The organism is Roseomonas sp. AR75, assembly GCF_005222815.1.
Lineage (GTDB): Bacteria > Pseudomonadota > Alphaproteobacteria > Acetobacterales > Acetobacteraceae > Falsiroseomonas.
The window spans coordinates 110633-164862 of record NZ_STGB01000005.1 but is presented as its reverse complement, the minus strand read 5'-3'; the positions used below and the strand labels follow the sequence as shown (position 1 = coordinate 164862).

General features: G+C 71.3%; 57 protein-coding genes and 1 tRNA gene (2 of these 58 running past the window's edge). 36 read left to right on the top strand and 22 right to left on the bottom strand.

The window, feature by feature from the left end; all coding sequences use genetic code 11:
• Positions 1–321, bottom strand: the start of a protein-coding gene (locus E4T13_RS20450) for an alpha/beta hydrolase (protein ID WP_137180200.1). It extends 348 nt beyond the left edge of the window; the window shows 321 of its 669 coding nt (coding positions 1–321); it begins with the start codon at positions 319–321; its stop codon lies beyond the left edge, outside the window.
• Positions 322–363: 42 nt separating this feature from the next.
• On the opposite strand from E4T13_RS20450, the gene gluQRS reads away from it, so the two are divergent.
• A complete protein-coding gene (gene gluQRS / locus E4T13_RS20445) occupies positions 364–1209 on the top strand; it encodes a tRNA glutamyl-Q(34) synthetase GluQRS (protein WP_170985217.1) in 846 nt (281 codons plus the stop codon).
• A 166-nt stretch (positions 1210–1375) separates the two neighbouring features.
• Here the strand turns inward: gluQRS and E4T13_RS20440 are convergent, their stop codons facing one another.
• Positions 1376–1993 carry a histidine phosphotransferase family protein gene (locus E4T13_RS20440; protein WP_137180198.1) on the bottom strand — a complete coding sequence of 206 codons (618 nt, stop codon included), beginning with the start codon at positions 1991–1993 and terminating at the stop codon, positions 1376–1378.
• A 118-nt stretch (positions 1994–2111) separates the two neighbouring features.
• Between E4T13_RS20440 and E4T13_RS20435 the strand changes: the two genes are divergently transcribed.
• The 9 genes from E4T13_RS20435 (at position 2112) to E4T13_RS20395 (ending at position 9132) form a co-directional block, all read left to right on the top strand.
• On the top strand, positions 2112–2267 hold the full coding sequence (locus tag E4T13_RS20435; protein WP_137180973.1) for a DUF3553 domain-containing protein: 156 nt from the start codon (positions 2112–2114) through the stop codon (positions 2265–2267).
• Positions 2264–3019 carry a sulfite exporter TauE/SafE family protein gene (locus E4T13_RS20430; RefSeq protein ID WP_137180197.1) on the top strand — a complete coding sequence of 252 codons (756 nt, stop codon included), beginning with the start codon at positions 2264–2266 and terminating at the stop codon, positions 3017–3019. Before E4T13_RS20435 ends, E4T13_RS20430 begins: the two co-directional genes overlap by 4 nt.
• A gap of 60 nt (positions 3020–3079) precedes the next feature.
• Entirely contained in the window at positions 3080–4072 is a 993-nt protein-coding gene (gene moaA, locus E4T13_RS20425) for a GTP 3',8-cyclase MoaA (RefSeq protein ID WP_137180196.1), read from the top strand.
• The gene (locus tag E4T13_RS20420; RefSeq protein ID WP_137180195.1) at positions 4072–4464 is read left to right on the top strand and encodes a hypothetical protein; all 393 of its coding nucleotides are present in this window, start codon (positions 4072–4074) and stop codon (positions 4462–4464) included. Before moaA ends, E4T13_RS20420 begins: the two co-directional genes overlap by 1 nt.
• An 87-nt stretch (positions 4465–4551) precedes the next feature.
• Positions 4552–4929, top strand: a complete 378-nt coding sequence (locus tag E4T13_RS20415; RefSeq protein ID WP_137180194.1) for a hypothetical protein — start codon at positions 4552–4554, stop codon at positions 4927–4929.
• An 83-nt stretch (positions 4930–5012) separates the two neighbouring features.
• On the top strand, positions 5013–5855 hold the full coding sequence (locus E4T13_RS20410; RefSeq protein WP_206030261.1) for a carbon-nitrogen hydrolase family protein: 843 nt from the start codon (positions 5013–5015) through the stop codon (positions 5853–5855).
• A 40-nt stretch (positions 5856–5895) separates the two neighbouring features.
• The gene (locus E4T13_RS20405; RefSeq protein ID WP_206030301.1) at positions 5896–6657 is read left to right on the top strand and encodes an NAD kinase; all 762 of its coding nucleotides are present in this window, start codon (positions 5896–5898) and stop codon (positions 6655–6657) included.
• Positions 6658–6679: 22 nt separating this feature from the next.
• Entirely contained in the window at positions 6680–7879 is a 1200-nt protein-coding gene (locus tag E4T13_RS20400) for an MFS transporter (protein WP_137180192.1), read from the top strand.
• Positions 7880–8142: 263 nt separating this feature from the next.
• Positions 8143–9132 carry a PEP-CTERM sorting domain-containing protein gene (locus tag E4T13_RS20395; protein WP_170985111.1) on the top strand — a complete coding sequence of 330 codons (990 nt, stop codon included), beginning with the start codon at positions 8143–8145 and terminating at the stop codon, positions 9130–9132.
• A gap of 18 nt (positions 9133–9150) precedes the next feature.
• Here E4T13_RS20395 and E4T13_RS20390 read toward each other — a convergent pair whose 3' ends face one another.
• Positions 9151–9816: a hypothetical protein gene (locus tag E4T13_RS20390; protein ID WP_137180190.1), complete on the bottom strand. Its 666-nt coding sequence runs from the start codon at positions 9814–9816 to the stop codon at positions 9151–9153.
• Positions 9817–10010: 194 nt separating this feature from the next.
• On the opposite strand from E4T13_RS20390, the gene hisG reads away from it, so the two are divergent.
• The 11 genes from hisG (at position 10011) to E4T13_RS20335 (ending at position 18451) form a co-directional block, all read left to right on the top strand.
• Entirely contained in the window at positions 10011–10727 is a 717-nt protein-coding gene (gene hisG, locus E4T13_RS20385) for an ATP phosphoribosyltransferase (protein WP_137180189.1), read from the top strand.
• 25 nt (positions 10728–10752) lie between these two features.
• Positions 10753–12048, top strand: coding sequence for a histidinol dehydrogenase (hisD, locus tag E4T13_RS20380; protein WP_137180188.1), 1296 nt, complete (start codon positions 10753–10755; stop codon positions 12046–12048).
• A gap of 124 nt (positions 12049–12172) precedes the next feature.
• Entirely contained in the window at positions 12173–12391 is a 219-nt protein-coding gene (infA, locus tag E4T13_RS20375) for a translation initiation factor IF-1 (protein ID WP_026033499.1), read from the top strand.
• A 137-nt stretch (positions 12392–12528) separates the two neighbouring features.
• Positions 12529–13128, top strand: coding sequence for a nucleoside triphosphate pyrophosphatase (locus E4T13_RS20370; RefSeq protein ID WP_206030260.1), 600 nt, complete (start codon positions 12529–12531; stop codon positions 13126–13128).
• Entirely contained in the window at positions 13113–14219 is a 1107-nt protein-coding gene (locus E4T13_RS20365; RefSeq protein ID WP_137180186.1) for a ribonuclease E/G, read from the top strand. The genes E4T13_RS20370 and E4T13_RS20365 overlap by 16 nt, the downstream gene beginning before the upstream one ends.
• Entirely contained in the window at positions 14216–14395 is a 180-nt protein-coding gene (gene yacG / locus E4T13_RS20360) for a DNA gyrase inhibitor YacG (protein WP_137180185.1), read from the top strand. Before E4T13_RS20365 ends, yacG begins: the two co-directional genes overlap by 4 nt.
• Before the next feature lie 130 nt (positions 14396–14525).
• Positions 14526–14601 (top strand) — tRNA-Phe (locus E4T13_RS20355).
• A gap of 91 nt (positions 14602–14692) precedes the next feature.
• Complete coding sequence (locus E4T13_RS20350; RefSeq protein ID WP_137180184.1) at positions 14693–15607, top strand: branched-chain amino acid ABC transporter permease; 915 nt, start codon at positions 14693–14695, stop codon at positions 15605–15607.
• The gene (livM, locus tag E4T13_RS20345; RefSeq protein ID WP_137180183.1) at positions 15604–16887 is read left to right on the top strand and encodes a high-affinity branched-chain amino acid ABC transporter permease LivM; all 1284 of its coding nucleotides are present in this window, start codon (positions 15604–15606) and stop codon (positions 16885–16887) included. The genes E4T13_RS20350 and livM overlap by 4 nt, the downstream gene beginning before the upstream one ends.
• Complete coding sequence (locus tag E4T13_RS20340) at positions 16884–17735, top strand: ABC transporter ATP-binding protein (RefSeq protein WP_137180182.1); 852 nt, start codon at positions 16884–16886, stop codon at positions 17733–17735. Before livM ends, E4T13_RS20340 begins: the two co-directional genes overlap by 4 nt.
• 8 nt (positions 17736–17743) lie before the next feature.
• On the top strand, positions 17744–18451 hold the full coding sequence (locus tag E4T13_RS20335) for an ABC transporter ATP-binding protein (RefSeq protein ID WP_206030287.1): 708 nt from the start codon (positions 17744–17746) through the stop codon (positions 18449–18451).
• 30 nt (positions 18452–18481) lie between these two features.
• Here E4T13_RS20335 and E4T13_RS20330 read toward each other — a convergent pair whose 3' ends face one another.
• Positions 18482–19240: a class I SAM-dependent methyltransferase gene (locus tag E4T13_RS20330; protein WP_170985110.1), complete on the bottom strand. Its 759-nt coding sequence runs from the start codon at positions 19238–19240 to the stop codon at positions 18482–18484.
• A 148-nt stretch (positions 19241–19388) separates the two neighbouring features.
• On the opposite strand from E4T13_RS20330, the gene E4T13_RS20325 reads away from it, so the two are divergent.
• The 6 genes from E4T13_RS20325 (at position 19389) to E4T13_RS20300 (ending at position 25457) form a co-directional block, all read left to right on the top strand.
• A complete protein-coding gene (locus E4T13_RS20325; RefSeq protein ID WP_137180179.1) occupies positions 19389–21947 on the top strand; it encodes a chemotaxis protein CheW in 2559 nt (852 codons plus the stop codon).
• A gap of 12 nt (positions 21948–21959) precedes the next feature.
• Positions 21960–22424, top strand: a complete 465-nt coding sequence (locus E4T13_RS20320) for a chemotaxis protein CheW (RefSeq protein WP_137180178.1) — start codon at positions 21960–21962, stop codon at positions 22422–22424.
• A complete protein-coding gene (locus E4T13_RS20315) occupies positions 22421–22822 on the top strand; it encodes a response regulator (RefSeq protein ID WP_137180177.1) in 402 nt (133 codons plus the stop codon). Before E4T13_RS20320 ends, E4T13_RS20315 begins: the two co-directional genes overlap by 4 nt.
• A gap of 77 nt (positions 22823–22899) precedes the next feature.
• Complete coding sequence (locus E4T13_RS20310) at positions 22900–23940, top strand: chemotaxis response regulator protein-glutamate methylesterase (protein ID WP_137180176.1); 1041 nt, start codon at positions 22900–22902, stop codon at positions 23938–23940.
• Positions 23937–24761, top strand: coding sequence for a CheR family methyltransferase (locus E4T13_RS20305; RefSeq protein WP_137180175.1), 825 nt, complete (start codon positions 23937–23939; stop codon positions 24759–24761). The genes E4T13_RS20310 and E4T13_RS20305 overlap by 4 nt, the downstream gene beginning before the upstream one ends.
• A gap of 69 nt (positions 24762–24830) precedes the next feature.
• On the top strand, positions 24831–25457 hold the full coding sequence (locus E4T13_RS20300; RefSeq protein WP_137180174.1) for an MSMEG_1061 family FMN-dependent PPOX-type flavoprotein: 627 nt from the start codon (positions 24831–24833) through the stop codon (positions 25455–25457).
• Between the two features lie 45 nt (positions 25458–25502).
• On the opposite strand, the gene ctrA is transcribed toward E4T13_RS20300, so the two are convergent.
• A complete protein-coding gene (gene ctrA / locus E4T13_RS20295; protein ID WP_137180173.1) occupies positions 25503–26231 on the bottom strand; it encodes a response regulator transcription factor CtrA in 729 nt (242 codons plus the stop codon).
• Between the two features lie 171 nt (positions 26232–26402).
• On the opposite strand from ctrA, the gene E4T13_RS20290 reads away from it, so the two are divergent.
• The 4 genes from E4T13_RS20290 to E4T13_RS20275 all read left to right on the top strand — a co-directional run bounded on the left by E4T13_RS20290 (position 26403) and on the right by E4T13_RS20275 (position 29140).
• A complete protein-coding gene (locus E4T13_RS20290) occupies positions 26403–27701 on the top strand; it encodes a FliI/YscN family ATPase (protein ID WP_137180172.1) in 1299 nt (432 codons plus the stop codon).
• Positions 27691–28080 (top strand): flagellar FliJ family protein, encoded by a 390-nt coding sequence (locus tag E4T13_RS20285; protein WP_137180171.1) that lies wholly within the window; start codon positions 27691–27693, stop codon positions 28078–28080. Before E4T13_RS20290 ends, E4T13_RS20285 begins: the two co-directional genes overlap by 11 nt.
• A gap of 53 nt (positions 28081–28133) precedes the next feature.
• Complete coding sequence (locus E4T13_RS20280) at positions 28134–28460, top strand: hypothetical protein (RefSeq protein WP_137180170.1); 327 nt, start codon at positions 28134–28136, stop codon at positions 28458–28460.
• Between the two features lie 191 nt (positions 28461–28651).
• Positions 28652–29140: a cupin domain-containing protein gene (locus E4T13_RS20275; RefSeq protein WP_137180169.1), complete on the top strand. Its 489-nt coding sequence runs from the start codon at positions 28652–28654 to the stop codon at positions 29138–29140.
• A 42-nt stretch (positions 29141–29182) separates the two neighbouring features.
• Here the strand turns inward: E4T13_RS20275 and hppD are convergent, their stop codons facing one another.
• Positions 29183–30292 (bottom strand): 4-hydroxyphenylpyruvate dioxygenase, encoded by a 1110-nt coding sequence (gene hppD, locus E4T13_RS20270; protein ID WP_137180168.1) that lies wholly within the window; start codon positions 30290–30292, stop codon positions 29183–29185.
• Positions 30293–30303: 11 nt separating this feature from the next.
• On the bottom strand, positions 30304–31140 hold the full coding sequence (phhA, locus tag E4T13_RS20265) for a phenylalanine 4-monooxygenase (protein WP_137180167.1): 837 nt from the start codon (positions 31138–31140) through the stop codon (positions 30304–30306).
• 112 nt (positions 31141–31252) lie between these two features.
• Here phhA and E4T13_RS20260 point away from each other — a divergent pair, with 112 nt between their 5' ends.
• Positions 31253–31732: an Lrp/AsnC family transcriptional regulator gene (locus E4T13_RS20260; RefSeq protein ID WP_137180166.1), complete on the top strand. Its 480-nt coding sequence runs from the start codon at positions 31253–31255 to the stop codon at positions 31730–31732.
• A 5-nt stretch (positions 31733–31737) separates the two neighbouring features.
• On the opposite strand, the gene E4T13_RS20255 is transcribed toward E4T13_RS20260, so the two are convergent.
• Complete coding sequence (locus E4T13_RS20255; RefSeq protein WP_137180165.1) at positions 31738–32859, bottom strand: M20 family metallopeptidase; 1122 nt, start codon at positions 32857–32859, stop codon at positions 31738–31740.
• Positions 32860–32940: 81 nt separating this feature from the next.
• Here E4T13_RS20255 and E4T13_RS20250 point away from each other — a divergent pair, with 81 nt between their 5' ends.
• Together E4T13_RS20250 and E4T13_RS20245 are read left to right on the top strand one after the other, a co-directional pair.
• Positions 32941–33915 (top strand): NADPH:quinone reductase, encoded by a 975-nt coding sequence (locus tag E4T13_RS20250; RefSeq protein ID WP_137180164.1) that lies wholly within the window; start codon positions 32941–32943, stop codon positions 33913–33915.
• A gap of 20 nt (positions 33916–33935) precedes the next feature.
• Entirely contained in the window at positions 33936–36005 is a 2070-nt protein-coding gene (locus E4T13_RS20245; protein ID WP_137180163.1) for a hydantoinase/oxoprolinase family protein, read from the top strand.
• Positions 36006–36159: 154 nt separating this feature from the next.
• Here E4T13_RS20245 and E4T13_RS20240 read toward each other — a convergent pair whose 3' ends face one another.
• Positions 36160–37980 (bottom strand): hydantoinase B/oxoprolinase family protein, encoded by a 1821-nt coding sequence (locus E4T13_RS20240; protein WP_137180162.1) that lies wholly within the window; start codon positions 37978–37980, stop codon positions 36160–36162.
• An 85-nt stretch (positions 37981–38065) separates the two neighbouring features.
• Here E4T13_RS20240 and E4T13_RS20235 point away from each other — a divergent pair, with 85 nt between their 5' ends.
• Positions 38066–39826 carry a hydantoinase B/oxoprolinase family protein gene (locus E4T13_RS20235; protein ID WP_137180161.1) on the top strand — a complete coding sequence of 587 codons (1761 nt, stop codon included), beginning with the start codon at positions 38066–38068 and terminating at the stop codon, positions 39824–39826.
• Entirely contained in the window at positions 39813–41849 is a 2037-nt protein-coding gene (locus tag E4T13_RS20230; protein ID WP_137180160.1) for a hydantoinase/oxoprolinase family protein, read from the top strand. Before E4T13_RS20235 ends, E4T13_RS20230 begins: the two co-directional genes overlap by 14 nt.
• A gap of 59 nt (positions 41850–41908) precedes the next feature.
• On the opposite strand, the gene E4T13_RS20225 is transcribed toward E4T13_RS20230, so the two are convergent.
• The 13 genes from E4T13_RS20225 to E4T13_RS20170 all read right to left on the bottom strand — a co-directional run.
• Positions 41909–42682 (bottom strand): transporter substrate-binding domain-containing protein, encoded by a 774-nt coding sequence (locus tag E4T13_RS20225; RefSeq protein ID WP_170985109.1) that lies wholly within the window; start codon positions 42680–42682, stop codon positions 41909–41911.
• 14 nt (positions 42683–42696) lie between these two features.
• Positions 42697–43479 (bottom strand): amino acid ABC transporter ATP-binding protein, encoded by a 783-nt coding sequence (locus tag E4T13_RS20220; protein WP_137180158.1) that lies wholly within the window; start codon positions 43477–43479, stop codon positions 42697–42699.
• Positions 43476–44729, bottom strand: a complete 1254-nt coding sequence (locus E4T13_RS20215; RefSeq protein WP_137180157.1) for an amidohydrolase family protein — start codon at positions 44727–44729, stop codon at positions 43476–43478. The genes E4T13_RS20220 and E4T13_RS20215 overlap by 4 nt, the downstream gene beginning before the upstream one ends.
• On the bottom strand, positions 44726–45379 hold the full coding sequence (locus tag E4T13_RS20210; protein WP_137180156.1) for an amino acid ABC transporter permease: 654 nt from the start codon (positions 45377–45379) through the stop codon (positions 44726–44728). Before E4T13_RS20210 ends, E4T13_RS20215 begins: the two co-directional genes overlap by 4 nt.
• A 1-nt stretch (position 45380) precedes the next feature.
• Positions 45381–46169, bottom strand: a complete 789-nt coding sequence (locus tag E4T13_RS20205) for a polysaccharide deacetylase family protein (RefSeq protein ID WP_240791223.1) — start codon at positions 46167–46169, stop codon at positions 45381–45383.
• Positions 46170–46246: 77 nt separating this feature from the next.
• Complete coding sequence (locus E4T13_RS20200) at positions 46247–46738, bottom strand: ureidoglycolate lyase (protein WP_137180155.1); 492 nt, start codon at positions 46736–46738, stop codon at positions 46247–46249.
• Positions 46735–48183, bottom strand: coding sequence for an FAD/NAD(P)-binding protein (locus E4T13_RS20195; protein WP_170985108.1), 1449 nt, complete (start codon positions 48181–48183; stop codon positions 46735–46737). Before E4T13_RS20195 ends, E4T13_RS20200 begins: the two co-directional genes overlap by 4 nt.
• A gap of 295 nt (positions 48184–48478) precedes the next feature.
• The gene (locus E4T13_RS20190; protein WP_170985107.1) at positions 48479–49945 is read right to left on the bottom strand and encodes an amidohydrolase family protein; all 1467 of its coding nucleotides are present in this window, start codon (positions 49943–49945) and stop codon (positions 48479–48481) included.
• Positions 49945–50970 (bottom strand): hypothetical protein, encoded by a 1026-nt coding sequence (locus E4T13_RS29975; RefSeq protein ID WP_170985106.1) that lies wholly within the window; start codon positions 50968–50970, stop codon positions 49945–49947. Before E4T13_RS29975 ends, E4T13_RS20190 begins: the two co-directional genes overlap by 1 nt.
• A gap of 2 nt (positions 50971–50972) precedes the next feature.
• Positions 50973–51950, bottom strand: coding sequence for an ABC transporter substrate-binding protein (locus E4T13_RS20185; protein WP_137180152.1), 978 nt, complete (start codon positions 51948–51950; stop codon positions 50973–50975).
• On the bottom strand, positions 51947–52849 hold the full coding sequence (locus E4T13_RS20180; protein WP_137180151.1) for a polysaccharide deacetylase family protein: 903 nt from the start codon (positions 52847–52849) through the stop codon (positions 51947–51949). Before E4T13_RS20180 ends, E4T13_RS20185 begins: the two co-directional genes overlap by 4 nt.
• Positions 52846–54015 carry an amidase gene (locus tag E4T13_RS20175; RefSeq protein ID WP_137180150.1) on the bottom strand — a complete coding sequence of 390 codons (1170 nt, stop codon included), beginning with the start codon at positions 54013–54015 and terminating at the stop codon, positions 52846–52848. Before E4T13_RS20175 ends, E4T13_RS20180 begins: the two co-directional genes overlap by 4 nt.
• Positions 54012–54230, bottom strand: partial view of a 4-hydroxyphenylacetate 3-hydroxylase family protein gene (locus E4T13_RS20170; protein ID WP_137180149.1) — the final stretch only. 1257 nt of this gene lie beyond the right edge of the window; the window shows 219 of its 1476 coding nt (coding positions 1258–1476); its start codon lies off the right edge, out of view; its stop codon occupies positions 54012–54014. Before E4T13_RS20170 ends, E4T13_RS20175 begins: the two co-directional genes overlap by 4 nt.

Below are 54230 nucleotides of genomic sequence, written 5' to 3'. Positions count from 1 at the left end.
GCCGGCGGCCAGGCCATGCCGCGCGGTCTCGGCATTGAGGAAGGCGGAGAGGTGGTCCGCCGCGACCCGCACCCCCGCCAGCATCCGCGCGGGCGTGCGGTCCTGAACGCTGAACCATTGCCGGCCGAAGGGCGCCATGTCGCAGGGCTCCGGCGCATGCGGCGCGACGAACAGCGCATTCGGCACCGCCTTGCCCCAGCCGGGGGCGAGGTCGATGAGGTCGAAGCCGTCGGCGCCGAGGCCGTGCAGCAGCAGCACCAGCTTGCGCGGCGCGCCGCCTTCGGCCGGGCCCCAGCGCGGGCCGTCGAGCGTTTCGGGCATGGCCTTGTTCCCCAGGGTCGCCGGCGCATAGTGATGGCCATAATGCTGCGCTGCGTCACGCGTTTCGCGCCGAGCCCGACGGGATATCTGCATCTCGGCCATGCCCATTCGGCGCTGGATGGCTGGCGGCGCGCGCGGGCGGGGGGTGGGCGCTTCCTGCTGCGTCTGGAGGATATCGATCCCGGCCGCTGCCGCCGGGAGTATGCGGTCGGGATCGAGGAGGATCTGCGCTGGCTCGGGCTGGACTGGGATGGCCCGGTGCGGGTGCAGTCGGAGCATCTGGCGGAATACCGCGCGGCGCTCGATTCGCTGGCGGCGCGCGGGCTGCTCTATCCCTGCTTCTGCACGCGCCAAGAGATCGCGCGCGACATCGCAGCGAGCCTCTCGGCGCCGCATGGTCCGGACGGGCCACTCTATCCCGGCACCTGCCGCGGGCTGTCGGAGCCTGAGCGCGCGCGCCGCATCGCGACGGGCGAGGCGCATGCGCTGCGGCTGGACATCGCGCGCGCGGTGGCCTGCGTGCCGGCCGGGCTCTCCTTCCACGAAGAAGGGGAGGGCCGCGTCGCCTGCCAACCGCAGCGGTTCGGCGACGTGGTGCTGGCGCGCAAGGATGCGCCGGCGAGCTACCATCTCTGCGTCACGCATGACGATGCGCTCCAGGGCGTCACCCTGGTGACGCGCGGCGCGGACCTGAAGCCGGCGACCGACCTGCACCGGCTGCTGCAGGTGCTGATGGACTGGCCGGAGCCGGCCTATGCGCATCACCCTCTGCTGCTGGATGCGTCCGGGCGGCGTCTGGCCAAGCGCGACAGGGCGGCGACGCTGCGCGATCTGCGGGCATCGGGCGTCTCCCCGGCGGAGGCGCGGGCGATGGCGGGGTTCGGGTAGGGCGACCTTCGGGTGCGGTCAGTCGTGCCCCCACCCCAACCCTCCCCCGCTTCGCAGGGGAGGGAGCAGGCAGCGCTGACAATCCCTCCCCTGCGAAGCGGGGGAGGGTGGCTGAGCACAGCGAAGCCGGGTGGGGGCGCGAACGACTGCGCAAGACCGGGTCGCTTCACCCCCGTGGCGTCAGCACCAGCAGCCCCGGCGCGGCGCCGGAGAGCGCCAGATCCACCCGCACCTGCCCCGCCGCTGCCAGCGCCACCAGCAGCGGCAGGGCGATACCGCGCGGCGTCAGCACCGGCTTCTCGCCCGCCAGCAGCGAGGGCAGCCCCGCCGGCCAGGCGGCGCCCGGCCCCTCCGGGCGTACGCCGATCCCTTCTGCCGGATGACCCGCGACATGCAGCGTGCCGCCGCGCGGCATCGCCTCCACGCCGACCAGCATTGCCATCAGCAGCGTCTGCGCCATGCCAGGCGGGATCGGCGCGTCGGGGGCGAGCCCCGCCAGGTTCATCACGGCCTTGCGCCCGAGCGTCAGCCCTTCCGCAAGCTGCGCCAGCGCCGGGACATCGAGGTCGGCGGCGGTCCCGCCCACCGCGGCGCGCCAGAAGCGCAGCCGGCGGTCGATGATGCGCACCGCGTCGCGCGCGACTTCCCCGGCTTCGTCGGCCGCGCCATCCAGCAATTCCAGCGCGCCCGCCAGCGCGCCGGTCGGCCCGCCGAGATCGTGGCAGAGCCGCGTGCACACCGCCTGCGCCAGCGCCACCTGGGCCGACGCACCCGTTTCACCCATCCTGGATCCCCCAGCCTTGCCGCCCCTCCTGGGCCGCGCCGACACTAAGCCACAGGCTTCCCACCGAAGGGTTAATGATGTTGAAGCATCGGTCGTGACCAGCGACTTTTTTCCGGGGATGCGCGTGCGCCTGCCCGCGCGGCCCGATTGGGGCACCGGCCAGGTGCAATCCGTCGCCGGCGACCGGGTCACCGTCAATTTCGAACATGCCGGCAAGGTGACGCTCCGCCTCTCCGCCGCCGCGCTGGAGCCGGTGGAGGACGACCGGGCATGAATGCCTTCCTGGGCGAGCTTGCCGGGGTGCTGGGCGACTGGCGCTTCTTCGTGGCGCTTGGCATCACCGCCATCGCCGGCGTGATGCGCGGCTATTCCGGCTTCGGCACGGCCGTGCTGCTGGCGCCGGCCTATTCGGTGTTGTGGGGGCCGCGGATCGGCGTGCCGGTGATGCTGCTGATGGAATTGTTCGTCTCCATGCAGCTTCTGCCCAAGGCCTTCGGGCATGCGGACCGGCGCGTGATCCTGCCGATCGGCGCCGCGGCGGTGCTGATGACGCCGGTCGGCGCCTTCATCCTGCTGACCGCCGACCAGGACCTGCTGCGCCGCTGCATCGGCGGCTTCGTGCTGGTCTTCGGCCTGCTGCTGAGTTCCGACTGGCGCTACCATGGCTCCCGCCCGCTTTCGCTCAACCTGGCCGTCGGCACTGTGGCCGGTCTGCTCAAGGGCGCGACGGGCATGAGCGGGCCGCCCGTGATCCTCTACCTGCTGGCGGGACCCGAGGAGGCGAAGCGCCACCGCGCCAACCTGATCCTGTTCTTCGCGACCATCGCCGTGATCTCGGTGATCCCGCCGGCACTCGGCGGGCTGATGGGCTGGACGGTCTTCGCCAAGGTGGTGCTGCTGCTGCCGGTGCTGCTGCTCTGCGTGCCGATCGGGGCGCGGCTGTTCAACGTGATCCCGGACCGCTGGTACCGGCGCCTGGCGCTGGGCTTCCTGGTGGCGACGGGGCTCATAACGGTTCTTGCATAGGGGCTTGCAACAGGGCCGGCCGGCGGACCAGATACCGCCCTGAAAGGTCCGCCAGCACCCATGATCGACCCCTTCGGCCGCAAGATCAGCTACCTCCGCGTTTCGGTCACCGACCGATGCGACCTCCGCTGCGTCTATTGCATGGCGGAGGACATGACCTTCCTTCCCAAGAAGGAAGTGCTGACGCTCGAGGAGCTGGACCGGCTCTGCGGCGCCTTCATATCGCTCGGCACCGAGAAGATCCGCCTGACCGGCGGCGAGCCGCTGGTGCGCAAGAACGTCATCAGCCTGTTCCGCAGCCTCGGCCAGCGGCTGAATGGCGGCGGGCTCAGGGAACTGACGGTCACCACCAACGGCACCCAACTGGTGAGGATGGCCGACGAGCTCTACGCGGCGGGCGTGCGGCGCATCAACGTCTCGCTCGACAGCCTCGACCCCGCGACCTTCACCGCCCTGACCCGCTGGGGGAAGATCGAGCCGACGCTGGACGGCATCTTCGCCGCCAAGGCCGCCGGGCTGCAGGTGAAGATCAACGCCGTCGCGATGAAGGGCGTCAACGAGCACGAATTCGACCGCATGCTGGTCTGGTGCGGCGAGCACGGCTTCGACCTCTGCCTGATCGAGACCATGCCGCTCGGCGAGATCGGCAGCGACCGCACCGACCAATATCTGCCGCTCTCCACCGTGCGGGACCGGCTGCGCGCGCATTGGACCTTGCAGGACACCGACTACAAGACCGGCGGCCCGGCGCGGTACTACACGGTCAAGGAGACCGGGCGGCGCATCGGCTTCATCACGCCGATGACCCACAATTTCTGCGAGAGCTGCAACCGCGTCAGGCTCACCTGCACCGGCACGCTCTACATGTGCCTGGGCCAGGACGACGCGGCCGATCTGCGCGCGGTGCTGCGCGATCCCTCGGTGGACGAGGCCGGGCTGCAGGAGGCGATCCAGGCCGCCATCGCGCGCAAGCCCAAGGGCCATGATTTCGTGATAGACCGGGACCGCAAGGCGCCGGCGGTCGCGCGCCACATGAGCGTGACAGGCGGCTGATGCTCCAGGACCTCGCCAGCGCGGTGACCCTTCCGGGCCTGCCCCCTTGGACCGGACTGGTGGCGCTGGTCGTGCTGCTGCTGGTGGGGCTGGCCTATCTGCTGATGCCCTTCAGCGTCTTCGGCGTAAAGGGCAGGCTGGACGCGATCGAGGCGCAGCTCGACGAGATCCAGACCGAGATCCGCACCCTGGCGCTGCGCCTGCCGGAGCCGGGGCGCGGCCGCCGCCCGCCGGTGGACGACGAATGGGTGGAGCCGCCGCCTATGGCGCGGCGCGCGGAGACCGCGTCTCCACCACGCCATGCGCCGCCTGTCCCGCCACCCGCCACCTGGCCCGATCGCGGCGGCAGCCGTGCCGAGCCACGGGTGGAATGGCCTCGCCAGCCGCGCTGAACAAAAAAGACCTTTCTCTACCCCTTGTTTGCATCTTGGCGTGTAACTTAGCCTCCTCGTTGTAACGGAACCGGGAGGACGCCTCTGATGCGTCGTCGTCTGCTGACTGCTGCTCTGCTGACCACTGCCTCTTTCGGCCTCGCTGCGTGCCAGCAGCAGCCGGCGCAACAGGTGGTGGTCGTCCCCAGCCAGGCTTGCGACACATCCTTCCGCGTCTCGAACCAGTCCTCCGTGACCGTGGCGCAACTCTTCTTCAGCCATTCCAGCCGGAATGGCTGGGGCACCGACCAACTCGGCCAGTCGGTGCTGGCGCCGGGCCGCTACGTGAACTACCGCGCCGCGAACACCGGCAACTACGATTTCCGTGTGGTCTGGGCGAATGGCCGTGCGGCGGAGATCCGCGGCGTGAATGTCTGCCGCGCGAGCCGCATCACCGTGACCAACAGCGGCCTGATCGCGAGCTGAGTCGCGCCGGGCGCACGCCGGCTGCGGCGGCGCCCGGACCCGCCCGGCTTGCGCGCGGCGCGCGGGCGGCGCTTGATCGGGCGATGCGCGTCGCCGTCATCCAGATGAACCAGGGCTCCGACAAGGCCGCGAACATCGCGCAGGCCCGTCGGCTGATCGAGGGCGCCATCGCGGCCGACCGGCCGGACATGGTCTCCCTGCCGGAGACCTGGACCAATCTCGGCGGCGGGCGCGATGCCCGCATGGCGGCTGCGGAAGACCTGCCGGAGCCCGGCGGCACCGGCGGGCCGGCCTATGAGTTCCTGCGCGAGGTCGCGCGCGCCAACGGCATCCATGTGCATGGCGGCTCCATCATCGAGCAGGGCGGGGAGAAGCTGTTCAACACCTCCCTGCTGTTCGACGCGGGTGGGCGGGAGATCGCGCGCTACCGCAAGATCCACCTGTTCGACATCACCGCGCCCGACGGCACCGGCTATCGCGAGAGCGCGCTCTATGGCGCCGGCAATGCGCTGGTCTGCGTGGACGCCGGGGGCGTCACCTTCGGGCTGACGGTCTGTTACGACATGCGCTTCGCCGAGCAGTTCGTCGCGCTGCGCAGGATGGGCGCGGAGGCGATCCTGGTGCCCTCCAACTTCACGCTGCAGACCGGCAAGGACCATTGGGAGGTGCTGCTGCGCGCGCGGGCCATCGAGTCGCAGTGCTGGATCGTCGCGGCCGCGTCGTATGGCTCCTATGAGGAGCGCGGCGCCACCCGTCAGGTCTACGGGCACTCCCTGGTCTGCGATCCCTGGGGCCATGTCGTCGCGAAATGCAGCGACGGCGTCGGCTGGGCGACGGCGCGCATCGACCCGGACGTCACCGCGCGCGTGCGGCGCGACATGCCGGTGCTGGAGCATCGCGCGGCGCGGAAGGTGGACGGGTTGTGACCAGCGCCGGCGAGCCTCCCCCGCGCGCGGACGCCCTCGCTTGACCGCCATCGCCTTCCTTGCCGCGGCCACCGAGGTCGCGCGCTCGGCGCAGGACAGGCTGGCGGAACGCTACGGCGCGGCGCCGCTGGATCGCGCGGAATTCGTCGTCGCCCTCGGCGGCGACGGGATGATGCTGGAGACGCAGCACAAGCTGCTCGGCCGCAACCTGCCGATCTACGGCATGAATTGCGGCAGCGTCGGCTTCCTGATGAACGACTACCGCGAGGACGCGCTGCCGGAACGCCTGGCGCAGGCCCAGGCCGCGGTGCTGCACCCGCTGCGCATGCGCGCCTTCACCGGCAGCGGCGCCGAGGAAGGCGCGCTGGCGATCAACGAGGTCTCCCTGCTGCGCGAGACCCGCCAGGCCGCCAAGATCCGCGTGCTGATCGACGGCAAGACGCGGCTGACGGAGCTGATCTGCGACGGCATCCTGGTGAGCACTCCCGCCGGCAGCACCGCCTACAACCTCTCGGCGCATGGGCCGATCGTGCCGCTCGGCGCCAACCTGCTGCCGCTGACGCCGATCAGCGCCTTCCGCCCGCGGCGCTGGCGCGGCGCGCTGCTGCCCGCCGAAGCCGAGGTGGTGTTCGAGGTGCTGGAGCACGAGAAGCGCCCCGTCTCCGCCACCGCCGACTACACCGAGGTGCGCGACGTGCGCCGCGTGGAGGTGCGCGAGGACCGCGGCGTGTCGCTGACCATGCTGTTCGACCCCGACCACGGGCTGTCGGAGCGCATCATCGCGGAGCAGTTCACGGTCTGATGGACACGGACCCCCACCAACCATGACCAGCGAGCGGCGATTGGTCATCGCCGTCGCGATCCACCAGCTGATCTGCTGGGGCACGGTCTACAGCAGCTTTCCCGCCTTCCTGGCGCCGATGGAAGCCGAGCTCGGCTGGTCGCGCGCGGCCATCGCCGGCGCCTTCAGCACCGGCCTGCTCGCCTCCGGCATCGCGGCCATCCCGGCCGGGCGCTGGGTGGACCGGCATGGCTCGGGCGGGCTGCTGACGCTGGGTGCCGCGCTCGGCGTGCCGCTGCTGGTGGCCTGGTCGCTGGTGGACAGCCTGGTGCTGTTCTACGCGCTCTGGATCGCCATCGGCATCAGCCATGCGATGTGCCTGACCGACCCGGCCTATGCGCTGGTCGCGGCGAACACCCGCGACCCGCGCCGGGCGATCACCCACATCAGCTTCGTCACGGGCTTCTGCACCGCGATCTTCCTGCCCTTCGGCGCGCTGCTGGTCGAGAATTTCGGATGGCGCGCGGCGCTGCTGGTCTTCGCCGGGCTGCAGCTGGTGCCGGTGGTCGTGGCGGCGACCATGCTGCGGGGGCTGCGGGGCAGCCTTTCCGGCGCCGCCGATCGCCCCGGACTGCTGCGCGCCGTGCTGCGCAACCGGGTGTTCTGGGCGCTGACGGTCGCTGCCTGCGGCCAAGTCTTCGTGGGCAGCGGCGTGATGTTCCACATGCTGCCCTTCCTGGATGAGCGCGGCCTGGCGCTGGGCCTCGCGCTGGTGATCATCGCGCTGCACGGCCCGATCCAGGTGGCGTCCCGCCTGGTGCTGGTGATGCTGGGGCCGCGCGGGCTGGACAGCCGCCCGGTCGGGCTGTTCGGCTTCCTGCTGCTGCCGCCCGCCATGGCGGTGCTGGCCGTCACCCCGACCTCCTTCGGGCTGATGCTGGTCTTCGCGCTGCTGTTCGGGATCTCCGGCGGGCTGGTCAACATCGTCCGCGCCACCGCAATCGTGGACCTGCTGGGGCGGGAGGGATACGGCCAGATCAGCGCGGCGATGAGCACGGGCATGGTGCTCTCCCGCATCGCGGCGCCGCTCTCGCTCTCCCTTCTGTGGGACCGTGCCGGCAACTACGATGCGATGCCCTGGCTGCTGACCGGCGTGGCGACGGTGGCGGGCCTGGCGTTCCTGGTGGCCGTGCTGTGGGCGCGCCGTCAGCCGCCGCTGACCACCGCCAGCGGCACCTCGTAGCGCTTGCCGCCGCACCCTGGCAGCAAGCCCAGCTATATGCTTCAATAACGACGTGAACGGGTTGTCGTCTTTGCGGCTGTGCTTAAGAAACGTCATCCACGCACCGCGGCGCGACCATGCAACGTGCGGAGCCAGGGAGAAGGGCTGTCATGGCAAGCTTCGCCGGGTACATTCCAGGTGATACCTTTCTGTACGCAGGCGACTACACCACTTCCCCAAGCGGCACCTATTATGGTGTCTCCGGGGGCGGATTCTTTTGGATCGTGCCCGGATCCAACCCGGACGTCGCCGGATGCTGCACGAATGGCTGGACGCCGCTGAGCGGCCTCAGCGACGCCAACCTCGGCGGCTTCTTTGCGCACATGCAGACCGACGGCAACTTCGTTCTCTACACCTCGGCCACCGGCACCAATAGCGGGACAGTGGTGCCGGTCGCCGCGACGCAGAGCCAGCAGCAAGGCTCCTCAACCTCCTACTTCGCCCAGGTACAGGACGATGGGAGCTTCCAGGTCTTCTCCGGCAGCGGCCCGCAGGACGGCAACAAGTCGTCCATCTACACCGCCACCAATGCGCAAGGCGCGGTGACGGCGCTGGACCTCCAGACGGTCACCTACGACTTCGCCAACGCCCAGTTCAGCAACATCACCGGCATCGCCGAGGCGCCGGTGGACCTGACCAACACCACGAACCTCCCGCAGCAAGGCATCGGGCAGCTGAACCTCAGCTACAGCCAATCCTATTCGCTGTCCTTCTCGGTGGCCGACAGCGTCGGAGAATCCATCACAGCCACCACCACGGTCAGCCTGCCCGGTCTCGCGAAGGAAGGGCTCCAGGTCGGGGTCTCGAACCAGACGACCGTGACGCATGGCCGCGCCGACACCACCACGAGCACCGTTCAATGGGTCGTCGGCTTCCGCCCGACGGTTCCGCCGCTCACGACGCTGCGGGTGCAGGTGAACGGCGTGAACGCCGCCTACGAGGTGCCCTTCTCCTGGTCGGGCGTGGCGACCTACGAGGGCGGTGCGACCGCGGACGTCGTGGGCTCGGGGATGTTCAAGGGTGCGTCGCAAGGCAACTTCCAGGCCACCGTGTCCTGCCTGATCTCGGTGCTGCCATCCCATTGCGACCCCGGCGCCTATCAGATCCCGCTCACCTTCACCGAGGTGTCCGAACCCGGCACGATGGCGCTGCTCGCGGTTGCGCTGATCGGCGTGGTCGCGGCAGGGCGGTTCAAGCCGCGACGCGCCGCATGAAGCCATGGCGCGCCAGCATCATCGCTGCGCCGCCGGCGGGTCGGCAGCCGGCGAGGGGGTTCCGGCCTCGATGACCGCGCGCGGCACTTCGTAGCGCTCGCCGCCGATGCGGATCAGGAAGAGGTCGTTCAGCCGCTCCACGGTGAAGCTGCCCTCGCCGTCGGAGCGCACCGGCACGCCATCGTCGAAATAGATGTAGCGCACGATGCCGGCGCTGCCGGTGACGCGCAGGCTCGCCGCGCCCGGCCCGTTGCGCAGCACGCCGAAGGCGCAGTCGCGCGATGTCTGGCCGGGGATGGTGGCGCAGGGGATCTTGCCGGTGGCGTCGAAGGCGGGCTCGGCCTCGGTCGCCGCAGGCGCGGCGGCCGGCGGGGCGGGCAGCAGGAAGCGCGCGGCGACCCAGCCGGCTTGCGCGCCCGCCAGCCGCTCCACGCGGCACCACCGCTCCGCGCGCACCGTGCGGCAGCCGCGGTTGCGCAGGACCTCGCCGGGCGGCAGGCCGGTGACGATCATGCCCTCGATGGGCTCCTCCCGCATGTTCAGCCGGCTGCCGCCGGGCGCGCCGCGCACCGCCCAGAAATCCGGCTCGGCATCCTCGGGCACGGACAGGCCGTGGGATTGGGCCGCGGCCTGGCCGAACCACAGCGCGCAGGCCAGCAGCGGGACCAGCAGGCGCATCGCCATCCCCTCTCTCACGGCGTGGCAGGGTAGGGAGGCCGCGGCACCCCGGTCCAGACGCCGCGCGAAGGGCTGCCGCGCGCGCGCCGCCGGTTGACCCGCCGGGCCGGCTCTGCGATTCGCCCGGCGCACGCATGTCTTCACCCCGGTGCCACGGGGCCGTGATCGTCTCGCGGCCGGGCGTAGTGCCAGGATCGACCATGGAAACCCTGACGCACGCCACCTTTCCCGCCGATCCCTCCACCCCGGCCGAGGTCGGCGGCACGCTGATCCTGGCGCTGCCGAAGGGGCGGATCCTGTCGGAACTCGCCCCGGTGCTGGCGCGCGCCGGCATCCAGCCGGCCGCCGACCTCGAGGATGAGGGCAGCCGCCGCCTGCGCTTCGAGACCAACCATCCCGGCCTCGACGTGGTGCGGGTGCGGTCCTTCGACGTCGCGACCTTCGTGGCGCATGGCGCGGCGCAGATCGGCGTCTGCGGCGCAGACGTGCTGATGGAGTTCGACGACGACCAGATCTATGCGCCGCTCGACCTCGGCATCGGGCGGTGCCGGGTCAGCGTGGCGGCGCCGGTGGAACTCGCGGGACAGGACCTCGGCGCGGCTTCCCGCCTCAGCGTCGCGACGAAATATCCGGCGATCGCGCGCCGGCATTTCGCGCAGCGCGGCATCCAGGCGGACATCGTCCACCTGAACGGGGCGATGGAGCTGGCGCCTTCGCTCGGCCTCGCGCGGGTGATCGTGGACCTGGTGCAGACCGGCTCGACCCTGAAGGCGAACGGGCTGGTGGAGACGGAGGTGATCGCCAACGTCACCTCCCGCCTGATCGTCAACCGCACCGCGCTGAAGACGCGGCCGGAGGCGATCTCGGGCTGGATCAGCCGCTTCCGGGCGGCGCTGGCGGAGCGCGACGCAAGGTGATGATGTCCACGCGCGGGGACGCGCGATGAAGAGACTGGATACGAAAGACGCCGGCTTCGAGGCGGCGTTCCGCGCCCTGCTGGACGAGGCGCGGGAGACGACGGCGACGGTGGATGCCGCCGTGGCCGGCATCATTGCCGAGGTCCGCGCGCGGGGCGACGCGGCGCTGCTGGAGCTGACCGCGCGCTTCGACCGTTGGACGCCGGCTTCCGCTGCGGCGCTGCGCGTGTCGGCCGCGGAGATCGATGCCGCCGTCGCCGCCATCCCCGCCCAGCGGCGCGATGCGCTGCAACTCGCCGCCGAACGGGTCGAAAAATTCCATCGGGCGCAGATGCCGCGCGACGTGGAACTGACCGAGCCCGGCCTTATCACGGGCATGCGCTGGGGCGCGCTGGATGCGGTGGGGCTTTACGTCCCGGGCGGCAAGGCGGCCTATCCCTCCTCCGTGCTGATGAACGCGCTGCCGGCGCGCGTGGCGGGCGTCGGGCGGATCGCGATGTGCGTGCCGACGCCGGATGGCGTGCTCAACCCGCTGGTGCTGGCCGCCGCACGGCTGGCCGGCGTGACCGAGGTGTTCCGGGTGGGCGGCGCGCAGGCGGTTGCGGCGCTGGCCTGGGGCACCGACGGCATCGCGCCGGTGGATCGCATCGTCGGGCCGGGCAACGCCTATGTCGCGGAGGCGAAGCGCCAGGTCTTCGGCCGCGTCGGCATCGATTCCATCGCCGGCCCGTCGGAGGTGGTGGTCATCGCGGACGGGTCGAACGACCCGCATCACGTCGCGCTCGATCTGCTGGCCCAGGCCGAGCATGACGAGGCGGCGCAATCCATCCTGATCACCGACGATGCCGGCTTCGCCGACGCGGTCGCCGCCGCCGTCGAGCGCGCCCTGCGCACCCTGCCGCGCGCGATGATCGCCGGCGCCTCCTGGGCGCGGCATGGTGCCCTGGTGGTGGTGCGCGACTGGGCGGAAGCGGCCGAGCTGACCAACCGCCTGGCGCCCGAGCACCTGCAGATCATGGTCGCCGATCCCCGCGCGCTGTTCGGCAGGATCCGCCATGCCGGCGCGGCCTTCCTGGGCCGCTGGTGCCCGGAGGCGATCGGCGACTATGTCGCCGGCCCCAACCATGTGCTGCCCACCGGGCGCACCGCGCGCTTCGCCTCCGGCCTGTCGGTGTTCGATTTCCTCAAGCGCACCACCTGGGTGGAGGCGTCGGCGCAGGGCCTCGCCGCCATCGGCCCGGCCGCGGTGACGCTGGCGGAGGCCGAGGGGCTGGACGCGCACGGGCTCAGCGTGGCGGTGCGGCTGGCCGGCAATCCTTGACCCGGGGGGGCTTGACGCTCATCTTCCGCCCCGAATCCGAATATTGCGCCCGCTTCGGACGCCCCTGCCCGGTCCTCGGTGCCCAGGCGCGAACCAACAGGACGCGGCAACGAAAAGGAGCCTCATGTCGAAGGAAGACATGATCGAGTTCAGCGGCCAGGTGGTGGAGCTGCTGCCCAATGCGATGTTCCGCGTGAAGCTCGACAACGACCACATGGTTCTGGCGCATACCAGCGGGAAGATGCGCAAGAACCGCATCCGCGTGCTCGCGGGCGACCGCGTCAACGTGGAGATGACGCCCTACGACCTGACCAAGGGCCGCATCACGTTTAGATTTAAATAGCGCCTCAAACGCCGGCGCCGGGGCCGCCGGCTTGGCTTTCGCGCAGGCCACTGTTCAGCCCGGCGGGACGGTTGGTTTGTGCGCGGGCCGCATTCGCGGCCTCGGCCCGCTGCGCGGGCCGCCCAGGATCGAGCAACGTGGCAGTCCATTCCCCGCCTGAGCGCCCGCCGCTCGTCCTCGCCTCGGCCAGTCCGCGTCGGCGCGAATTGCTGGCGCGCATCGGCGTCGTGCCGGATCGCGTGCTGCCCGTGGATATCGACGAGACGCCGCGCAAGGCGGAATTGCCGCGCCTGCTCGCCGCGCGCCTGGCGCGCGAGAAGGCTGAGGCGGCGCATGCGGCCGCGCCCGATGCGCTGGTGCTGGCCGCCGACACCGTGGTCGGCGTTGGGCGTCGCATCCTGGGCAAGCCCGCCGACGCCGCGGAAGCACGCAGCTTCCTCGACCTGCTCTCCGGCCGCCGGCACCGCGTCATGACGGGCGTCTGCCTGATCCGCCCGGACGGCAAGCGGTCCGAGCGGCTGGTGACCACCATCCTCGCCTTCCAGCGCCTGACGCCGCAGCAGATCGCGCAGCATCTGGACAGCGATGAGTGGCAGGGCGTCGCCGGCGGCTACCAGATCCAGAAACGCGCCGAGGCCTGGACGCGCTTCCTCTCCGGCAGCCATTCCAACGTGGTCGGCCTGCCGCTGTTCGAGACGGCGCAACTGCTGCGGGGCGCGGGGTGGCTGAAGCCCTGATCCGCGTCTCCTGCTCGCCCGGCGAGCGGCGCGTGGCGCTGCTGCGCGGCGACGCGCTCGACCTTGCCGCGGTGGAGCGGCCGGCGCGCCCCGATGGCGTGGGCGACCTGCACCGCGCCCGCGTCACCGCCGTATCCCGCGCCATGAGCGGCGCCTTCCTGGCGATGGCGGATGGCAGCACCGCCTTCCTGCCCGAAAGCGAGGCGCCCGATCGCAAGGCGCTCCACGAGGGCGCCATTCTCCCCGTCCGCGTCTCCCGCGCGCCGCAAGGCGGGAAGGGACCGCGGCTGACCGCGCGCCTCGCCCCGGATGAGATCGCCGCGGCGGCAGGCCAGGGGGTGGCGCTGGTCCGCCGCGGCCCCGATGCCGTGCTGCGCTTCGCCCGCATGGCGCGCGACGCCGCGGTGGTCACCGACGACGCCGCGGAATTCGCCCGCCTCCGCCCGCTGCTTGGCGAGCGAGTCCGCCTGGACCGCACCGGCGCCTTCGACGACGCGCTGGAGGCCGAGTTCGACCTGCTCGCCGGGCCGGAGGTGCCGCTTCCCGGTGGCGGCCGCCTGACCATCCACCCCACCCCGGCCCTGACCGCGCTGGACGTGGATGCCGGCGGCCAGGTGGCGGGCGACGGCGAGGCGGTGATGCGCCTCAACCGGGTCGCGGTGGCCGAGGCCGCCCGGCAGATTCGCCTGCGCAACCTGGCGGGCGCGATCCTGCTGGACGTAGCCGGCCTTACCGTGAAGCGGCGCGAGGCGCTGGCCGACCCGCTCGCCGCGGCGCTCGCCGCCGATCCGCTGCGGCCCAGGCTGCTCGGGCTGACCCGGCTGGGCCTGTTCGAGATCCAGCGGCAGCGCGTGCACCCGCCGCTGCAGGAGGTGCTGGGCTGGCCTCTGTCGCCGCTGTCGCACGGTCTGATCGCGCTGCGCCGCGCGGCGCGGGAGATGGCGGCGGTGCCCGGCCGCATGCCCGCGCTGCATGCAGCGCCCGCGGTGGTCACGGCGTTGGAGGCGCTGCCGGATGCGCTGGCATCGCTGCCGGGGCTGCGCCTGGTGTCCGAGCCCGGCCTCGCGCCGGGCCGGGAGGAGCTGCGATGACCACGCCTCCCAAGCCGCGGAAGACGTGCCCGGTCTGCGGCAGGCCCCTGACCCAGCCGGGCCAGCGCTTCTGCTCCGAACGCTGCCAGCGCGTGGATCTCGGCCGCTGGCTGACCGGCGCCTATGCGATTCCGGCCATTGAGGAGGAGGCGGAGGACCCGGAGGATACCGGCTGAAGCACGGTGCTGGCGGGCTGCCTGGCCGCCGGCGCCCGGGCTTGCGCGGCATGGGTGGACAGGCCCGGGCCCTTCCGCTATCTCCCGCGGCCTCTGCCGGGCGGGCGCGTCATGCGCCCGTCAGCGATGGGCCCAGGTAGCTCAGTTGGTAGAGCATGCGACTGAAAATCGCAGTGTCGGTGGTTCGATTCCGCCCCTGGGCACCATTCCCCCGCAACAGCGCCACGCGCGCAGTTCCCCATTGACCGCGCTTGCCGGAATGTCTCTGACTGGCCGGAAACGGGGAGACTCGCGACCTTGGCCTATGCGCTGCAGCAGCTGATCAACGGCGTCAGCCTCGGCATGATCTACGGGCTGATCGCCGTCGGCTACACGATGGTCTACGGCATCATCGGCATGATCAACTTCGCCCATGGCGACATCTTCATGATCGGCGCCTTCATCGCGCTGATCTCCATCGTCATGGTGATCTCCGGCGGCTTCATGGAAGGGCCGGGCGCGCTGCTGCTGGTGCTTGCGATCTGCATGGCCTTCACCGCGCTCTATGGCTGGACCGTGGAGCGTGTGGCCTACCGGCCGCTCCGCGGCAGCTTCCGCCTGGCGCCGCTGATCAGCGCCATCGGCATGTCCATCGTGCTGCAGAACTACGTGCAGATCGCCCAGGGCGCACGCGTCAAGCCGCTGGAGCCGCAGGTGACCGGCGGCTTCGAGATCATGCGCGAGGGCAACTTCGTCGTGCAGCTCTCCAACATCCAGATCCTGATCATCATGACCACGCTCGCGGTGCTGGCGATCTTCACCTGGCTGGTGACGAAGACGCCCTTGGGCCGCGCGATGCGCGCCTGCGAGCAGGACCGACGCATGGCCAGCCTGCTCGGTATCGACACCGACCGCACGATCAGCCTGACCTTCGTGATCGGCGCCTCGCTCGCCGCCGTCGCAGGCACGCTCTACCTGCTGCGTTACGGCGTCATCGACTTCTACATCGGCTTCCTCGCCGGGGTGAAAGCCTTCACCGCCGCCGTGCTCGGCGGCATCGGATCGCTGCCCGGCGCGGTGCTGGGCGGGCTGCTGATCGGCCTGATCGAGACCTTCTGGTCGGCCTATTTCAGCGTGCAGTACAAGGACGTCGCGGCCTTCTCGATCCTGGCGCTGACCCTGATCTTCCTGCCCACCGGACTGCTCGGCCGGCAGGAGGTGGAGAAGGTATGATCGCAAGGCTGGGTGGCGCGATCCGCGACGCGGCGCTCGCCACGCTCGTCGCCTTCGGCCTGTTCGTGGTGATGGTCGGGCTGCGCACGGATGTCGCGCCGGGCGGCGAGTTGTTCCTGCGCCAGCGCTGGGCGGATGTCGCGCTGCTCTGCGCGCTGGTCTTCGCGGGGCGGCTGCTGGTCTCGCTCTGGGGGCTGCGCCCGCACAGCCTGGGGCAGTCGCCGGGCCGCGCGGCGCTGACGGCGAAGCTCGGCACGTTCTTCGCGCCGGCCTTGCTCGCCTTCGCGCTGGTGCTGCCCTTCGTCCCCGGCATCGGCCGCTACGAGCTCGACCTCGGCATCCTCGTGCTGACCTACGTGATGCTCGGCTGGGGGCTGAACATCGTGGTGGGCCTCGCCGGCCTGCTCGACCTCGGCTACGTCGCCTTTTACGCGGTCGGCGCCTATTCCTACGCGCTGCTGGCGGAGAATTTCGGCTTCTCCTTCTGGATCTGCCTGCCGCTCGCCGGCATCCTCGCGGCCTTCTGGGGCATCCTGCTCGGCTTCCCGGTGCTGCGGCTGCGCGGCGACTACCTGGCGATCGTGACGCTCGCCTTCGGCGAGATCATCCGCATCGTCCTGCTGAACTGGACCGAGCTGACCAACGGCCCGAACGGCATGACGGGCATCCCGCGCCCCACCTTCTTCGGCCTGCCCTTCAGCATGTCCGGCGAGCCCGACACCTTCGCCGGCTTCTTCGGGCTTGAGCCGAGCCCGATCCACCGCGTGATCTTCCTCTACTACCTGATCCTGGTGCTGGCGCTGCTGACCAACTGGGTGACCATCCGCATCCGCCGCCAGCCCATCGGCCGGGCCTGGGAAGCCCTGCGGGAGGACGAGATCGCCTGCCGCGCGCTCGGCATCAACGTCACCGCCACCAAGCTGACGGCCTTCGCGCTGGGTGCGATGTTCGGCGGCTTCGCCGGCGCCTTCTTCGCTACGCGGCAGGGCTTCATCAGCCCGGAATCCTTCACCTTCATCGAGAGCGCCATCATCCTGGCGATCGTCGTGCTCGGCGGCATGGGCAGCCAGATCGGCGTCGCCGTCGCCGCCATCGTGATGATCGGCGGGTTCGAGCTGTTCCGCGACCTCGAGGAATGGCGGATGCTGGTGTTCGGCGCGGCGATGGTGGTGATCATGGTGCTGCGGCCGCGCGGCCTGGTCGGCAGCCGCACGCCCTCCATCGCGCTCGGCGAACGCCGCGCCGTCTCGGCCGCGCATGTCAGCGAGGGCAAGGGATGAGCGCGCAGCTTGCCATGCCCGGCACCGCATCGGCCGGCCCCATCCTGGAGGTGGACGCGCTGACCATGCGCTTCGGCGGGCTGCTCGCCGTGGACGCCGTCAGCTTCACCGCGCGGCGCGGCGACATCACCGCGCTGATCGGGCCGAACGGCGCGGGCAAGACCACGGTGTTCAACTGCATCACCGGCTTCTATCGCCCGACCGCCGGCGCGCTGCGCCTGCATCGGGACCGCGGCGGCGTCGCCGAACTGCAGCGGTTGAAGGACCACAACATCGCCCGCGCCGGCGTCGCCCGCACCTTCCAGAACATCCGCCTGTTCCCCGGCATGACCGCGCTCGAGAACCTGCTGATCGCGCAGCATGTCGTGCTGAACGCCGCGACCGGCTTCGGCATCGGCGCGCTGCTCGGCCTCGGCGGCTATCGCGCGGCGGAGGCGGCGGCTGTGGGCCGCGCCACCGCCTGGCTGCGCGCAACGGGCCTGATCGAGCGCGCGGACGATCCCGCCGGCGCGCTGCCCTATGGCGCGCAACGGCGGCTGGAGATCGCGCGCGCCATGTGCACCGCGCCCGCGCTGCTCTGCCTCGACGAGCCTGCGGCCGGGCTCAATCCGCGCGAATCCGAGGAACTCGCGACGCTGCTGCGCGCCATCCGCGACGGCGCCGCGGCTGAGGGCGCCGCCCCCACCTCCGTCCTGCTGATCGAGCACGACATGGGCATCGTCATGGGCATCTCCGACCATGTCGTGGTGCTGGACCACGGCAAGAAGATCGCGGAGGGACCGCCCATCGTGGTGCGCAACGACCGCCACGTCATCGCCGCCTATCTCGGCGAGGACGAAGAAGCATGACGGGCACGATGCTGGAGGTGACCAACCTCGTTGCCGCCTATGGCGCGGTGGAGGCGCTGAAGGGCGTCTCCCTGCATGTCGAGCGCGGCGAGATCGTCACGCTGATCGGCGCCAACGGCGCGGGCAAGTCCACGCTGCTGATGAGCATCTGCGGCGATCCGCGCCCGCGCGGCGGCAGCGTGGTGCTGGACGGCACCGACATCACCGCCAAGCCGACGCATGAGATCATGCGCATGGGCGTCGCGCAGTCGCCCGAGGGCCGCCGCGTCTTCCCGCGCATGAGCGTGCTCGAGAACCTGCTGATGGGCGCGCAGGCGCAAGGCCATGATCCCGCGCCGGAACTGGAGAAGGTCTTCGCCCTGTTCCCCCGCCTCAAGGAGCGCGAGGCGCAGCGCGGCGGCACGCTGTCGGGCGGGGAGCAGCAGATGCTCGCGATCGGCCGCGCGCTGATGTCGAAGCCGCGCCTGCTGCTGCTGGACGAGCCCTCGCTTGGCCTCGCTCCGCTGATCGTGCGGCAGATATTCTCGGCGATCCGCGCGTTGAACGAGGCGGAAGGTCTGACCGTGCTGCTGGTGGAGCAGAACGCCAACCAGGCGCTGCGCCTGGCGCATCGGGGCTATGTGCTGGTGACCGGCCGCATCACCATGAGTGGCACGGGCGCGGAACTGCTGGCCCGGCCGGAGATCCGCGACGCCTATCTTGGCGGAGGCCACTGAAGCGGCACGGCGTGCCGTGCCGCGCGCCGGTCAGGTCTTGGCGGGCTTCCGCCCGATGACCACGCCCTTCAGGTTGCCGAACAGGGTGAAGGTCATGTCCGGGTTGTCCTGCGTCCAGCGGCGCAACACCGCCCGCTCGCCCTGCCGCTTGCCGTCATCGAGGAACACCGTCGCGCCCGGCGCGAGGTGGGGGAACAGGCTGCCGGCGCCGCAGCGCGTTTCCGGATGGACGGTCCTGGGCGGGCCGTCCACCACCATCAGGTCGATCGCCGTCGGCAGGCCCAGCGTGGCATACCACTGGCCCGGATAGCCCGACACGGGCGCGAGCGGCACGACCGTGATGTCCTCCGGCAGGCCCAGGCGCCGGGCTCGCTGGCGCGTCACGGCGGCGAAGTCGGCGTCATGCTCGTAGGAATGCAGCGTGCCTTCGCCGTTCATCGCCAGGCAGCGGCGAATCACCAGCGTGCTCAGCCCGGAGCCGAACTCGACCACCACCTTGGGCCGCCGCTCCAGCACGGTTTCGGCCAGCATCAGCAGGAAGTCGGGCGCCGCCGCCCAGCCTGCCATGGGCGGCAGGCTGCCGGGCGGCAGTTGCAGCACCGTATGGAGATAGGCGGCCGCCTCCTGCTGTTCCCGCACCTGGAACATCGCCTCGGCGATCGTGCCCTCGCGCACGCGCTCCCGGTAGAGCCAATGCAGGTCGCGGTGCTGGCGGAAGTTCAGGTAGAGCAGCCCGCCGAGCGCGCCCAGCACGCCAAGGCCGAACAGGACAGTCAGGGAGCCCATCATGATATGATATGCACGCCGAAGTTGACCGGCGGATGATGTGCACCATTTGCCGGCGCGGCGCCAGCGCGGCCGCCGCCCTCGTCGCATTCACCTGTTCTTCAGTGGCTCCGAGGCAAAGTCCTGCATCGCCGCTGCCGACGGGATGCCGATGGACGACCTCATCGCGGACTTCCTTGCCGAGACCCATGAAGGCCTCGCCGCGCTCGACGTGGCGCTGGTTCGGCTGGAGAAGGCGCCGGAGGACAAGCCGACCCTGTCGGAGATCTTCCGCGTCATCCATACCATCAAGGGAACCTGCGGCTTCCTCGGCCTGCCCCGGCTGGAAGCGGTGGCGCATGCCGCCGAGAACGTGCTCGGCCGCTACCGCGACGGTGCGCTGAAAGTCACGCCGGACGGCATCACGCTGATCCTGCAGGCGCTGGATCGCATCAAGCTGATCGTGGCGGGTCTGGAGGAGAAGGGCGCCGAGCCCGCCGGCGACGACGCCGCGCTGATCGTGACGCTGGACGACGCCGCGGAGGGCCGCTTCGCCGCCGCGCCCGCGCCCGCGCCCGCGCCGGCCGACTTGGCGGAGGCGCCGGAGACCGACCCGCCCGCGCCCGATGCGCCATCCGCCGAGGCGCCGCAGGTGGAGGCGAACGCGCCGGACCTCCCCGCGGGCGCCGCCGCGCCCCCGCAGAGCATCCGCGTCTCGGTGGACGTTCTGGAGGACCTGATGATGCTGGTCAGCGAACTCGTGCTGACGCGCAACCAGCTTCTGCAGGTGGCGCGCGCACGCGGCGACCAGGCGTTCAGCGTGCCACTGCAGCGCCTCTCGCACATCACCTCGGACCTGCAGGACGGGGTGATGAAGACGCGCATGCAGCCCATCGGCAATGCCTGGTCCAAGCTGCCGCGCCTGGTGCGCGACCTCGCGCGCGAACTCGGCAAGAAGATCGAGCTGGAGATGCGCGGCGCCGACACCGAGCTGGACCGCCAGGTGCTGGAACTGATCAAGGACCCGCTGACGCACATGGTGCGCAACAGCGCGGATCACGGGCTGGAATCTACCGCCGACCGCCGCGCCGCGGGCAAGCCCGAGACCGGCCGCGTGATGCTGAATGCCTATCACGAGGGTGGGCACATCATCATCGAGATCGCCGATGACGGGAAAGGCCTGAACACCGCCCGCATCCGGGAGAAGGCGCTCGCCCAGGGGCTGGCGACGGAAGCGGAACTCGCGGGCATGGCGGAAGCCGAGATCCACCGCTTCATCTTCCGTGCCGGCTTCTCCACCGCGGCCGCCGTCACCGCCGTCTCCGGCCGCGGCGTCGGGATGGACGTGGTGAAGACCAATGTGGAACGCATCGGCGGCACGATCGACGTCGCCTCCTCCGCCGGGCGCGGCACGACCTTCATCATCAAGATCCCGCTGACGCTGGCCATCGTCTCCGCGCTGGTGGTGGAGGTCGCGGGCGAGCGCTTCGCCATTCCGCAGATCGGCGTGCTGGAACTGGTGCGTGTCGGCGGCGCCACGGGCGCGCAGGTGGAGCGGATCAAGAACGCGCCGGTGCTGCGCCTGCGCGACCGGCTGCTGCCGCTGGTCAGCCTGGCTCGCGTGCTGGGCCTGGAGGAGGAAGCGCCTTCGGCCGATATCGGCTTCGTCGTCGTCACCCAGGTCGGGCCCGCGACCTTCGGCATCATCGTGGACCGCGTGCATGACACCGAGGAGATCGTGGTCAAGCCCGTGCCGCCGATCCTGCGCCATATCGGCGTGTTCAGCGGCAACACGATCCTCGGCGACGGCAGCGTCATCATGATCCTCGATCCGAACGGGATCGCGCGCGCCACGGGCGTCGCCGCAGAGGGCGCGAATGCGCGCGCGGCGGAAGGCGTCGCCGCGGGCATGCGCTCGGCCGGCCGGACGGCGCTGCTGCTGTTCCGCGCCGGCGACGCGACGCCGAAGGCTGTGCCGCTCGGCCTCGTCGCGCGGCTGGACGACCTGCCGGTGGACCGCATCGAATTCTCGGGCGGCGCGGCGGTGGTGCAGTATCGCGGCCAGCTCATGCCGCTGATCCCGATGGGCGGCGCCGGCCTCTCGCCGGAAGCCGAGGCGCGCGCCCGGCAGACCGTGCTGGTGTTCAGCGAGGGGGAGCGCAGCCTCGGCATCATGGTCGATGCCATCCTCGACGTCGTCGAGGAGCAGCTGGAGATCAAGGGCGGCACGGACCGCGCCGGCTTCCTCGGCTCCGCCGTCATCGCGGGCAAGGTGACGGACGTCATCGACACCGCCTGGTGGCTGCGCCAGGCCGGCGGCGATTGGTTCCGCCCGAACGAGCCCGTCGTCGCCAAGCGCCTGCTGGTGGTGGAGGACAGCGCCTTCTTCCGCGAACTGGTCGTGCCGAGCCTGGCCGCGCAGGGCTATGAGGTGGTCGCCGTCAGCCAGGCTGCGGAAGCCCTTGCGCTGCGCGAGCGCGGCGCCGAGTTCGACGCCATCGTTTCCGACATCGAGATGCCCGGCATGGACGGCTTCGGCCTGGCGCGCGCGCTGCGCGAAGGCGGCGCCTGGGCGGAGCTGCCGCTGATCGCGCTCTCCGGCCGCGCCGATGCGCCGGCGCTGGCCCGCGCGCGGGACGCCGGCTTCACCGATTTCGTGCCGAAATACGACCGCGACGCGCTGGCGGCGTCGCTTGCCGGCTGCCTTGCGCTGCCGGTCGCGGCCGGCTGAGGAGGGCAGGCGATGCGGACCCAGACGATGCAGCACGCGATCGATGCCGGGGAACTCGTGCTCACGCTGACCGTCGGCGGCCAACCCTGCGGCGTGCCGGTGCTGGTGGTGCGCGACGTGCTCGGCGCGCAGGGCATCACGCGCATCCCGCTGGCGCCGCCGGAGATCGAGGGCGCGATGAACCTGCGCGGGCGCATCGTCACCGCGGTGGACCTGCGCCGCCGTCTCGGCCTGCCGCCCCGCGACGCGGAGACGAAGCCGATGAGCATCGTCGTGGAGCAGGGCGGCGAGCTCTATTCCATGCTGGCCGATGCGGTGGGGGAGGTGGTGCCGCTGCTCGCCTCCGACCGCCAGCCCAACCCGCCGACGCTCGACCCCGCCTGGCGCGAGGTCTCGCGCGGCGTGCACCGGCGCGACGGGCAGTTGCTGATCCTGCTCGATGTCGAGCGGCTGCTGGAAATCGGAGGCGGGCGATGACCGCGATCGTGAAGGAAGCCGGCCACGAGGTGCTGGTGGTGGATGACAGCCGCGTGATGCGCAAGGCCGCGCGGCGCGTGCTGGAAGGCCTCGGCTTCGGCGTGCGGGAAGCGGAGGATGGCGAGAAGGCGCTGGAAGCCTGCCGGGAGGCGATGCCGGACCTGGTGCTGCTGGACTGGAACATGCCGGTGCTGGACGGCATCGGCTTCCTGCGCGCGGCACGCGCCGAGCATGGGCCGGAGCGCCCGGTGGTGATGCTCTGCACCACCGAGAACACGCCGGAGCGCATCATGCAGGCGCTGGAAGCCGGCGCGCAGGAATACGTGATGAAGCCCTACGACGCGGAGATCCTGGGCGGCAAGCTCGCGCAGCTCGGCCTGCTGCAGGACGCGGCGTGACGGCGAGCTTGGCCCTGCGCACGCCGCCGGCCCCGGCCCCGGCCCCGGCCCCGGCCGCGTCCGGGATCGTGCGCGTCATGCTCTGCGACGACAGCGCGGTGGCGCGCGGCGCGCTCTCGCGCATGCTGGCGCGCGATCCGGCGATCCGCGTGACGGCGCAGGCGGCGAACGGCAGGCAGGCCGTGGAGATGCTCGCGGCGCTGCCGGCAGCGGACCGGCCGCAGGTGATCCTGCTCGACCTCGAGATGCCGGTGATGGACGGGCTGACCGCGCTGCCGCTCATCCTGCGCGCCGCGCCCGGCAGCGCGGTGATCGTGGCGAGCGCGCTGACCCAGCGCGGCGCCGCGGCGACGATGCAGGCGTTGCGCGCGGGCGCGGTGGACTACGTCCCGAAGCCGGCCGCCGCGCAGGGCGGGATGAACGATCCCGCCTTCGGCGAGGAGCTGCGCGCGAAGGTCACGGGCTGGGCGCGGATGCGCCGGCGCGAGGCGCCGCGCGCGATGCGGCCGGTGACGCCGGCGGCCGCCGCGCTGCCGAAGCCGCAGGCGATCGCGCTCGGCAGTTCCACCGGCGGTCCGCAGGCCCTCGCCACGCTGGTCGGCGCGGTGACGCGGCCGCCGCCCGTCCCTGTGCTGGCCGTGCAGCACATGCCCGCAGGCTTCACGACGCTGCTGGCCGACCATCTCGACCGGCTCGGTCGCCTGCCCTGCGCCGAGGCGCGGGATGGTGAGGCGCTGCTGCCCGGCCGGCTCTACCTGGCGCCGGGCGACCGGCACCTGATCGCGAAGCCCGGTCCGAACGGGCTGGTGGCGCAGCTTTCGGATGCGCCGGCCGAGAATTTCTGCCGCCCCGCGGTGGACCCGCTGCTGCGCAGCCTGGTCGCTTGCTGCGGCGGCAAGGTGATCGCGGCGATCCTGACGGGCATGGGCCAGGACGGGCTGGCGGGCTGCCGCGCGCTGCGCGCGGCGGGCGGCGGCGTGCTGGCGCAGGACGAGGCGAGTTCGGTGGTGTGGGGCATGCCCGGCGCGGTGACGCGCGCGGGGCTGGCGGCGGTCGTGGCGCCGCCGGAGGAGATCGCGGCGCGCCTGCTTGCCGCCTGCGGGGAGGGACGCGCGTGACGGAACCGGGCTTCGCCGAAGTCGCCGCCCTGGTGCGGCGGCGCGCCGGCATCGTGCTGACTGACGACAAATCCTATCTGCTGGAAACGCGGCTCGGGCCCGTGCTGCAGCGCTTCGGCTTCGCCAATCTGCGGGTGCTCGGCGAGAAGCTGCGCGCCGCGCCGGGGGAGGCGCTGGAGCGCGCGGTGACGGAGGCGCTCACCACGCACGAATCCAGCTTCTTCCGGGATTCGCGGCCCTTCGAGCATCTGCGCGGCCTGCTGCCGCGCCTGGCCGCGGCGAAGCCGCCGGGAGAGCGCCTGCGCATCTGGTCCGCCGCCTGCTCGACCGGGCAGGAGGCCTATTCCATCGCGATGCTGGCGGCGGAGGCCTTCGGCGCCGGCGCGGCGCGCAGCGTCGAGATTCTCGGCACCGACATCTCCGGCGAGATCGTGGCGCGCGCGCGCGAGGGCGTCTTCTCGCAGTTCGAGGTGCAGCGCGGCCTGCCGATCCGCGCGCTGATGACCTATTTCCAGCAGGACGGCGCACGCTGGCGCGTGAAGCCGGAGCTGCGCGCCCTGGTGCGCTTCGAGGAGCGCAACCTGCTCGCCGATTGCGGCGGGCTCGGCCGCTTCGACGTGATCTTCTGCCGCAACGTGCTGATCTACTTCGACACGCCCACCAAGACGCGCGTGCTGGAGATGATGGCGCGCATGCTGGCGGGGCAGGGCGTGCTGTATCTCGGCGCGGCGGAGACGGTCGTGGGCCTGACCAGCCGGCTTGCGCCGCTGCCATCCGAACGCGGGGTCTATGCCGTCGCGGCGCAACGTGCTGCCGCGTAGCCCCGCGTGACAGGCCCCGCGTGACAGGCCCGGCGTGACAGGCAAGCTGGCGCCTGCCATCGTCGCCGCATGGACGCGCCTGTCGAGGATCCCTTCGCCGTAACCACGCCGGATGCGCTGGAGGCGTTGTATGACGCACCCAGCCTGCAGGTCCGCAGCAAGGTCGGCACGCGCATCGGCCCGGCGACACGCGCCTTCATCGCCGCCAGCCCCTATTGCCTGCTGGCCACGATCGGCACCGAGGGGCTGCACGTCACGCCGCGCGGCGACGCGCCCGGCTTCGTCGTGGTGGCGGATGACCACACGCTGATCCTGCCGGATCGCCGCGGCAACAACCGGCTGGACGCGCTGCGCGACATCCTGCGCGACCCGCGCGTCTCGCTGCTGCTGCTGGTGCCGGGGATGACCGAGACGCTGCGTGTGCACGGCCGGGCGCGCATCACCACCGACCCCGCGCTGCGCGCTGCCCATGCCGCGCAGGGCAAGGAGCCCGCGACGCTGCTGGTGATCGCGGTGGAGAGCCTGTTCATGCAATGCGGCAAGGCCGCGATCCGCTCCCGCCTGTGGGAGGGTCGCAGTCGCGCGCCAGGCGTGCCGACGCTCGGTGCGCTGATCGCCGAGCACAGCGCGGGCGCGTCGGACGCAGCCGTGGTGGATGCCGGCATTCCCGAGAGCTACCGCACGCGCCTGTACTGACCGGTCCCGCGCGCCGCCAGTGCGGCGCGGCGGGGCCAGGCAGGATCAGGCGGCGGCGATGGCCGGGCGTTCCGCGGGCGGCAGGCTGATGCGCCCGTGGGCGGCGGGGTCGCGCAGCACATAGCCGCGGCCCCAGACGGTGCCGATCAGGTCCGGCGCGCCGGCCTGGGCGAGCTTCTTGCGCAGCTTGCAGATGAAGACGTCGATGATCTTCACCTCCGGCTCGTCCATGCCGCCGTAGAGGTGGTTCAGGAAGGCCTCCTTGGTGAGGACCACGCCCTTGCGCAGGGTGAGCAGCTCCAGCACCGCGTATTCCTTGCCCGTCAGGTGGACGTTGTGCCCCTCCACCATCACCTCGCGCGAGCCGAGGTTCAGCGTCAGCGGGCCGACCGTCAGAGTCGGCTGGCTGAAGCCCTTGGCGCGGCGGACGATCGCCTGGATGCGCGCCACCAGCTCCTGCTGGTCGAAGGGCTTGGTGATGTAGTCGTCGGCGCCCATGCCGAAGCCGCGCACCTTGGCCTGCGGCCGGGTGAGCCCGGACAGGATCAGGACCGGCGTCTCGATCCGCGAGGCGCGCAGGCGCCGGACCACCTCATAGCCTTCCATGTCGGGCAGCATGAGGTCCAGAATGATGATGTCGTAATCATACAATCGCGCGAGTTCCAGGGATTCTTCACCTGTGTCGGCAGTGTCCACAATCATGGACGCAGCCTTCAGCGCGAGCGACACGCCACGGGCGACAATCGTATCGTCTTCAACCAAAAGGACACGCATTGAGGGTACTCCCACATCCCACGCGTGCAGTGTTACCACTTCCAGGTTGAAAGGGAAGCCATATTTTTAAGAAAAAAGCTAATCGCAAGGTAAAAATGATGAAAAAAAGCGACAATGAATCGTAAACTGGTAATCCCACCAATTGCCGCAAAGGCGTCGCTTGCCAGGGCAATGCTCGCGCAGGTTGAGCCGTCTGAATCGCGCGGTCAGCTTCGTGCCTCCGGGCCGCTCGGGCTTGAGATCGTCGGATTCCGCCCGGCCCCCCTCGCGGGTGACCGGATCGCAGCCGTTCCAGGCGATTCGCCGCTGCTCGCCGAGATCGTCTCCGTCACGCCCGAGGCGCAGCGCGCGACCACGCTCGGAACCGCCTTCCGCGCCCGCGCCGGGCAGGACGTGCGGCTGCTCGGCCCTGCCAGGCTCGACGTCACCGAGCATTGGCTCGGTCGCGTGGTGGATCCGTTGGGCGCGCCACTCGATGGCGGCGGCAAGCTGCGGCGCGGCGGCGCGCCGCGGATGGTCGTGGCGCCGCCGCCCGCCCCCGGGCGCCGCGGGCGTCTCGGCGCGCGGATCGCGCTTGGCGTGCGCGCGCTCGACCTGTTCTGCACCATGCGGGAGGGGCAGCGGCTGGGTCTCTTCGCCGCCTCCGGCATCGGCAAGTCCACGCTGCTGGCGATGCTGGCCGGCGCGCCCGGCTTCGACGTGGTGGTCCTCGGCCTGGTCGGCGAGCGCGGGCGCGAATTGCGGGAGTTCCTCGAAGACGATCTCGGCCCGGAGCGCCTGGCGCGCAGCGTCGTGGTCTGCGCCACCTCCGATTCCGCGGCGCCGCTGCGGCGGGAAGCGGCGCTGGCCGCGATGACCGTCGCCGAGCATTTCCGCGACCGGGGACAGCGCGTGCTGCTGCTGCTGGATTCCGTCACCCGCTTCGCGCTGGCCTGCCGCGAGATCGGGCTCGCCGCCGGCGAGCCGCCGGCGACGCGCGGCTATCCGCCCAGCGTCTTCGCGGAACTCCCGCGCCTGCTGGAACGCGCCGGGCCGGGCGAGGAGGGCAGCGGCTCCATCACGCTGCTGGCGACCGTGCTGGTGGAGGGCGACGACCATGACGAGCCCGTCGCGGACGCGGTGCGCGGCATCCTGGATGGCCATGTCGTGCTGGACCGCGCCATCGCGGAGCGCGGCCGCTACCCCGCGGTCGACGTGCTGCGCAGCCTCTCCCGCACGGTCCCCGGCTGCCTCTCGGCGGAGGAGGCGGCGCTGATGCGCCGCGCCCGCGCCGTGCTGGCGCTGGCCGCCGAGATGGCGGACATGGTGCGCCTCGGCGCCTATCGCCCGGGTACCGATGCGGCGGTGGACGAGGCGCTGCGCCTGGCGCCGCGGATCGAGGCGCTGCTCGCACAGCGCAAGGACGAGCCGCGCCCGGACCTGCCGGATAGCTTCGCCCGCCTGGCAGAGGTGCTGGCGGATGGCGCGTGACCCGCTGGCGATGCTGGCGCGGCTGCGCCTGACGCAGGTGGCGGCAGCGCAACGGGAGATGGGCGCGCGCCGGGCGGAAGCCGACGCCGCGGCGGCGCGTGCGGCCGCTGCGGCGCAGGCGCTGCTCGCCGAGGGCGCGGCCGCGCCTGCCGACTACGCCGCCTTCCTGCCGCGCGCCCGCGCCGAGCGCGACGCCGCGGTGTCTGCGACGCAGCGCGCCGAGGCGGCGCTGGAACTGGCGCGGACCGGCCTCGCCGAGGCGCGCACCGCGGAACGCGCCGTGCAGGAGGTGGCGGCGCAGCGCCGGGCAGCCGCGCGGAAGAAGGCCCGTCAACGGGAGCAGGCGCTTATCGACGACTGGGCGCCGCGGCCGCTCTGATGCTCTGGCGCGGCGCCGCCGCATGGTCCAGCATCGGCCCCGGAGAGACCCCGATGCGATCGCGCCTTCTCGCCTGCCTGATCCTGCTCGCCGCACCCGCCGTGGCGCAGACCCTGCCTACCCCGCCCGCGGAACGCGAGCCGAACGCCGCGTCCGTGCGCGAACGGGAAGCGGCTGCGGGCGTCGCGCCGACCGCGCAGCAGCGCCAGCAGGAAGGCGCCACGGTCAACCAGCTGTTCCGCGACCTGACGGGCACCAGCCCGAACGCGCCGGTGGCGCCCATGGCGCCCTCCGGCCCGCCGATGTCGCAGGAAGGCGCGGCGGTGAACCAGCTCTACCGCGACCTCACCGGCCAGAACCCGAACACGCCGCCGCGCTGAGGCGCCGGCCGCGTCGCCCCGACCGGCGGCCGTGGCGCGGCGCGGGCGGAGCGTATCCTGCCCTCGTCGCGCCGCGGAGGAGATGCTTCGCCTCCGCCCGCCGTAGCCGGGACAACGGGAATCTTGTGCTGCGCATGTGCATTGCGCGCTCGCGCCCTGGCGCCTTTTCTCCGCGCCGAAGGAGCACGACCATGCCGCATGACGGACACGACCACACGAGCATTCCCCAGGATGGCTGGAAGCACAGCGGCGTCCGTGTGATCCCGGCGGGCAGCCTGGATACCAACACCGCGCAGACACCGGGGATGAACCGCGCCGCGGCGATCAACGCGGCGCGGGTCGGCGCGCAGAAGATCTGGGCCGGCACCGTGCACATCCACCCCGATGCCAAGACCGGCGCGCATCATCATGGCGCGCTGGAGAGCGTGATCTACGTGGTGCGGGGACGCGCGCGGATGCGTTGGGGGGAGAAGCTGGAATTCGTCGCGGAAGCCGGCCCCGGCGACTTTATCTACGTGCCGCCCTATGTCCCGCACCAGGAGATCAACGCCAGCAGCGACGAGACGCTGGAATGCGTGCTGGTGCGCAGCGACAACGAGGCGGTGGTGGTCAACCTCGACATCGAGCCGGTGGAGAAGCCGGAGGGCGTTCTCTGGGTGGACCCGATCCACAAGGCGTGACGCGCGCTCCCTCCCCCGGATCGCGGGGGAGGGAGCACAGGCCTACGCCGCCGCGGGCTTCAGCACGCCGCGGCGGATCTGGTCGAGCTCGATGCTCTCGAACAGCGCGCGGAAATTGCCTTCGCCGAAGCCCTGGTCGCCCTTGCGCTGGATCAGCTCGAAGAAGATCGGGCCGATCACCGTGCCGGTGAAGATCTGCAGCAGCCGCCCGCCTTCCGGCGTCGGCGCGCCATCGGTGAGGATGCGGTTCTTCGCCAGGCGGGCGATTTCCTCGGCGCCGAGGTCCGGCATGCGCTGCGTCAGCAGCTCGTAATAGGTGTCCGGCGTGTCCATGAACTGCACGCCGCCGCTGCGCATCGCCTCGACACTCGCGAAGATGTCGGTGGTGCCGAGCGCGACGTGCTGGATGCCCTCGCCGCCATAGGCGCGCAGGTATTCCTCGATCTGCGACTTGTCGTCGCTGCTCTCGTTGATGGGGATGCGGATCTGGCCGCAGGGCGAGGTCAGCGCGCGGGATTTCAGGCCCGTCAGCTTGCCCTCTATGTCGAAGTAGCGGATCTCGCGGAAGTTGAAGAGCTTCTCGTAGAACTGCCACCACACATCCATCCGGCCGCGATGCACGTTGTGGGTCAGGTGATCGATCACGGTCAGCCCGTTGCCTGCGGGCTTCGGGTCGCGCAGACCGGTCCAGCGGAAATCCACGTCGTAGATGCTGCCATTCGCGCCGTATCGATCCACGAAATACAGCAGCGATCCGCCGATTCCCTCGATCGCGGGGATGTTCAGCTCCATCGGTCCGACCCTGCCCGTCACCGGCTTCGCGCCGAGCGCGATGGCGCGGCTGTAGGCCTGCGCGGCGTCCGCCACGCGGAATGCCATGGCGCAGGCCGAAGGGCCGTGCACGCGCTGGAAGGATTGCGCGAAGCTCTCGGGCTCGGCGTTGATGATGAAGTTGATGTCGCCCTGCCGCCACAGCGTCACGCGCTTGGAGCGGTGCTGCGCGACGGCGGCGAAGCCGAGGCTGGCGAGGACGCTTTCCAGATAGGGGATGTCGGGCCCGGTGAACTCGACGAATTCGAAGCCGTCGGTCCCCATCGGGTTGATGTCGCTGATCTGGCCGGCGACGTCGGTGCGGTCGGGCGGGATGTCCATGGTGCGTCTCCTCAGGCGTTGATGTCGGTGGGGTCGGCGGCGCCGGGCGAGATCGGCGTGGCGTCGCGCGCGGCAGCAAGCAGGTCCGGCAGCCGCGCGGCGCAGGCGAAGAGCGCGGCGTAGTCCTCGATCACGAAATAGGTCGGCTGCAGCCGGTCGATCTCGTATTCGCTGCGCAGCACCCGCGCCGGATCGAAGCGGAGGCGCCGCGGCACGGCGCTTTCGGTGGCGTGCACCGTCTCCTTCGCGGAGGAGAGGATGCCGGCGCCATAGGCGCGGATCGCGCCCTGTTCGCGGATCAGCCCGAACTCCACCATGTGCCAGTAGAGCCGCGCGAGCGGCTTCAGCGCGCCGATGCGCGCGGCATGGGCGCCGAGCCGGCCATACTGTTCCAGGAAGCCGGCGAAGACCGGCTCGCCGAGCAGCGGCACATGGCCGAAGAAGTCGTGGAACACGTCGGGTTCCACCACATAGTCCAGCTCCTCCGGCCGGCGGATCCAGACCGTCACGGGGAAGCGGCGCGCGGCGAGGTGGTCGAAGAAGGCGCCGTCCGGGATCAGGCCCGGCACGCCGATCAGCGACCAGCCGGTGCGGGCGCGCAGCGTGTCGGAGATCGCGTTGAAATCGGAGATGCCGCCGGCGACGTCGAGCCGCGCCAGGCTTTCGCGATAGGCGCGCGCGGCGTGGCGCGGCAGCAATGCGGACTGGCGTGCGTACAGCGTCCGCCAGGTCGCGTGGTCGGCTTCGGGAATGGCAGCGTGGTTCTGCGTCACAACGAAGCCGTCATTGGCGCTGGCATAGTCGCCGCGCAGGCCCGCTTGCAGCACAATCGGCTGGTGAAGGGTCATGTCGTGAAGCCCCTGGACGTTCCGGCAATTGGATAACGCAGGGGAGGCAGCGGATGGCGCCTATCTGAAGCGGATTCCTGGCTATCGGAGCATGAATTCGCTATAATGGCGCATGTCTGTAGCGAATTCCTCCACGCCCCTTGATGATGCCGATCGCCGCATCCTGCGCGTGCTGCAGCGGGACGGGCGCATCGCCGTGACGGCGCTCGCCGAGCAGGTGGGGCTGTCCCCCACGCCCGTGCTGCGCCGGGTGAAGCGGCTTGAGGAGGCGGGCGTGATCGCGCGCTACGCCGCGGTGCTCGATCCCGCGCGCGTCGGCCTGCCGATCCAGGCCTTCATCCAGGTCGGGCTTTCATCGCATGCCGAGGATGTCGTCGCCGCCTTCCACAAGGCGCTGTCGGCGCGGGAGGAAGTGCTGGCCGCCTGGGCGATGAGCGGCGACATGGACTACATGCTGCATGTCGTCGCCGCCGATTTCGACGCCTATGCGGAGTTCGCGCTGAAGGCGCTGCTGCGCATGCCCGGCGTGAAGGAGACCAAGAGCGCCTTCGTGCTGACCGCGCTGAAGCCGCCCGGCGCGGTGCCGGTCTAGTCGCGCTACTCCAGCGTCTCCAGCAGGCGGCGCATCAGCCGTGCGCGCGGCACGAGCGACTCCACATAGAGCTGTTCGTAATCCGTGTGCCCGCCCTTGCCGTCCACGCCGAGGCCATCCAGCGTCGGGGCGATGTCGGCGGTGAAGTTGCCGTCGCTGCCGCCGCCGGTCTTCAGGTCCTGCAGCGCGAAGCCGATCTCCGCGGCCAGGCCCTTCGCATGCTCGAACAGCGCGGCGATGCCGGGCAGCTTCTCGTACGCCGGGCGGTTCATGCCGCCGGTCACGATCACCGTCACGTCCGGGCCGATCGGCTTCAGGCCCGTGACCTTGGCGACCATCTCCTCGGCGATGGCGGGCGAGGGCACGCGCATGTCCACCAGCGCATGCGCTTCCTCCGCCACCACATTCGCACGCGTGCCGCCGCTGATCTTTCCCACATTCAGGGTGATGCCGCGGTCGTAATCGGTGAAGCCGTGCAGCACCAGGATCTGCCGCGCCAGTTCCTCGATCGCGCTGCGGCCATCCTGGTGCCGGCTGCCGGAATGCGCGGGGCGGCCCTTCACATGGATCTCGAACCGCGCCGTGCCCTTGCGCGCCGTCACGATCTTCCCGCCTTCCCGCGCCGGCTCCGTCACCAGCACGTATTTCGCCTCGCTGGCCAGCTTGCGGATCAGGTCCACGCTGGTCGGGCTGCCCACTTCCTCGTCGCTGGTGAACAGATGCGTGACCGGCAGCGCGACGTTCTGCCGCTCCGCGATCAACTCGCGCAGCGCGGCGAGCGCGATATAGGCGCCGCCCTTCATGTCGTAGATGCCGGGGCCGAAGGCCGATCCGCCCTCCACCCGGAAGGGCATATGCTTCAACGAGCCGAGCCCGTGCACCGTGTCGAGATGCGACATCACCAGGATGCCCTTCTCGCCGGGCGTGCCCCAGGGGCTGCGGACGATCAGATGGTCGCCGAAGCCGTCGCGGCCGGGAATGCGCTCGATGCGCGCGCCAAAAGCCTCGGCCTCCGCCGCGACCTTCGCCACCAGCGCCGAGACGTGATCCGGCGCGTCGGTGGGTGTCTCGATCTCCACCCAGTCGCGGATGCCGTTCAGCAGCGCATCGGTGGTGAATTCGGCCATGCTGGTCTTTCCTTCGCGACGGGATAGGCTGCGCCGATCACAACAGGCCGCGCGCCGCGCGGCAAGGCAGCGGGGTGTGCCATGCGCGCGATCCAGTGGCGCCGCAACGGGCCGGCGCGCGAGGTGCTGGAACTGGTGGAGGTGCCGCGGCCGGAGCCAGGCGCCGGCGAGGTGCTGGTCCGCATCCACGCCTCGGGCGTGAACCCGCACGACACCAAGGCGCGCGCTGGCTGGCGGGGCGCGGTGCATGCCGGTGGTCCGATGATCCCGCACAGCGACGGCGCCGGCGTGATCGAGGCGGTGGGTGCGGACGTGGACGCCGCCCGCATCGGCGAGCGCGTCTGGCTGTTCGGCGCGCGACACGGCAAGGGTACCTGCCGCGACTTCTGCACGCTTCCCGCATCGCAGGCGGTGGCGCTGCCGGAAGGCGTGGGCATGGCCGAGGGCGCGGCGCTGGGCGTGCCCTGCCTGACCGCGCATCTCGCGCTGTTCTCCGATGGGCCGATCGCGGGCAAGACGGTGCTGGTGCAGGGCGGGGCTGGGGCCGTCGGCATGGCGGCGGTGCGCTTCGCCTCCCGCGCCGGCGCGCGCGTGATCGCCACCGCCAGCACGGAGGAAAAGCGCGCCGCCGCGCGACAGGCGGGCGCGGCGGAGGCGCTGGACTACCGTGCGCCCGACATCGCCGCGCGCATCCTGGCGCTCACGAGCGGCGGTGTGGACCGCATCATCGAGGTGGATTTCGGCGCCAACCAGGCACTGGACGGCGCGGTGATCGCGCCGCATGGCGTCATTGCCGCCTATTCCTCCACGCGGGAGCCGAAGCCCGTGCTGGACTACTACGTCTTCGCCAAGAAGGCCGTCACGCTGCGCTTCGTGCAGGCGATGCTGCTGCATGGCGCGGCGCTGGAGGCCGCAGTGCGCGATACCTCCGCCGCCGTCGCCGCGGGCTGGATGCGCGTGCCCATCGCCGCGACCTTCCCGCTGGACCGCGCGGCCGAGGCGCATGAGGCGCTGGAAGCCGGCGCGATGGGCAAGGTGGTCGTGACGCTGGATTGAAGCTGACCTAGAATCCCGCCATGCCCTCAGATCAGCGCAGCAGCCAACCCGGTCCGCTCTCCGTCGCGGTGGATGCGGGGGGCACCTTCACCGATATCGTGCTGGTGGACCGTGGCAGCGGCCACCGCTGGGAGGCGAAGGTCCCCTCCACGCCGGACGACCGCTCCCGCGCCTTCGCGGACGGCATCGCCAAGGTGCTGTCCATCGCCGGTCGCGGCGCCGCCGAGATCACCCACGTGCTGCACGGCACCACCGTCGCGACGAATGCCATCCTGGAACGCAAGGGCGCGCTCGCCGGCCTGCTCACCACGGCCGGGCTGCGCCACGTGCTGGAGATCGGCCGCCACGACATCCCCCGGCACGAGAATCTGTATTCCTTCACCAAGCCCCGCCGCCCCATCCCGCCCGAGCAGGTGATGGAAGCGCGCGAGCGCTTGGCCGTGGATGGCAGCGTGGTCACACCGCTCGGCGAGGACGACGTGCGCGCGGCCGCCGCGGAGTTCAAGCGCCTCGGCGTGCAGGCCGTCGCCGTCTGCTTCCTGCACGCCTACGCGAACCCGGCACATGAGCGCCGCGCGGCGGAAATCCTGGCGCAGGAACTGCCCGGCGTGCCCGTGACGCTGTCCACCGAGGTCCTGCCGGTCTTCCGCGAATACGAGCGGACGATGGCGACCGCGCTGAACGCCTATGTCATGCCCGCCGTCTCCACCTATGTCCGGCGCATCGAGGACCGGCTGAAGCAATCCGGCATCGCCGCGCCGCTGCTGCTGATGAAATCCTCCGGTGGCGTGATCCGCGGCGCGGGCGCGGCGAAGCAGCCGGTGCAGACGGCGCTGTCGGGCCCCGCCGGCGGCGTGGTGGGCGCCCGCGCGCTCGGCCTGCAGGCCGGGCATCCCAGGCTTATCACGCTCGATGTCGGCGGCACCTCGGCCGACATCTCGCTGATCGATGGCGAGCCGCGGCTGACCACGGAAGGCAAGGTGGGCGACTGGCCGCTGACCCTGCCGATGATCGACATCCACACCATCGGCGCGGGCGGCGGCTCCATCGCGCGCGTCTCGCCGGAAGGCGCGCTGCTGGTCGGCCCCGCCAGCGCCGGCGCCGATCCCGGCCCCGTTGCCTATCGCCGCGGCGGCGAGGAGCCGACGCTGACCGACGCGAACCTGGTACTCGGCCGCCTGCCGCCCTCGCTGCTGGATGGCGCGATCACGCTGGACGTGGACGCCGCCGCGCGCGCCATCGAAAGCCGCGTGGCCCGGCCGCTCGGCCTCTCGCTGCATGACGCCGCGCGCGGCATCGTCGCGGTGGCGGACAACACCATGGCGGGCGCGATCCGCGTGGTCTCCGTGCAGCGCGGGCACGATCCCGTGGATTTCGCGCTGCTGCCCTTCGGTGGCGCCGGGCCGTTGCAGGGCGGCGCGATCGCGCGGCTGCTGGGCATGAAGCGCATCCTGGTGCCCGCACGCCCCGGCGTGCTCTCGGCCGAGGGGTTGATCGCGGCACCCTTGCGCAACGAATTTGCGCGCACGGTGATGCTGCGCGCGCCCATCGCCGACCCCGCGCCGCTCGCCGCCGCCTTCGGCGCGCTGGATGCGGAGGCCGCCGCCTGGCTGGTGGCGGAAGCGGTGCCGGAGGCGGCGCGCGAAATCCGCTGGCGTGCCGGCATGCGCTATGTCCACCAGGGCTTCGAGCTCTTCGTGGACTGGCCAGGCCGCAGCGCCGATCCCGCGACGCTCGCCGCCGCGATCGAGCGCTTCCACGACGAGCATGAGCGCCTCTACACCTTCGCGCAGCGCGACACGGCGGTGGAGATCGTGACGCTGGAAGTCACCGCCCTCGGCAGGTTGCCCGGACCCGTGGCGGAACGCATCGCGCCGGCGGGCGCAGTGGAGCCGGTGTCGCACGCGGTCGTGCAGTTGGACGACGGGGAAGCGCGCGTGCCGGTCTGGCGCCGCGACACGCTCGGCGCCGGCGCGGTGCTGAAGGGGCCGGGCATCGTCGTGCAGATGGATGCGACGACCTGGCTGCATCCGGGCGACGTCGCGACGATGGATGCGTATGGGAATCTGGTGGTGGAGGTTGCGGCGTAGAGCACGCCTTCCCTTGCAATTCGCTTCCCTCCCCCGCGTGCGGGGGAGGGTTAGGGTGGGGGCCGCGTCGTCCTGGGAAGTTGGCCCGCCGCCACATCCGAAGGTACGCTCCGCCCCCACCCCGACCCTCCCCCGCACGCGGGCGAGGGAGCAGTCAGCTCGCCATCGCCTCCCACCACGCATTTGCATCGCGATACGCCCCGTGCCGATGGAACATCCCTTCCACCTCCGGCCTACCCGCCCGCAGCGCCGCCGTCGCCGCCTCGTCCACCGCGCGATCCTTGCCTTCGCCCAGCACGACGCCATAGTCGTGCCGCGCCGCCTCCACACTCACGAACCCGCCCAGCACATCCTGCCGCACGCGCCAGGGCTCGCGGTCATACGGATGGCCCCACCCGCCGCCGCCGGTGCTCTCCATGCGCACGACATCGCCCTTCTTCGTCGGGATGCCCTGCGCCAGGCGCGGCAACTCGCGTTCCTCCGGCGTGCCGGGGTTGAGGATGAAGCGTCCTGGCCGCCCGCTCTGACCGCCCTTCACGCCCCAGGGCGGGTTCTCCACATTGTCCATGCGGGTGTTGAGCGTGGCGCCGTCCACCAGCACCTCCATCTCACGCACCATGCCGCAGCCGCCGCGCCAGCGCCCCGGCCCGCCGGAATCGCAGCGTATGGCATAGGTGCGGATGCGCACGGGGAAGTCGGTCTCCATGAACTCGATCGGGTAGTTCTGCTGCGCGACGTAGTAGATGACGTCGAGCCCATCGGCGAAGGGCCGCGCGCCCTGACCCGTGCCGTGCCCGCCGGATTTGTAGAACAGGCTGCCGTCATGCGGCTGCCGCCCGGTCAGCGTGTAGATCGTGTAGATCGAGCTCGCCGCAGGGCTGTCTCCGCCCGTCGCCTGCGCGATCAGCCCCAGGCAGCCCGAGACCACGCGCGCCAGCGAATTGGATCGCTGCCCCAGCGGCGCCGGCCAGGCGGGTTGGATGATCGTGCCGGTCTTGGTCCGCACATCGGCAATCGCCGTCAGCAGGCCCTCGTTCATCATCACGCTCGGGTCGTCGGCCAGCAGATAGAGACCGAACACCGTGTTCGGCACGGTCGGGTTCATCAGGAAGTTGATGGGGCCCTTGGCCTGCGGGTCGGACTCGGTCGTGTCCAGCGTGAAGCCGTCCTCGCGCGATTCCAGGGTGAAGCGCACCGTGAAGGGACCACCGCCCTTGCCGTCCGCATCCACACGGTCGGCGAAGCGCCAGGTGCCGCCCGGCGGGAACAGTTCGCGCAGCCGCCGGCGGAACAGGCGCGAGGTCTGGTCGATCATCGCATCCACGGCGCCGAGCAGCTTGCGGGTGCCGAAGCGCGCGAACAGCTCCTGCAGCCGCTTCTCGCCCAGCCGCACCGCCGCGGTCAGCGCGCGCGTATCCCCACGCGCGTGCTCCGGGAAGCGCGAATTGCGCACGAAGGTCTCGAAGAGATCGGTGTTCAGCACGCCTTCGCGGTACAGCCGCACCGGCGGGACGATGATGCCTTCCTGGAAGATGCTTTCCGTCCCGGGCGTGTTCGATCCCGGCCAGGCGCCGCCGATATCCCGGAAATGCGCCCAGCTCTGCGCGAAGGCCACCAGCTCGCCATCCACGAAGACGGGCGTCGCGAAGACCTGGTCCGAGGTATGGGAGACACCGCCGCGCGAGAAGTAGCAGTCATTGTACCAGAAGATGTCGCCGGGACGGATCTCCTCGGCCGGGAAGCGTTGCAGGATGGGCCGCAGCACGTCGCCGAACAGCGGCAGCTTCGTTCCGGTCACCAGCGTTCCGTCGGCCGCGTAGAAGCCGATGAAGTAGTCCTGCTTCTCCCGGATCACCGGCGACATGGCGGTGCGTTCCAGCAGCGCCTCGCACTCCGCCTGGGCCGAGCGCAGCGCGCCCTTGATGATCTCGACCGTCACCGCATCCGGCGCATGCCGCGTGCCCGAACCGTCCATCGATTGCCTCGCGCGTGAGGCGGCGAGGCTAGCGGCCCCGCGGGGGCTGTGCAACGCGCCGCGGCCAAGTGTAGCCTTCCACCTCATGGAAAGACGCTGCGATCCCGTCTCCCTCGAGGTCATCCGCGGCGCCGTCCGCGCCGCCCAGGCGGAGATGGAGGCGCTGATCGAGCGCACCGCCATGTCCGCCTTCATCCGCGAGAAGAAGGACTTCTATACGGCCTTGTTCGATGCGGATGGCGTGATGGCCGTGGGCTCCAACGTGCCGGTCTTCGGGGATGTGTGCGGGCCGGTGTTCCGCGATTTCCCGCCGGAGACGATGAAGCCGGGCGACGTCTATTGGTACAATGACTGCTACGGCTCCCGCGGTGCCGTCTCCCATTCCAACGACCAGGTGCTGCTCGCGCCCGTGTTCCATGAAGGCCGGCGCGTCGCGCTGGTGATGGCCTGGGCGCACTTCGCCGATATCGGCGGGCTGCGGCCGGGCTCCATCTCGCCCGACGCCACGGAAATCTTCCACGAAGGCATCATCATCCCGCCGACCAAGCTCTCAGACCAGGGCGTGGTGAACGAGGCGACTCTCAAGATATTCTTCCGCAATTCGCGCTGGCCGGCGGCCTGCCAGGCGGATCTGCGCGCGCTGCTTGCCAGCGTCGGCCTCGGCGCGACCCGCATGGCGGAGATCGCCGCACGCTTCGGCGCCGATGTGCTGGCCGACGCGCTGCGCCAGCTGCTCGCGCGCACCGAGGCGACGATCCGCACCAAGCTTGCGGACACCTTCCCGGTCGGCACGCACCGCTTCACGGACCGCATCGACGGGGACGGCAAGGGCAGCGGTCCGCTGGCGCTGCGCTTCGCCCTCACCCGAACGCCGAACAACCGCTTCGTCTTCGACGCCGAGGCGACGGACGACCAGTCGCCCGGCCCGGTGAACTACCTGATGAACCCGGATGTGCCGGGCATGGCGCTCGGCCTGTTCCTGCTGGGCGGCGATCCCACGCAGGTGACCAATGCCGGCGGCCCGCGCGCGATCGACGAGGTGAAGCTGCGCGAGGGATCGCTGCTGCAGCCGCGCTGGCCGGCGGCGCTCGGCATGCGCGGCCTGACGATGATGCGCATGCTCGCCGCGCTGAACGGCCTGGTTGCCGCCGCGGGCGGTCCCGCGCCGGCCGCGCATGCCGCCTATGTCATCCTGCTGCTGCGCGGCCTGGCCGGCGGAAAGCCCTTCCTGATGAGCGACGGCATCGGCGTGGGCTATGGCGCGCGCCCGTTCGCGGACGGCACCGACGCCGTCTATTTCGTCGCGCAGGAGAACTATCCCGTCGAGTTCCTCGAAGCCGAATACCCTGCGCGGCTGCTGCGCTATGGCGTGCATGAGGACAGCGGCGGTCCCGGCCGCCACCGCGGCGGCTGCGGCATCGTCCGCCACTACGAGATCCTGGCCGAGGAAGCCGTGCTCGCCGTGCGCATCGACGGCGTGCAATGCCCGCCCTGGGGCGTCGCCGGCGGGCAGTCCGGCCGGCCCGGCCGTGCCGTGGTGAATCCCGGCACACCGCGCGAGCGCGTGCTGGCGCCGCTCTCGGACGGCAACCGCCTGGTGCGCGGCGACATCCTGCTGATCGAGACCGGCGGCGGCGGCGGCCACGGCCATCCGTTCGACCGTCCGGCGCAGCAGGTGCTGGAGGATGTCGAGGGCGGCTTCGTCAGCGCGGAAGCCGCGCTGCACGACTACGGCGTGGTGATCCGCAAGGGCGTGCTGGACGAGGCCGCGACCGCAGCGCGCCGGCAGGACCGGCCGGCAGCGAAGGCGTTCCACCGGGTGAGCTACGCCGATGTCCTCGAATAGGCCGCGCGACCTCGTCGTCGCCATCGACATCGGCGGCACCTTCACCGACATCGCGCTGCAGGACCTCGCCAGCGGGCAGTCCTGGACCGCGAAGACGCCGAGCACGCCGCGCGATCCCTCGGAAGCCTTCCTCACCGGCCTGCGCCTGGCGGTGGAAGCGGCGCAGCGCGATGCGGCGGAGATCGGCCGCGTGCTGCACGGCACGACGGTCGCGACGAACATGATCCTGGAAGGCAAGGCCGCACCCGCCGCGCTCATCACCACCGAGGGCTTTCGGCACGTGATGGAGATCGGCCGGCAGGACATCCCGCGCGCCGCGAACCTCTTCGCCTGGGTGAAGCCCAAGCGCCCCGTTCCGCCCTCCCGCATCCTGGAAGTGCCTGGCCGCATCGCCGCCGATGGCAGCGAATTGCAGCCGCTGGACGAGGAGGCCGTGCGCCGCGCCGCCGCACGCTGCCGCGCCATGGGCGTGCAGGCCGTCGCCGTCTGCCTGCTGCACGCCTACGCCAATCCCGACCACGAACGTCGCGTGGCTGCCATCCTGCGCGCGGAACTGCCGCCTGAGGTCGCGGTCTCCGCCTCCACCGAAGTATTGCCGGTCATCCGCGAATACGAGCGGAGCCTCGCGGTCGTGCTGAACGCGCAGGTGATGCCCGCCGTCTCGACCTATGTCGGGCGTATCGAGCGGCGGCTGGAGGAAGCCGGCATCGCCGCGCCGCTGCTGCTGATGCAATCTAATGGCGGCGTCGCCGGCGCGCGGGTGATCCGCCGCGCGCCCGCGACCACGGCGCTGTCCGGCCCCGCGGCCGGCGTGGTCGGCGCGCGCGCGGAAGCGGCGGCGACGGGCATCGCGGATGTCATCACCGTGGATATCGGCGGCACCTCCGCCGACATCTCACTGATCAAGGGCGGCCGCATCGGGCTGACGCAGCATGGCCATGTCGGCGGCTGGCCGCTGCCGCTGCCGATGCTGGACATGGTGACGATCGGCGCCGGCGGCGGATCGCTCGCGCGCGTTGCCGATGGCGCGCTGACCGTCGGCCCGCAGAGCGCCGGCGCCGACCCCGGGCCCGCCTGCTACGGCCGCGGCGGCGAGCGCCCGACGACGACGGATGCGCATGTCGTGCTCGGCCACCTGCCGCCCCGCCTGCTGGGCGGACGCATGGTCCTGGACGCCGCGCGCGCGGACGCCGCTATGCGCACCCATGTTGCGGAGCCGCTGGGCATGTCCGTGCACGATGCGGCACGCGGCATGCTGACCATCCTCGACCACGCGATGGTCGGCGCGATGCGCGTGGTCTCGGTGGAGCGCGGGCATGATCCGCGCGATTTCGCGCTCGTCGCCTTCGGTGGCGCCGGCCCGCTGCATGGCGCCTCGCTGGCCGATCTGCTCGGCATCCGCACCGTCGTCGTGCCGCGTCATCCCGGCGTGCTCTGCGCGCAGGGCCTGCTCGCCGCCGATCTCGGCACGGAATTCACCCGCAGCCTGCCGCGCGGCCAGGCCACCGGTGACGCCGCCATCGCAGCGGCTTTCGCAGAACTGCAGGAACAGGCGCGTGCCTGGTTCGCCGAGGAAGCGGTGCCGGACGCCGCGCGCGTGCTGAGTCCCGTCGTGCTGATGCGCTATGCCGGCCAGGGGTCCGAGCTCGCCGTGCCATGGCGCGGCGCCATCACGACGGCCGAGGCCGATTTCGCCGCCGCGCATCGCGGCCTGTATGGCTTCGACCTGCCCGAAGGCACGCCGGAGCTGGTTACGCTGCGGCTGGAAGCCCGCGGCCGGCTGCCCGCCGCGCCGGCCATGCGGCTTGCACCCGGGACCGGCGCCGCGCCGGTCGGCCGCCACGTGCTGCATCTGCGCGACGGCAGCCGCGACGCGCCGTTGTATGATCGAGAGACGCTCGGCGCCGGGGATGGCTTCGAAGGTCCGGCCATCGTGATGCAGTTCGACGCGACGACGCTGGTCCCGCCCGGCTGGCACGCCCGCATGCATGAGTCCGGCGTGCTGCTGTTGACGCGCCCGTAGTCACGCTTGCGCAACGTGCTCCCTCTCCCGCGTAGCGGGGGAGCGTTGGGGTGGGGGCTTCACCCCGCCTGCGCGAACCACTTCGTGTCCAGCGACTGCAGGAAGCCGTCCGCCTGCATCGCCGCGATCTGCCGGTTGATCTCCGCCATCAGCGCCGTGTCCGTCTTGCGCGTGTTGATGCCGATGTCGCGCGCATCCCACACCGGCGAGACACCCAGCCGCACGCGCGCATTGCGCGCCACGTTCCAGCGCAGCACGGGCTGGGTGTTCACCACCGCTTCCGTCCGCCCCACCACCAGATCCTGCAGCGCCAGCGGAAACTCGTTGTAGGTACGGATTTCCTTCGGCGCCTGCGCGGCCGGCAGGTCGCGGACGAAGCGCTCGCCGGAGGTGCCGACCTGCACGCCCACCACGCGCCCCGCGAGGTCTTCCGGCTTGTCCAGCGCCAGGCCCGGCCGATACGCCGCCGCGATGCCCGTCTTGTAGTAGGGCGTGGAGAACGCGATGCGGTCCGCGCGATCCTGGGTCCAGGCCATGGCGGTGATCAGGCAATCCACGCGGCCCGATGTCAGCGCGGCGATCAGCCCGTTGAAGGCGATCACCTGCCACTGGATGCGCAGCCCCATGCGCTTGCCCATCTCCTCGCCGAGGTCCCGGTCGAAGCCGACGAGCTGACCATTCTCGATGAACTCGAAGGGCGGGAAGGCACCTCCATTGCCCACCACCAGGACGCCCGCGGCGCGCGCCTTGGCCAGGGCATCGGTGGCTTGCGCATGCACCGCGGTGGCGGCAAGCAGCGCGGCGGCGGTCAGCGTGGCGCGACGTGTCAGCATCGTTTGTCTCCTGCTCATGCGGTGACGGTTTCGGGCCGCAGCACGCGGCCCAGGAAGCTGCGCGTGCGTTCCTCGCGCGGACGGCCCAGCACCTCCTCGGGCGGGCCCTGCTCCACGATCACGCCGCCATCCATGAAGATCACGCGGTCGGCCGCCTCGCGCGCGAAGCCCATCTCATGCGTGACGACGAGCATCGTCATGCCGTCTTCCGCCAGGCGGCGCATCACCGCCAGCACCTCGCCCACCAGCTCGGGGTCGAGGGCGGAGGTCACCTCGTCGAACAGCATCACCTCCGGGTTCATCGCGAGCGCACGCGCGATGGCGACGCGCTGCTGCTGCCCGCCGGAGAGGTCGGCCGGATAGGCATCCACCTTGTGCGCGAGACCGACGCGGGCCAGAAGTTCGCGGCCCCCTGCCTCCGCCGCCTCGCGCTGCTGCCGCAGCACCTGCACCGGCGCCTCCGTCACATTGCCCAGCGCGGTCATGTGCGGGAACAGGTTGAACTGCTGGAAGACGATGCCGATGCGCCGCCGCGCCAGCGTCATCTCGCGCTCCGGCACGCGCCGCCTGGCGCCGCCGCGTTCCGGCCCCCAGCCGACATGCTGGCCCGCGACGATCACCTCGCCATGCTCGAAGGGCTCCAGCCCGTTCAGGCATTGCAGCAGCGTGGACTTGCCGCTGCCGGAGGGACCGATCACGCACACCACCTCGCCGCGCGCCACCTCCATATCCACGCCGCGCAGCACCGGCGTGGAGCCATACGATTTGTGCAGGTTGCGCACGATCACGGGCTTCATGGCGCCACCGCGCGCAGTGCCGGCGAGGTCAGCGTGCCGTCCCGCAGCAGGAAGGCGCCGGCGCCGACCACGTGCCGCAGGTCGCGCGGCCGCGCCGCCAGCAGCAGCCGCGCGGCAAGCTCTTCCGGCGCCGCGCGCACGAAGGCCGGCGCCGAAAGATCGAAGGCGATGAGATCCGCGACCGCGCCAGGCGCCAGCACGGCACCGCGGGTCGCCATGCGCAGCACCTGCTCCGGCGTGGGCCATTCCGCATCCGGCCGTCCCGCGCGCGGCAGCAGCAGTGCCAGCTTCGCCGCTTCCAGCATGTCCTGCGTGTCGTTGCTGCCCGCGCCGTCGGTTCCGATCGCCACGCGCACCCCGCGCGCCAGCGCGCGCGCGACCGGCGCGATGCCGCTGCCAAGGCGGAGATTGGCCAGCGGGTTGTGCACGAGCGTGGTGCCGGATTCAGCCATCCGGTCGAGCTCGTCGTCGTCGAGATGCACGCAATGCGCGTACTCGACATCAGGTCCCGCCATGTTGAGCGCCTCGAGCTGCATCACCGCCGGCCGGCCATAGCGCTCCAGGCAGCGCACGCGATCCATGGCGGTCTCGCACACATGCAGGTGCACGAAGCTGCCATGACGATGCGCCAGCGCCGCAAGCCCGCCCAGCAGCGCATCCGAGCAGCGCTGCGGCGCGGAGGGGCCGATCCCCAGCGTCGCGCCGCGGGGCGGATCGCGGAGAACCGCTTCGGCAAGTGCAAGGCACGCCGCTGCATCCATCGTCGGCGTGCCCGAAGGCGAGGGCAGGTCCCGCAGCATCACCGCGAGCCTGGCGCGCATGCCGCTCTCGCCCCAGGCGGCAGCGGCGACGGCCACCGTGTCGCGCGTCTGCGGCGACTGCCGGAAGTGGTCGGTCACGCGCACGGCGCCACCGCGGATCGCCTCGGCGGCGCAGAGCAGGATCGCCCGGCGGATCTCGGCTTCGGGCAGCGTGTCCTCGCCCGCCGCGTACTGCACGCCGAGCCAGCCATCGAGCCGCTCCATCGGCGCACGGCCGCGCGCCAGCGCTTCCGGCGAGTGGGTATGCGCATTGTCGAAGGCCGGCAGCAGCAGCAGGCGAGAGGCGTCGATCACCTCCGCATCGGCAGGCGCCTCGGCGGCATCCAGCCGCGCGACATGCCCCTTCTCCAGCAGGATGTCGGCCCTGCGCGGCTGCCAGTCTTCGCCGCCCGGCAGCAGCGTCGCGCCACGGAACAGCAGCCGGCTCATGCCACCCGCCACTTCGCTTCGAGACGGGCGACGAGCGCCACCAGGGGAAGGGTCATCATCAGATACATCAGTGCAACCCCGGCAAAGGGACTGAAGGTGTTGGCCTGCCAGGTCATCACGTCGGTGCCGGCTCGCAGCAGGTCCGGGATGGCGATGACGGAGACGAGCGCGGTGTTCTTCAGCAGCGTGATCGCCTCGTTGCCGATCGGCGGCAGCACGCGGCGCAGCGCCTGCGGCAGCACAATCCGCCGCATCGCCAGCGCCCAGCCCATGCCGAGCGAGCGCGCCGCGCGCATCTGGCCGCGATCGACGGAGAGGATGCCGGCGCGCACGATCTCGGTCACATAGGCGCCGTTGGTCACCGACAGCGCGATGATCGCGACGGTCTTCGCTTCCAGCAGCAGCCCGAGCGAGGGCAGGCCGTAACACAGGAACAGCAACGTCACCAGCAGCGGGATGCCGCGCATCAGCGTGGTGTAGGCGATGGCCGCGACGTTCAGTACGCGCATGCCGGAAACCCGCGCCAGCCCACCGAAAACGCCGATCACCAGGCCGAGCAGGATGGACACCGCGGCCAGCTCCGCCGTCGTCGCCGCGCCGCGCGCGAGCGCGGGCAGGGCGGCGACGAAGATGGGCCATTCGAAATCCATGTCAGATCACGCCCCGCGCATGGGCGGCGATCTCGCCCGGCCGGCAGAGCCAGATGCGGTCGCGCGCGCCGGCCAGATGCGCCAGCACGCGGCGCAGGTGACGCAGGCGGAAGGGGTGCCCCACCAGGAAGGGATGCAGCGAGAGGTTGAAGGTCAGCGGCCAGCGCGCCGACAGGCGCAGCGATTCCTCGAAGCCGTCGATCAGCGCGTCGGCCCAGACCGATGGCGGCCACTTCGCGGCATGCAGGCCCGGGATATCGTTGGTCGGGCGTGAATACGGAACGGTGATGAGATCGCGGCCGGATCGCGTCGCCAGCCGCGTCGGCTGGCAGTCATGCGTCCAGTCCAACACGTAGTCGAAGCCGGCTTCTGCCAGAAGGTCGGGCGTGACGGCGCTCTCCGCCACCCACGGTCCCATCCAGCCGCCCGGCGCGGCGCCTTCCTCCGCGGCGATGCGCGCGCGGCACGCCGCGATCATGGCGCGCTCGGTCGCCTCGTCCATGTCGCATTGCCGTTCCGCATTCGTGCGGCCATGGCTGACGACCTCGTCGCCGCGCGCGCGGAAGGCGCTCGCGATCTCCGGGCACAGGTCGTAGATCGCGGTGTTCAGCAGCGCTGCCGCCGGAACGGCGCTCTCCTCCAGCGCATCCAGCAGGTTCCAGACGCCGACGCGGTTGCCCCAGTCGCGGAAGCCGAAATTCTGCACATCCGGCTCGGGCAGCGGATTGACCAGCGGGATGCCCATGCCCTCGCCGAACGGGAAGGCCTCCAGATTCACCGCGACGAACACCGCCAGCCGCGCGCCGTTCGGCCATTCCCAGACCGGACGCTGCGCGATGGCGCTGTAGGGATATCGGCCGTGCGTCTTCAGGGCACGATCTCGAAGGCGAAGCCGTATTCGGTGTCCAGCCGCACCGTGTCGTGATCCACGATGTTCGTGTCGGCCAGTTCCAGGTTCAGGAAGTCCTGCTCCGGCGCCGCGAAATACGGCCCGGCATGCCAGGTGCCCCGCTTCAGCGCGAGCGCGACGTCGCCGCCGATGCGGAAGCAGGCGATCTTCTCCGGGTCCGGCTTCTCCGGCGCGTCGGGGTCCACCGGCGCGGCGAGGCAGACGAACCACTCCCTGCCCATCGTCGCGGCCAGGCATTGCGTGACCTTGCTGTGCCGCGTGATGGATTTCACCACCAGCCCGCGATTGGGCAGGCGCATGATGTAGAGCCGCGGCGTGCCGCCCGTCAGCTGCAGCGGCGCATCCGCGGGGCCGAAGGGCGTGCCGTCCTCGCCCGGCTCGATCAGCGTGCCGAAGGGCGCGATGGCCTCTGGCGTCGCGGCTTGTGGCGTGACCTTCACGATCTTCATGCGGCTTTCTCCGGCAGGTTGGCGGCGGGCAGGGTGAAGGGGCGCAACTCGGCATGCTCGCCGGTCAGCAAGGTGGTCCAGTCGGCCTCCTGCTGGTCAAGGAACAGCGCGCGCTTGATCCCCTCCACCATGCGCGGCGCGACGTATTTCATCGTGCTGACCGAGGACGCCACCGGCCCATGTGTCAGGTTCGCCGCGCTGATCATGGTGACGATGCGCGAGAGCCAGGGCGCGCTGCCGGGATCGCGCTCCGTGAACGCGCAGAAGCGGTCGAGATAGGGCGCGGCGCCCATGCGCGCATCCTCGGCGCCCGGCGGCGGCACGTATCGGTCGCGCCAGCGTGCCGCATGCTGCACCACCGCCGCGAGTTCGGGCCGCAGCGCGAGGTCGGAGACGAAGCCGCTGGCGATGGCGATCTGGTCGTAGAAGGCGCGCTGCCCGCCGCCTTCCACCAGGATCTCGCTGCCGGTCCAGCGCACGCTGTCCCAGGGGAAGCCGCAGCGCAGCACGAAGCCCGGGCGTTCCAGGCAGGCGTCGAAGGTGGGCTGCGGCGGCGGCTGGCCGATCTCGCGCAGATAGGACGTCACCTTCCACTTCTGCGCGTCAGGCAGGTCGAAGTAATGCGGCAGGTAGCCAGCATTCTCCATCCAGCGCCGCGGGTTGTCGCGCGGCAGCTCCGGGCGGCGCACCGCGACTTCCGCGCGCACCGCGCCCTGGTCCAGCGCGACGACCGCAAGATCGAAGGCCGAGGCGCCGGCGCCGAGAATACCCACGCGCTTGGCGCGGAACACAGCCGGGTCGAACACGTCCATCGCATGCACCACGCGGCCTTCCGGCAGGGCGCGTCGGATTTCCTCGGGGATCGCGTAGCCGCCGGCGCCCATCGCACCGGTGGTCAGCGCGACGGTGCGCGCGTAGCGGGTCTGCGGCCCCTCCGCGGTAGCGAATCCCAGCTGGAACAGCGTGTCGTTCACGGGCTGCAGCGATACCAGGCGCCAGCCATTCGTCACCGGCAGCGCCATCACGCGGCGGAACCAGTTCAGGTACTCCATCCACGCGGTGCGCGGCACGCGATACATCCGCGCCCACGCCTCCGCGCCGTGCTGCGCCTCCCACCAGGCACGGAAGGAGAGCGCGGGGATGCCGAGCTCCGGCCCCGACAATTCCTTCGGCGTGCGCAGCATGGACATACGCGCGAAGGTGACCCACGGCCCTTCGCGCCCTGGCTCCGCCGCATCGAACAGCGCGATGTTGGTCACGCGCTCACGCAGCAGCAGGCCGCCGACCGCAAGGCCGAACATGCCGGCGCCGATCACGGCGCAATCCAGTGGCACGCTGCCATCCGGCGCGCGGCCTGGCACCACCCAGTCGGCGGCGGGATAGGCGAGGATGTCGCGCTCGCGCGCGACCTGACGCTCGAGCGCGGCAAGACCGATGGCAGTCATCCGGGGTCTCCGGGGGATGGCGAAAGGGTGCGGCGAACCGACCGCGCGGCCCCTGCGGGACGCGACGGCGACAGAGTCAGCCGGCTGGTCGCCACCGCCCGCGGGCGCGGGCCAGCCCATGCGCGCGCGGCGGCCGGCCTGGACGCCGAAGGCGACCATGCGGGCGACAAGCGTTGAGGATGGCGAGCGCGTTCATCGTCGCGCACCGCGCAGCAAGCAGCATGCCAGCGTGGAATGGCCGCGCAGGCGCAGCATCCGGCGCGCGCTGGCGCATCCTTGGGCAGACGCTGCCGCCTCAGGCATCATACGCGGCCAGCAGCGCACGCCCCAGCGCCTCCACCAGCGCGGGATCGCGCGTGGGATGCCGCCGCGCGCCGCGAGCAGCCTCCACCGCCTCCGCTTCCGCATCCGACAGGTCGCAATGCGGGAAGGCACCGTCGCGATACAGCACGCGCCCGCCCACCATCGTCATGCGCACGTCGCGGCCGCTGGCGCGCGCCATCAGCAGGTCCGGCAGAGGCATGTCCGGATCGCACCAGGGCGCGGCGGCGGGGCGCGGATCGAGCGCGACGATATCGGCGGCGAAGCCCGGTGCGATGCGGCCGATCACGCCATCCAGCCCCAGCACGCGCGCGCCGGCCTCCGTGGCGATGGCCAGCCGCGCCGAGGCCGAGGGGGCCGGCGGGGAGGCCGTGGCGCGGCTGCCGGCCAGCGTGCAGAGCAGCCGCAACTCGCCCCAGGGATCGCGGTCGTCGTTCAGCTCGCAATCGTCGCCGCCGAGCGCGATGGGCACGCCCGCCGCGCGGATCGCCGCATAGTCCGGCACGCCGCAGCCGAGCCGGAGGTTGCTGCCGGGATTGGCGACCAGCGTGGTGCCGTGTTCGGCCATCAGCGCCATGTCGTCGGCGCCGAGGAACACGCCATGCGCGGCGCTCGCATTGCCATCCAGCACGCCAAGCGCGGCAAGCCGCCGCATCGTGCCTTCGGGGTACAGCGCCGCGCAGGCGCGCGCCTGGGCCGGGCTTTCCAGCAGGTGGAAATGCAGCGGCACGCCGCGCGCCTGCGCGGCCGCGGCCGTTTCGGCGAAGAGCGCGTCGCTCACCCATTGCGGCCCGGCCGGGCCAAAGCCGAGCGACAGGCGCGGATGGCCGGACCAGCGCGCGGCAAGCTGGTCGAAGATGGCGACGGCGCCGGCCGCGCTGCCGGGGAAAGGATGCCGCGTCAGCATCGCGGCCAGCTCGCGCAGCGCCGGATCGAGGCCTGCGAGGAAGGCGGCCTCGTCCGCCGCGCCCGGATAGACCAGCGCGCCGCGATCGGCGACGCCGATCATCACGGCGGCGCGCATCCCGGCCTCGTCGTAGCCGCGCAGCGTAGCGTCGAGTTCCCCGGCAAGGTCGCCGCCATAGGACCAGTTCGCGTGCAGCGTGGCCGTCACGCCGCTCGCGATCATGCGCAAGGCGGCGAGGCGCACCAGCGGGAAGGGATCGGGCGCGCCGCGCTTCCGTCGGCGATTGCCCCAGGCTTCCAGCCGGTCGTCATGGTAGCCCAGCAGCGCCTGCGACAGGCCGCGGCCATGCTGATGCGCGTTGACGAAGCCAGGCAGCAGCACCGTGTCGCCAAGATCGAGCGTTTCGTCCGCGGGCTGCTCCGCGGCACTGCCGGTCGCAGCGGTCACGCCGTCACGGATCAGCACGCGGCCGGGCATCTCCAGCGGCGCGTCGCCGCCCGGGATCAGCGCGGCGGCGCGCAGCAGCGTCGCCATCAGGCGGCGCCGGCGAGCTTCCGCGGCAGCACTTCCGCGAGCAGATCCTCCAGCAGTTCCGGCAGCGCCAGCGGCGTGGCGCCGCCGCCGCCGCGGCCGAAGGGGCCGGCGGCTTCCTTCGTCGTCACGCCCAAGCGGTCGGCCAGACGTTGCAGCGCATCGGCGCATTGCGCGCGCGTCGGCAGGGCGGTGATGCGGAGGTTGGGCGCGAGCAGGTCGTTGGCGCCGGTGAGTGCCAGTTTCTCCGTCCCCGCCAGCTTCGTCGCCGCGATGCCATGCGCCGCGCGTTCCTGCTTCGCGACCACGAAGGAACGGTGCGTCAGCCCCGGCGCCACCCAGGAGATGCGCGCGGCATAGAGATGCCCGAAGCGCGCGAGGGCCTTCGCCACCGTCTCCGCCATCGCGTTGTGCATCACCACATAGGCGCGCTTCTCGTTCGGTCCCCATTTCCACTTGGAAGCGGAGATACGCGTCGCGCTGTGATCGGCGCGCCAGGGCGAGACGGCGTTGCCGCGTTCCTCGAACAGGCCGGGATCGTCGTACTGCACGGCGGGCGAGACACCGCCGGGATAGGCGAGCATGTACTCGTATGGCACCAGCCCCAGCGGCTCGCTGATGACGGCGCGATGCACGACCGTGCCGGAGGGATGCACCAGCGGCGCCAGGCTGAACAGTGCCTCCGGCTCCTCGGCCTCGCGCAGCGACAGCAGCATCGGGTCGGCCGGCGCGGTCGGCGCGAAGCCGGCGGCGAGCAGCGCGGCGTTGATGCGCTTGTGCTCGGTGGACAGCACATAGGGCTTTGTCGCCGTGCAGGGCAGCAGCAGCAGCACGCGGCGGCCCGCGGGCAGCGATGGCGCGTAGTCCTTCAGGATGAAGTCGAACCACGCGGCGATGGAGGGGTGCGTGAGCGAATCCACATTGTCCTGCGGGCAGTACAGCGCGAGCGTCGGGTCCAGCGCGAAGGGCGGCTTGTATTTCGCGGCGGATTCCACCAGGCGGCGGTCGCGGTCGTCGGTGGTGACCATCGTCAGGTCTCCAGGATCGAAGGCGGGAACAGGTCCTCCGGCGCCAGGTCGCGGCGCAGCAGGCCTTCCGCGCGCATGTAGCGGATCAGCGTCGCGAACATGTGGCGGTTCTTCGCGAATCCGACCGGCCAGAAATCCTGCCCGAGCAGCCGTTCCGTCTCCTCCAGCTGCTGCGCCAGGAAGGGCAGGCCGAAGGCGAGGGTGGCGCTGTCATGCAGCCGCAGGCGCGATAGGCGCTGGCTTTCCGCGAAGGCGTCGAACAAGGCGCGGGGCAGCCAGGGGTGCGCGTCCACGAACGCGGTCTTCACCGCCACCAGATGCATTGGCGGATAGATGCCGGTGGCGCGGAAATATGCCAGCTCCGCCGCCATCGGGTCGGCGAACAGCCGCCCGACCTTGTCCGGCGCGCTGAAGAATGTGGACGGTGCGCGCGCCGTATAGAGCGCGTCGATCTCGCCATCCGCGAGCATCTGGGACAGCGACCGGTCGGTCACATGCTCCACGCGCACGCCGGGCGGGTAGTATTGCGGATGATCGTCGCCCGCGCGCGGCGCCTCCGCGCCCGCCGTGACATAGATCGGCGCTTCGACCGGAAGGCCGTGGAACTCGGCAAAGATGCCGCGCAGCCAGACGGCAGCGGCCATGTCCCACACCATCGTGCCGACGCGCTTGCCGGCCAGATCCGCGGGCTTCGCCAGCCCCTTCGCCTTGTTCACATACACGCAGGAAAAGCGGAAATGGCGCGAGGGAAACACGGGGATGCCGACATAGTCCTGAATCGGGTTGTCGAAATGCCGCAGCCAGGTGGCGATGGGGAATTCCGTGACGTCGAAGCGATGTTCCGTCATCTGCAGGTTGAACAGCGGTTGCAGCGGCATGACGGTGACATCGGCCTCGACGCCCGCGATGGGCACCTGGCCCTCCGCAAGGGCACGGAGCCGGTCGCAATCCGAAGCGCCGATCGTCAGGCGAAGGGTCATGGCGGCGGGACCTGCTCCATCCAGTGTCGTGCGGCGTCGAGGCGCGTTGCCTGCCAGACCTCCGGCGCATCCGCGACAAGATCGAGGAAGCGGCGCAGCGCGTCGAAGCGCGCGGGCTGGCCGCTGATGCGCGCATGCAGGCTGACCACCATCATGCGCGGCTGCCTACGCGCCTCGGCGCGCAGCACACGGAAGGCGGCGGCAAGCTGCGCCAGGAAGTCGTCTGCCGTGCCGAGCTTCGCGGTCGCCAGGCGGTTGTCGTTCAGCACGAAGCTGTGCGGCATCATCAGGTGCGGCGCGCCGTCCACGCGCGTCCAGCAGGGCAGGTCCTCGGCGTAGAAATCCGCGTCGTAGAGGAAGCCGTGACGTCGCAGGATCGTCCGCGTCGCCACGGTCGGGCTGTATCGGCTCTGCCAGCCGAGGGGTCGCCGCCCGGTCGTCGCTTCCAGCGACGCGACGGCGCGCGCGATCTCCGCCTCCTGCTCCGCCTCGCTCAGCGTCCAATGGCGCCGGAAGCCATGGCCATGCGCCTGCACCTCGTGCCGCGGCTGCGCGCGGATCGCGGCGGCGATCGGCGCATTGCGCTCCAGCGCGCGGCCGCAGCAGGACAAGGTCAGCGCCAAGCCACGCGCCTCCGCCTCGCGCCAGATGCGCCAGACGCCGGCACGCGCGCCGTATTCGAACAGGCTCTCGGCCACCAGGTCGCGCATGCCGGGCGCGACCTCGCCGGGAATGCCATCGGTCAGCGCGAGGTCCGTCGCGGGATCGCCATCGGGGATGGACGGCTCCGCGCCTTCCTCGATGTTCAGCACGAGCACCAGCGCAAGCCTGCCGCCATTCGGCCAGGTGACGTCGGGCGGCTGCCCGGCATAGCCGACGAAATCGCGCGCGAGACTCATGCCAGCGCCGGCGCCAGCGCCTCGGCGGCGGCGAGCAGCATCGCATCGCCGTCGCGCGGCCCGATCACCGAAAGGCCGATGGGCACGCCGTGCAAGGTGCCCGCGGGCAGGTTCACCTGCGGCAGACGGCACAGGCTGGCGACGCAGGTCAGCGCCAGCGTGCGGTCGCGGAAATCGATCTGCGCGGAGACGGGCGCGCCGACCTTCGGCGGCAGGTCGTGCGCCGTCGGGATCACCAGCACGCCGTCGCGGCCAAGCATGTCCTGCACCCGCGCGGCCAGCGCCTCCCGCGCCAGCCATGCCTTGGCGATCGCCTCGGGCGGCACCTTCGCCGCGATCCCCAGGATGCGCTCGTCGACCAGCGGCGACAGGCGCCGCCCCGGCACGCTCGCCCAGGTGCCGTGCGTCGCGAACAACTCGCCGAGCTGCAGCGGCCGGAAGGTGTCGAGCCAGTGCGGGATGCCCTCCGCATACAGCGTCACCGGGGCCGCGCCGCCGAGCCGGTCTGTCGCACCGCGCAGCGCGGCGCCGACCTCGGGCGTACAGATCGCGAAGGCGTCCTCGGCCAGCAGCAGCTGCGGCGAGGGCGCCGCCACGCCGAAATACAGCGCGCCGACCCTGCGCAGCAGCGTGGCATCGCGGGCGAACCAGCCCACCGTGTCGAAGCTCGGCGCCATGGGCATCAGCCCGGCGGTCGAGACTCGCCCATGCGTGGTGCGAATGCCGAGAAGCCCGCAGAAGCTGGCGGGCACGCGCACGCTGCCGCCGGTGTCGGTGCCGAACGCGAAGTCGCAGAGCCCCGCGGCGACGGCGGAGGCCGAGCCGGAGGAAGACCCGCCCGGCACGCGATCCGGCGCGCGCGGATTGATCGGCGGGCCGTAATGCGGGTTCTCGCCGAACATGCCGCTGGCGAGTTCGTCCGTATGCGTCTTGCCGATCAGCGTCGCGCCCGCCGCCAGCGCGGGCAGCAGCGCACTGGCGGTGCTCACCGCGACCGGTGCTTCCGCCAGCCGGTCCGGATTGCCCCAGCCGCTCTTCGTGCCGGCGACGTCGAACAGGTCCTTGGCCGCGAAGGTGAGGCCGGCCAGCGGACCGGCGGCGGTGCCGCGCAGCGTCACGTTGCCATGCGCGACAAAGGCGCTGGCGCGCACCGCCTCCGGCGTCATTCCGCCGCTTCCTGCCGGGCGCGGCCGGGCAGGCCGTAGCTGTCCATGAAGCGCTCCACCATGCCGCGCGGCGCCGACCAGTCATGGAAGCGATAGGCATTGCCGCGGATGGCGAATTGCGGGCCGGAATAGAACATCTCGTATTGCAGGTGGCGCGAGCCGAACTCGCTGCCGATCGCGTCCCAGGCCAGCTTCATCAGCTTCACGCGGCCGAG

Excerpts from the sequence above, each read along its gene's own strand:
- E4T13_RS20335 (WP_206030287.1), top strand. The coding sequence starts at position 17,744 with ATGCTGGAGGTGACCAACCTCGTTGCCGCCTATGGCGCGGTGGAGGCG.
- E4T13_RS20235 (WP_137180161.1), top strand. The coding sequence starts at position 38,066 with ATGGAAAGACGCTGCGATCCCGTCTCCCTCGAGGTCATCCGCGGCGCC.
- livM (WP_137180183.1), top strand. The coding sequence starts at position 15,604 with ATGATCGCAAGGCTGGGTGGCGCGATCCGCGACGCGGCGCTCGCCACG.
- E4T13_RS20340 (WP_137180182.1), top strand. The coding sequence starts at position 16,884 with ATGAGCGCGCAGCTTGCCATGCCCGGCACCGCATCGGCCGGCCCCATC.
- E4T13_RS20435 (WP_137180973.1), top strand. The coding sequence starts at position 2,112 with ATGCGCGTGCGCCTGCCCGCGCGGCCCGATTGGGGCACCGGCCAGGTG.
- gluQRS (WP_170985217.1), top strand. The coding sequence starts at position 364 with ATGCTGCGCTGCGTCACGCGTTTCGCGCCGAGCCCGACGGGATATCTG.
- E4T13_RS20180 (WP_137180151.1), bottom strand. The coding sequence starts at position 52,849 with ATGAGTCTCGCGCGCGATTTCGTCGGCTATGCCGGGCAGCCGCCCGAC.
- moaA (WP_137180196.1), top strand. The coding sequence starts at position 3,080 with ATGATCGACCCCTTCGGCCGCAAGATCAGCTACCTCCGCGTTTCGGTC.
- E4T13_RS20175 (WP_137180150.1), bottom strand. The coding sequence starts at position 54,015 with ATGACGCCGGAGGCGGTGCGCGCCAGCGCCTTTGTCGCGCATGGCAAC.
- E4T13_RS20210 (WP_137180156.1), bottom strand. The coding sequence starts at position 45,379 with ATGGATTTCGAATGGCCCATCTTCGTCGCCGCCCTGCCCGCGCTCGCG.
- E4T13_RS20420 (WP_137180195.1), top strand. The coding sequence starts at position 4,072 with ATGCTCCAGGACCTCGCCAGCGCGGTGACCCTTCCGGGCCTGCCCCCT.
- yacG (WP_137180185.1), top strand. The coding sequence starts at position 14,216 with ATGACCACGCCTCCCAAGCCGCGGAAGACGTGCCCGGTCTGCGGCAGG.
- E4T13_RS20430 (WP_137180197.1), top strand. The coding sequence starts at position 2,264 with ATGAATGCCTTCCTGGGCGAGCTTGCCGGGGTGCTGGGCGACTGGCGC.
- E4T13_RS20195 (WP_170985108.1), bottom strand. The coding sequence starts at position 48,183 with ATGACTGCCATCGGTCTTGCCGCGCTCGAGCGTCAGGTCGCGCGCGAG.
- E4T13_RS20260 (WP_137180166.1), top strand. The coding sequence starts at position 31,253 with ATGTCTGTAGCGAATTCCTCCACGCCCCTTGATGATGCCGATCGCCGC.
- E4T13_RS20400 (WP_137180192.1), top strand. The coding sequence starts at position 6,680 with ATGACCAGCGAGCGGCGATTGGTCATCGCCGTCGCGATCCACCAGCTG.
- E4T13_RS20310 (WP_137180176.1), top strand. The coding sequence starts at position 22,900 with ATGCTCTGCGACGACAGCGCGGTGGCGCGCGGCGCGCTCTCGCGCATG.
- E4T13_RS20200 (WP_137180155.1), bottom strand. The coding sequence starts at position 46,738 with ATGAAGATCGTGAAGGTCACGCCACAAGCCGCGACGCCAGAGGCCATC.
- E4T13_RS20190 (WP_170985107.1), bottom strand. The coding sequence starts at position 49,945 with ATGGCGACGCTGCTGCGCGCCGCCGCGCTGATCCCGGGCGGCGACGCG.
- E4T13_RS20255 (WP_137180165.1), bottom strand. The coding sequence starts at position 32,859 with ATGGCCGAATTCACCACCGATGCGCTGCTGAACGGCATCCGCGACTGG.
- E4T13_RS20325 (WP_137180179.1), top strand. The coding sequence starts at position 19,389 with ATGGACGACCTCATCGCGGACTTCCTTGCCGAGACCCATGAAGGCCTC.
- E4T13_RS29975 (WP_170985106.1), bottom strand. The coding sequence starts at position 50,970 with ATGGTCACCACCGACGACCGCGACCGCCGCCTGGTGGAATCCGCCGCG.
- E4T13_RS20300 (WP_137180174.1), top strand. The coding sequence starts at position 24,831 with ATGGACGCGCCTGTCGAGGATCCCTTCGCCGTAACCACGCCGGATGCG.
- E4T13_RS20330 (WP_170985110.1), bottom strand. The coding sequence starts at position 19,240 with ATGATGGGCTCCCTGACTGTCCTGTTCGGCCTTGGCGTGCTGGGCGCG.
- E4T13_RS20250 (WP_137180164.1), top strand. The coding sequence starts at position 32,941 with ATGCGCGCGATCCAGTGGCGCCGCAACGGGCCGGCGCGCGAGGTGCTG.
- ctrA (WP_137180173.1), bottom strand. The coding sequence starts at position 26,231 with ATGCGTGTCCTTTTGGTTGAAGACGATACGATTGTCGCCCGTGGCGTG.
- E4T13_RS20315 (WP_137180177.1), top strand. The coding sequence starts at position 22,421 with ATGACCGCGATCGTGAAGGAAGCCGGCCACGAGGTGCTGGTGGTGGAT.
- E4T13_RS20415 (WP_137180194.1), top strand. The coding sequence starts at position 4,552 with ATGCGTCGTCGTCTGCTGACTGCTGCTCTGCTGACCACTGCCTCTTTC.
- E4T13_RS20245 (WP_137180163.1), top strand. The coding sequence starts at position 33,936 with ATGCCCTCAGATCAGCGCAGCAGCCAACCCGGTCCGCTCTCCGTCGCG.
- E4T13_RS20240 (WP_137180162.1), bottom strand. The coding sequence starts at position 37,980 with ATGGACGGTTCGGGCACGCGGCATGCGCCGGATGCGGTGACGGTCGAG.
- infA (WP_026033499.1), top strand. The coding sequence starts at position 12,173 with ATGTCGAAGGAAGACATGATCGAGTTCAGCGGCCAGGTGGTGGAGCTG.
- hisG (WP_137180189.1), top strand. The coding sequence starts at position 10,011 with ATGGAAACCCTGACGCACGCCACCTTTCCCGCCGATCCCTCCACCCCG.
- E4T13_RS20230 (WP_137180160.1), top strand. The coding sequence starts at position 39,813 with ATGTCCTCGAATAGGCCGCGCGACCTCGTCGTCGCCATCGACATCGGC.
- E4T13_RS20290 (WP_137180172.1), top strand. The coding sequence starts at position 26,403 with ATGCTCGCGCAGGTTGAGCCGTCTGAATCGCGCGGTCAGCTTCGTGCC.
- E4T13_RS20280 (WP_137180170.1), top strand. The coding sequence starts at position 28,134 with ATGCGATCGCGCCTTCTCGCCTGCCTGATCCTGCTCGCCGCACCCGCC.
- phhA (WP_137180167.1), bottom strand. The coding sequence starts at position 31,140 with ATGACCCTTCACCAGCCGATTGTGCTGCAAGCGGGCCTGCGCGGCGAC.
- E4T13_RS20215 (WP_137180157.1), bottom strand. The coding sequence starts at position 44,729 with ATGAGCCGGCTGCTGTTCCGTGGCGCGACGCTGCTGCCGGGCGGCGAA.
- hisD (WP_137180188.1), top strand. The coding sequence starts at position 10,753 with ATGAAGAGACTGGATACGAAAGACGCCGGCTTCGAGGCGGCGTTCCGC.
- E4T13_RS20440 (WP_137180198.1), bottom strand. The coding sequence starts at position 1,993 with ATGGGTGAAACGGGTGCGTCGGCCCAGGTGGCGCTGGCGCAGGCGGTG.
- E4T13_RS20390 (WP_137180190.1), bottom strand. The coding sequence starts at position 9,816 with ATGGCGATGCGCCTGCTGGTCCCGCTGCTGGCCTGCGCGCTGTGGTTC.
- E4T13_RS20220 (WP_137180158.1), bottom strand. The coding sequence starts at position 43,479 with ATGAAGCCCGTGATCGTGCGCAACCTGCACAAATCGTATGGCTCCACG.
- E4T13_RS20285 (WP_137180171.1), top strand. The coding sequence starts at position 27,691 with ATGGCGCGTGACCCGCTGGCGATGCTGGCGCGGCTGCGCCTGACGCAG.
- E4T13_RS20275 (WP_137180169.1), top strand. The coding sequence starts at position 28,652 with ATGCCGCATGACGGACACGACCACACGAGCATTCCCCAGGATGGCTGG.
- hppD (WP_137180168.1), bottom strand. The coding sequence starts at position 30,292 with ATGGACATCCCGCCCGACCGCACCGACGTCGCCGGCCAGATCAGCGAC.
- E4T13_RS20410 (WP_206030261.1), top strand. The coding sequence starts at position 5,013 with ATGCGCGTCGCCGTCATCCAGATGAACCAGGGCTCCGACAAGGCCGCG.
- E4T13_RS20225 (WP_170985109.1), bottom strand. The coding sequence starts at position 42,682 with ATGCTGACACGTCGCGCCACGCTGACCGCCGCCGCGCTGCTTGCCGCC.
- E4T13_RS20185 (WP_137180152.1), bottom strand. The coding sequence starts at position 51,950 with ATGACCCTTCGCCTGACGATCGGCGCTTCGGATTGCGACCGGCTCCGT.
- E4T13_RS20320 (WP_137180178.1), top strand. The coding sequence starts at position 21,960 with ATGCGGACCCAGACGATGCAGCACGCGATCGATGCCGGGGAACTCGTG.